This window comes from Mycoplasma sp. 1232 (assembly GCF_034863345.1).
In the GTDB taxonomy this organism is placed as follows: domain Bacteria; phylum Bacillota_I; class Bacilli_A; order Mycoplasmatales; family Metamycoplasmataceae; genus Mycoplasmopsis.
The window spans coordinates 1-57,671 of the sequence record NZ_JAYFFB010000006.1; the positions used below are offsets into that span (position 1 = coordinate 1).

General features: G+C 27.9%; 49 protein-coding genes and 1 rRNA gene (1 of these 50 running past the window's edge). 31 read left to right on the forward strand and 19 right to left on the reverse strand.

Annotation, left to right across the window (positions count from 1 at the left end; all coding sequences use genetic code 4):
• Positions 1-232: 232 nt before the first annotated feature.
• The 5 genes from VBM88_RS01965 to VBM88_RS01985 all read right to left on the reverse strand — a co-directional run bounded on the left by VBM88_RS01965 (position 233) and on the right by VBM88_RS01985 (position 5,645).
• Entirely contained in the window at positions 233-979 is a 747-nt protein-coding gene (locus VBM88_RS01965) for a PQ-loop domain-containing transporter (RefSeq protein WP_323680319.1), read from the reverse strand.
• Between the two features lie 119 nt (positions 980-1,098).
• Positions 1,099-1,926, reverse strand: a complete 828-nt coding sequence (locus tag VBM88_RS01970; protein ID WP_323176765.1) for a Cof-type HAD-IIB family hydrolase — start codon at positions 1,924-1,926, stop codon at positions 1,099-1,101.
• 4 nt (positions 1,927-1,930) lie between these two features.
• Positions 1,931-2,263 (reverse strand): histidine triad protein HinT, encoded by a 333-nt coding sequence (gene hinT, locus VBM88_RS01975; protein WP_323176764.1) that lies wholly within the window; start codon positions 2,261-2,263, stop codon positions 1,931-1,933.
• Complete coding sequence (locus VBM88_RS01980) at positions 2,263-3,492, reverse strand: HinT-interacting membrane complex lipoprotein P60 (protein ID WP_323680320.1); 1,230 nt, start codon at positions 3,490-3,492, stop codon at positions 2,263-2,265. The genes hinT and VBM88_RS01980 overlap by 1 nt, the downstream gene beginning before the upstream one ends.
• Entirely contained in the window at positions 3,492-5,645 is a 2,154-nt protein-coding gene (locus VBM88_RS01985; RefSeq protein WP_323680321.1) for a HinT-interacting membrane complex protein P80, read from the reverse strand. The genes VBM88_RS01980 and VBM88_RS01985 overlap by 1 nt, the downstream gene beginning before the upstream one ends.
• A gap of 89 nt (positions 5,646-5,734) precedes the next feature.
• Between VBM88_RS01985 and VBM88_RS01990 the strand changes: the two genes are divergently transcribed.
• Entirely contained in the window at positions 5,735-6,280 is a 546-nt protein-coding gene (locus VBM88_RS01990) for a hypothetical protein (RefSeq protein ID WP_323680322.1), read from the forward strand.
• A gap of 55 nt (positions 6,281-6,335) precedes the next feature.
• Here the strand turns inward: VBM88_RS01990 and rrf are convergent.
• From rrf to rpmH, 4 genes are all read right to left on the reverse strand, one after another.
• A 5S ribosomal RNA gene (gene rrf / locus VBM88_RS01995) occupies positions 6,336-6,441 on the reverse strand.
• Between the two features lie 78 nt (positions 6,442-6,519).
• Positions 6,520-8,568 (reverse strand): membrane protein insertase YidC, encoded by a 2,049-nt coding sequence (yidC, locus tag VBM88_RS02000; protein ID WP_323680323.1) that lies wholly within the window; start codon positions 8,566-8,568, stop codon positions 6,520-6,522.
• On the reverse strand, positions 8,568-8,891 hold the full coding sequence (gene rnpA, locus VBM88_RS02005) for a ribonuclease P protein component (RefSeq protein ID WP_323177707.1): 324 nt from the start codon (positions 8,889-8,891) through the stop codon (positions 8,568-8,570). Before rnpA ends, yidC begins: the two co-directional genes overlap by 1 nt.
• A 9-nt stretch (positions 8,892-8,900) precedes the next feature.
• A complete protein-coding gene (gene rpmH / locus VBM88_RS02010; RefSeq protein ID WP_257089135.1) occupies positions 8,901-9,047 on the reverse strand; it encodes a 50S ribosomal protein L34 in 147 nt (48 codons plus the stop codon).
• Positions 9,048-9,253: 206 nt separating this feature from the next.
• Here rpmH and serS point away from each other — a divergent pair, with 206 nt between their 5' ends.
• Both serS and VBM88_RS02020 read left to right on the forward strand, forming a co-directional pair.
• A complete protein-coding gene (gene serS / locus VBM88_RS02015; protein ID WP_323680324.1) occupies positions 9,254-10,519 on the forward strand; it encodes a serine--tRNA ligase in 1,266 nt (421 codons plus the stop codon).
• A 128-nt stretch (positions 10,520-10,647) separates the two neighbouring features.
• Positions 10,648-11,775, forward strand: coding sequence for an HAD family acid phosphatase (locus VBM88_RS02020; protein ID WP_323680325.1), 1,128 nt, complete (start codon positions 10,648-10,650; stop codon positions 11,773-11,775).
• Between the two features lie 35 nt (positions 11,776-11,810).
• Here VBM88_RS02020 and VBM88_RS02025 read toward each other — a convergent pair whose 3' ends face one another.
• From VBM88_RS02025 to VBM88_RS02035, 3 genes are all read right to left on the reverse strand, one after another.
• A complete protein-coding gene (locus VBM88_RS02025; protein WP_323680326.1) occupies positions 11,811-12,023 on the reverse strand; it encodes an RNA-binding S4 domain-containing protein in 213 nt (70 codons plus the stop codon).
• Positions 12,024-12,025: 2 nt separating this feature from the next.
• Entirely contained in the window at positions 12,026-13,153 is a 1,128-nt protein-coding gene (locus tag VBM88_RS02030; protein ID WP_257089128.1) for a DNA polymerase III subunit beta, read from the reverse strand.
• Between the two features lie 123 nt (positions 13,154-13,276).
• Positions 13,277-14,683: a DnaA ATPase domain-containing protein gene (locus VBM88_RS02035; protein ID WP_323680327.1), complete on the reverse strand. Its 1,407-nt coding sequence runs from the start codon at positions 14,681-14,683 to the stop codon at positions 13,277-13,279.
• Between the two features lie 264 nt (positions 14,684-14,947).
• Here VBM88_RS02035 and VBM88_RS02040 point away from each other — a divergent pair, with 264 nt between their 5' ends.
• The 6 genes from VBM88_RS02040 to VBM88_RS02065 all read left to right on the forward strand — a co-directional run bounded on the left by VBM88_RS02040 (position 14,948) and on the right by VBM88_RS02065 (position 30,252).
• Positions 14,948-17,230 carry an AAA family ATPase gene (locus VBM88_RS02040; RefSeq protein ID WP_323680328.1) on the forward strand — a complete coding sequence of 761 codons (2,283 nt, stop codon included), beginning with the start codon at positions 14,948-14,950 and terminating at the stop codon, positions 17,228-17,230.
• A complete protein-coding gene (gene pth, locus VBM88_RS02045) occupies positions 17,230-17,787 on the forward strand; it encodes an aminoacyl-tRNA hydrolase (protein WP_323680329.1) in 558 nt (185 codons plus the stop codon). Before VBM88_RS02040 ends, pth begins: the two co-directional genes overlap by 1 nt.
• Positions 17,768-18,643 (forward strand): tRNA lysidine(34) synthetase TilS, encoded by an 876-nt coding sequence (tilS, locus tag VBM88_RS02050; RefSeq protein ID WP_323680330.1) that lies wholly within the window; start codon positions 17,768-17,770, stop codon positions 18,641-18,643. The genes pth and tilS overlap by 20 nt, the downstream gene beginning before the upstream one ends.
• A 57-nt stretch (positions 18,644-18,700) precedes the next feature.
• The gene (gene ftsH / locus VBM88_RS02055; protein ID WP_323680331.1) at positions 18,701-20,797 is read left to right on the forward strand and encodes an ATP-dependent zinc metalloprotease FtsH; all 2,097 of its coding nucleotides are present in this window, start codon (positions 18,701-18,703) and stop codon (positions 20,795-20,797) included.
• 93 nt (positions 20,798-20,890) lie between these two features.
• A complete protein-coding gene (locus VBM88_RS02060; protein WP_323680332.1) occupies positions 20,891-29,299 on the forward strand; it encodes an ABC transporter permease in 8,409 nt (2,802 codons plus the stop codon).
• A complete protein-coding gene (locus VBM88_RS02065) occupies positions 29,299-30,252 on the forward strand; it encodes an ABC transporter ATP-binding protein (protein ID WP_323680333.1) in 954 nt (317 codons plus the stop codon). The genes VBM88_RS02060 and VBM88_RS02065 overlap by 1 nt, the downstream gene beginning before the upstream one ends.
• Before the next feature lie 133 nt (positions 30,253-30,385).
• Here the strand turns inward: VBM88_RS02065 and lysS are convergent, their stop codons facing one another.
• Together lysS and VBM88_RS02075 are read right to left on the reverse strand one after the other, a co-directional pair.
• A complete protein-coding gene (lysS, locus tag VBM88_RS02070) occupies positions 30,386-31,849 on the reverse strand; it encodes a lysine--tRNA ligase (protein ID WP_323680334.1) in 1,464 nt (487 codons plus the stop codon).
• 222 nt (positions 31,850-32,071) lie between these two features.
• Positions 32,072-32,608: a hypothetical protein gene (locus VBM88_RS02075; RefSeq protein WP_323680335.1), complete on the reverse strand. Its 537-nt coding sequence runs from the start codon at positions 32,606-32,608 to the stop codon at positions 32,072-32,074.
• A 61-nt stretch (positions 32,609-32,669) separates the two neighbouring features.
• Here VBM88_RS02075 and VBM88_RS02080 point away from each other — a divergent pair, with 61 nt between their 5' ends.
• The gene (locus tag VBM88_RS02080) at positions 32,670-33,284 is read left to right on the forward strand and encodes a ribonuclease HII (RefSeq protein WP_323680336.1); all 615 of its coding nucleotides are present in this window, start codon (positions 32,670-32,672) and stop codon (positions 33,282-33,284) included.
• 67 nt (positions 33,285-33,351) lie between these two features.
• On the opposite strand, the gene VBM88_RS02085 is transcribed toward VBM88_RS02080, so the two are convergent.
• Complete coding sequence (locus VBM88_RS02085) at positions 33,352-33,750, reverse strand: hypothetical protein (protein WP_323680337.1); 399 nt, start codon at positions 33,748-33,750, stop codon at positions 33,352-33,354.
• Between the two features lie 92 nt (positions 33,751-33,842).
• On the opposite strand from VBM88_RS02085, the gene VBM88_RS02090 reads away from it, so the two are divergent.
• From VBM88_RS02090 to rplS, 8 genes are all read left to right on the forward strand, one after another.
• On the forward strand, positions 33,843-34,397 hold the full coding sequence (locus VBM88_RS02090; RefSeq protein ID WP_323188714.1) for an inorganic diphosphatase: 555 nt from the start codon (positions 33,843-33,845) through the stop codon (positions 34,395-34,397).
• Between the two features lie 550 nt (positions 34,398-34,947).
• Positions 34,948-35,745 carry a GNAT family N-acetyltransferase gene (locus VBM88_RS02095; protein WP_323680338.1) on the forward strand — a complete coding sequence of 266 codons (798 nt, stop codon included), beginning with the start codon at positions 34,948-34,950 and terminating at the stop codon, positions 35,743-35,745.
• An 83-nt stretch (positions 35,746-35,828) separates the two neighbouring features.
• Positions 35,829-36,629 carry an energy-coupling factor transporter ATPase gene (locus tag VBM88_RS02100; RefSeq protein ID WP_323680339.1) on the forward strand — a complete coding sequence of 267 codons (801 nt, stop codon included), beginning with the start codon at positions 35,829-35,831 and terminating at the stop codon, positions 36,627-36,629.
• Positions 36,620-37,867 carry an ATP-binding cassette domain-containing protein gene (locus VBM88_RS02105; RefSeq protein WP_323680340.1) on the forward strand — a complete coding sequence of 416 codons (1,248 nt, stop codon included), beginning with the start codon at positions 36,620-36,622 and terminating at the stop codon, positions 37,865-37,867. Before VBM88_RS02100 ends, VBM88_RS02105 begins: the two co-directional genes overlap by 10 nt.
• Positions 37,867-38,892, forward strand: coding sequence for an energy-coupling factor transporter transmembrane component T (locus VBM88_RS02110; RefSeq protein WP_323680341.1), 1,026 nt, complete (start codon positions 37,867-37,869; stop codon positions 38,890-38,892). The genes VBM88_RS02105 and VBM88_RS02110 overlap by 1 nt, the downstream gene beginning before the upstream one ends.
• Positions 38,893-39,013: 121 nt before the next feature.
• On the forward strand, positions 39,014-39,262 hold the full coding sequence (gene rpsP, locus VBM88_RS02115) for a 30S ribosomal protein S16 (RefSeq protein WP_257089094.1): 249 nt from the start codon (positions 39,014-39,016) through the stop codon (positions 39,260-39,262).
• Positions 39,262-39,948 carry a tRNA (guanosine(37)-N1)-methyltransferase TrmD gene (gene trmD / locus VBM88_RS02120; RefSeq protein WP_257089092.1) on the forward strand — a complete coding sequence of 229 codons (687 nt, stop codon included), beginning with the start codon at positions 39,262-39,264 and terminating at the stop codon, positions 39,946-39,948. The genes rpsP and trmD overlap by 1 nt, the downstream gene beginning before the upstream one ends.
• Positions 39,938-40,294: a 50S ribosomal protein L19 gene (gene rplS / locus VBM88_RS02125; RefSeq protein ID WP_257089090.1), complete on the forward strand. Its 357-nt coding sequence runs from the start codon at positions 39,938-39,940 to the stop codon at positions 40,292-40,294. Before trmD ends, rplS begins: the two co-directional genes overlap by 11 nt.
• Positions 40,295-40,370: 76 nt before the next feature.
• Here the strand turns inward: rplS and ligA are convergent, their stop codons facing one another.
• Positions 40,371-42,515, reverse strand: coding sequence for an NAD-dependent DNA ligase LigA (ligA, locus tag VBM88_RS02130; protein ID WP_323680342.1), 2,145 nt, complete (start codon positions 42,513-42,515; stop codon positions 40,371-40,373).
• Positions 42,516-42,645: 130 nt separating this feature from the next.
• Here ligA and VBM88_RS02135 point away from each other — a divergent pair, with 130 nt between their 5' ends.
• From VBM88_RS02135 to rpmA, 5 genes are all read left to right on the forward strand, one after another.
• Positions 42,646-43,791: a trigger factor-related chaperone gene (locus VBM88_RS02135; protein WP_323176738.1), complete on the forward strand. Its 1,146-nt coding sequence runs from the start codon at positions 42,646-42,648 to the stop codon at positions 43,789-43,791.
• Positions 43,792-44,011: 220 nt separating this feature from the next.
• A complete protein-coding gene (locus VBM88_RS02140; RefSeq protein WP_323680343.1) occupies positions 44,012-45,394 on the forward strand; it encodes a YitT family protein in 1,383 nt (460 codons plus the stop codon).
• Positions 45,395-45,448: 54 nt separating this feature from the next.
• The gene (locus tag VBM88_RS02145) at positions 45,449-45,691 is read left to right on the forward strand and encodes a hypothetical protein (protein WP_323177730.1); all 243 of its coding nucleotides are present in this window, start codon (positions 45,449-45,451) and stop codon (positions 45,689-45,691) included.
• Positions 45,692-45,895: 204 nt separating this feature from the next.
• Positions 45,896-46,195, forward strand: coding sequence for a 50S ribosomal protein L21 (gene rplU, locus VBM88_RS02150; RefSeq protein ID WP_257089080.1), 300 nt, complete (start codon positions 45,896-45,898; stop codon positions 46,193-46,195).
• A gap of 7 nt (positions 46,196-46,202) precedes the next feature.
• On the forward strand, positions 46,203-46,463 hold the full coding sequence (gene rpmA, locus VBM88_RS02155) for a 50S ribosomal protein L27 (RefSeq protein WP_257089078.1): 261 nt from the start codon (positions 46,203-46,205) through the stop codon (positions 46,461-46,463).
• A gap of 56 nt (positions 46,464-46,519) precedes the next feature.
• Here the strand turns inward: rpmA and VBM88_RS02160 are convergent, their stop codons facing one another.
• Entirely contained in the window at positions 46,520-47,245 is a 726-nt protein-coding gene (locus VBM88_RS02160) for a DNA-processing protein DprA (protein ID WP_323680344.1), read from the reverse strand.
• Between the two features lie 168 nt (positions 47,246-47,413).
• On the opposite strand from VBM88_RS02160, the gene VBM88_RS02165 reads away from it, so the two are divergent.
• From VBM88_RS02165 to VBM88_RS02175, 3 genes are read left to right on the forward strand one after another with little or no spacing between them, the layout of a single operon-like run.
• Positions 47,414-48,451, forward strand: a complete 1,038-nt coding sequence (locus VBM88_RS02165; protein ID WP_323177732.1) for a 2-hydroxyacid dehydrogenase — start codon at positions 47,414-47,416, stop codon at positions 48,449-48,451.
• Positions 48,429-49,529, forward strand: a complete 1,101-nt coding sequence (locus VBM88_RS02170) for an aquaporin (protein ID WP_323680345.1) — start codon at positions 48,429-48,431, stop codon at positions 49,527-49,529. Before VBM88_RS02165 ends, VBM88_RS02170 begins: the two co-directional genes overlap by 23 nt.
• A gap of 57 nt (positions 49,530-49,586) precedes the next feature.
• Positions 49,587-51,728, forward strand: coding sequence for a Tex-like N-terminal domain-containing protein (locus tag VBM88_RS02175; RefSeq protein WP_323680346.1), 2,142 nt, complete (start codon positions 49,587-49,589; stop codon positions 51,726-51,728).
• A gap of 43 nt (positions 51,729-51,771) precedes the next feature.
• Here the strand turns inward: VBM88_RS02175 and VBM88_RS02180 are convergent, their stop codons facing one another.
• Both VBM88_RS02180 and VBM88_RS02185 read right to left on the reverse strand, forming a co-directional pair.
• Positions 51,772-52,461: a ribonuclease HIII gene (locus VBM88_RS02180; protein WP_323176731.1), complete on the reverse strand. Its 690-nt coding sequence runs from the start codon at positions 52,459-52,461 to the stop codon at positions 51,772-51,774.
• Positions 52,461-53,369, reverse strand: a complete 909-nt coding sequence (locus VBM88_RS02185; protein ID WP_323176730.1) for a Cof-type HAD-IIB family hydrolase — start codon at positions 53,367-53,369, stop codon at positions 52,461-52,463. Before VBM88_RS02185 ends, VBM88_RS02180 begins: the two co-directional genes overlap by 1 nt.
• 311 nt (positions 53,370-53,680) lie before the next feature.
• Here VBM88_RS02185 and pyrH point away from each other — a divergent pair, with 311 nt between their 5' ends.
• The 5 genes in view from pyrH to rsmA are tightly spaced (at most 54 nt apart) and all read left to right on the forward strand, a layout consistent with a single transcriptional unit that may run on beyond the window.
• Entirely contained in the window at positions 53,681-54,400 is a 720-nt protein-coding gene (gene pyrH / locus VBM88_RS02190; protein WP_323176729.1) for a UMP kinase, read from the forward strand.
• A complete protein-coding gene (gene frr / locus VBM88_RS02195) occupies positions 54,400-54,951 on the forward strand; it encodes a ribosome recycling factor (protein WP_323176728.1) in 552 nt (183 codons plus the stop codon). The genes pyrH and frr overlap by 1 nt, the downstream gene beginning before the upstream one ends.
• A 54-nt stretch (positions 54,952-55,005) precedes the next feature.
• Positions 55,006-56,373: a tRNA uridine-5-carboxymethylaminomethyl(34) synthesis GTPase MnmE gene (gene mnmE, locus VBM88_RS02200; protein ID WP_323680347.1), complete on the forward strand. Its 1,368-nt coding sequence runs from the start codon at positions 55,006-55,008 to the stop codon at positions 56,371-56,373.
• 1 nt (position 56,374) lies between these two features.
• Positions 56,375-57,178: a TatD family hydrolase gene (locus VBM88_RS02205; RefSeq protein ID WP_323680348.1), complete on the forward strand. Its 804-nt coding sequence runs from the start codon at positions 56,375-56,377 to the stop codon at positions 57,176-57,178.
• On the forward strand, positions 57,178-57,671 hold the 5' portion of the coding sequence (gene rsmA / locus VBM88_RS02210; RefSeq protein WP_323188732.1) for a 16S rRNA (adenine(1518)-N(6)/adenine(1519)-N(6))-dimethyltransferase RsmA. The gene runs 286 nt beyond the window's last position; 494 of the gene's 780 nt are visible here — the first part of the coding sequence; the start codon lies at positions 57,178-57,180; the stop codon falls past the right edge of the window. The genes VBM88_RS02205 and rsmA overlap by 1 nt, the downstream gene beginning before the upstream one ends.

Below are 57,671 nucleotides of genomic sequence, written 5' to 3' on the forward strand. Positions count from 1 at the left end.
TTTGATTTTTTACTTATATACATAGTATATAAGTAGAGTTTAAAAATTATAAAAATGAGCTTCCAACTTGGAAACTCAGGATTAGAATACTTTTATGGTGAAGACTTCTCTGATACTGTACGTTCAAATATGACTTTTGGAAAGCTTACACAAATATAATCAAAATTACCTACACAATATTTGTGTAGGTTTTTTGTAAAAAAACAACCAAAATTGGTTGTTAATTCAATTATTAAGCACGGTGTGAATGTCTTACTGTTGTTTTTTGTGTTGTAAATTTATCGTGTAATGTAAATCCTAATTGGATTGAGAATAGTGTTAATGAAATTGATTGTCATACTAATCCACCGATAGCTGATGTGATTGAGTACCCTTTAGATTTATTAATAAGGATTAATAAAATTCAGTAAACTATTCAAATAATGTTGTTTACAACATATAAAACATACATTCAGTATGAAACACCTTGTCATTGTTTTGTTTTAAACGATGTTATTAACTGAGGCAAGAAAGCAAATGTAGTAAATGCTGGGAAAATGAATCCCATAACAGTTGAAATTGAATCATGTAATTTTCCAATTATATATGGATTATTTTGGCTACCATCTCTACCATAATCAATAATGTAAAATACAGTAAATATTCCAGCAATAATTCATGTAGCTAAAACAGCAAGATATCCTTGTAATTTTTGTTTATTAGTAAATTCTTTTTTGTAGTAGTAAAGTAAACCTGTCATAATTCCGTTTACAAGTATACCCACTCCATCTGCGACCATAACAGTTATGAATTTTTCATTATTCTTATCTGTTGCACCTCAAATTACTCAAAGTAAAATCCCAATATGGAAAATTCAGAATGACACAAAGTTAACAGGTCCTGTCTTTTTATCTTTAAGAATTTTCAATAATTGAGGAATACTTAATGAGATAACAGTAATTGCACAAATTCATTTAATAATTTCAAATGCAGTTGACATAGTATTCCTTTCAAATATAAATTTTGTTCTTTAATATGATGTATATTTTATATTATTTTTTATTTTAAGTAAATAAAATAAAAAAGCACAAAATTTACTTTTGTACCTATGTATATGTGTTAAAAGTTTTCTGAAATGAATTGTCCAATTGTGTTTGTGTCATTATCACCAATAACAAAGTTAGCAGCTGATTTTGCTTCAATTGTTGCATTCCCCATAGCTACACCCACGTGTGCTTCAGAAAGCATGTGAACATCATTTCCACTATCACCAAACGCTACAACTTGATAATCTTTTAATTGTTCTAATTCAACAATTTTCATAATTCCAGCTCACTTAGAAATATTTTTAGGGTTAATATCTGTATAAACTGAGTTTGTCAAGTAAACTTCACAATCGAAATCTTTTAAACTACTCATAATGTTTTCTGTAGCTTCTTTAGCATTGTGTTCTTGGTTTCTCATAGCCATTTGAGTTATTTTTGTTTCAGGATTACTGATTGCTTCTTTTACTTGTTCAATTGTAGCTTCATTAAAAATGTTCATATTTTTAACTTGCTGTGGTGACATTCATTTTGGATAAGCTCCATTAGGTAAAATTGAGCCATTATAGTTATTTCCATCAACTGAAAGAACTAAATCATATTTAAGTGCATGTGCGTGAACTGTATCTAACATTTCTTTTGATAATTCACCTAATGTGTATGTTGTATTAGTTTTCATATTGTGAACTAACGCACCATTTGAACACACCAAATAATCAACAAATTTGAATGTATCGTGATTTAATGCAAGCATCTTAACTAAACCACGACCTGTTGCAATAACAATTTTATTTCCTTTAGCTTGCTCTTGAAGTAAAACTTCTTTTGTTGAAGGATGAATTGTTTCGCTTTTTGTAAATAATGTACCATCTAAATCGAATGTAAATATTTTTGTCTGCTGCATAATTTTATTCTCCTTGTTCTTTGTACGGAATTACGTGAATGTGTGTGTGGAACACAACTTGTCCTGCTTCTTTACCTGTGTTGATCAATATTTTAAAACCTGGGATGTTGTTATCTATAACTCTTTGCTTAGCTAACATTCTAGCAACTTTCATAGCGTGTAAGAAAGTTGCTTCATCGTGTTCTAAAATATTAGATTTCTGCTCTTTAGGAATAACTAAGAAATGCCCTTCTTGTTGTGGAAATGCATCTAAAATCGCAATAACAACATTATCTTCATAGATGATGTTTGAAGGGATTTCTCTTTTAATTATTTTTGTAAAGATTGAATCATTCATTATTCAAGACCTGCTGTTTTATCTTTAAGTTCATCAATAGATGAAATTTTGTAACCCATTGTAATGTAAGCTGCTTTTGCATTTTTGTATAAGTTTTCATCACTGATTGAAATGAAGATAGCTAATTTATCTAATGAATCTTTGTAAATTGTTTGGTCGAATGATAAAACTGTTTTTTCTTCTTTTGTGCCGTTTTCGTTTGTATCAACTGTAATTTTTTTAGCAACTGGAACAATTTTAGCAAAGTAAGCTACTTCAACTTTTTTACCATCTTTTGAAACAGGAATTGCTTCAGCTAATTGTCCATTTTCATCAACTGAAACTAATTTACCATTTGTTAAGTTATAGAAACCAACTAAATTTTCAGGTGATGTAACTTTTAATAATTCATCAACAGTATAGTCTGATTTGTAAGGGTTAGATTTAATACCTTGGTATCCACCCATTGTAGCTTCAAATTCAGCTTTAGCAGGAACATTATTGAAAATTAAATCTGCTGTTGCAATGTTTTGAGCTTCTTTAGAATTCTTTAATAAGTTATTGTAATCTAAAACGTGTTTAATAACTTTATTAGCATCTGTATACATTTCATTTACATTATCATTTGTGTAACTTCATAATTGAACTGTTTTATTTGAGATAACATATTTAATTAAGTTAAATTGCTTGTTATCGTATTTTTTACCATATAAATTAAATGAACTTGGATCGATTTTTTCTAATGTAACAACATCTGAAATAAAGAAGTAGTTTTTAACTAAAAGAAGTTTATTAACTGTGAAAGCCACACCTGTATTTTCGTTGTTGTATAAGATTTGGAATTGTTCATTTGTTAAGTTAATGTTGTAAACATCTCTATATAAAGAGTTCAATGCAGCTAATTCAGTTTCATTGAAAATTCCGTTTGATTTTCACTTGTTTAATTGAGTAGCTAAATATAAGTTATTCTTTTGTGATTCTGTAGCTAAAAATCCTTTGTAAGCAATTAGAGCTTCATTAAAGAATTTTTCATTTGAAAGTAAGTTTGTATTTTTTTCAACTTTATATTGGTCTTGTAAAACAGATTTTAATCATAAGTTTTCTGCAATAGTTGAAACTGCAGGTTTATCAAATAAAATGATTTGTTTATTTTTTTCTTCTGTGTTTTTATCAACTCCACATGAAAGTGCAGCCAATGGTGTGAAAGCAACTGGTGCTAAATATAAAGATTTTTTAAATATATTTCTCATTATTTGCTCCCTTCATTTTTTTCGAAGATTGAATAAACTAAGTCATTAATAACTTCGATAGCTTTTTTATCGCTATATACATTATCGTTATGGTTGTAAACTATTTTTGTAAGACCTTTATCAACTATAAAATTATAGCTGTTTCCATAGTTTAATTGTTTTTGAATGAACTCACTTACTGATGTTAATACTGAAATTAATTTGTTTGTGTCTTCTCCACTTTTTACACTATTAACTTTTGCTTGCAAGCTTGTTACATCAGCATCTGTATAGTTTGCTCCTGTAGTTGTATTTGTTTTTGTTTTAAGATCTGCAACAAATTTTTCATCACTTAAAGCTAATGAAAGAATTTGTGAACTTGATAAGTTATTTGAAATTTGTGCAGGTGTGTTGAAGTATGAAACATTTCCTAAAGCTAAGTTTTTAGCATCCTCAGCAATAAATTGTTTGAATTTATCTAATTCTGTAATTTGTGAATATCTTACAATTTGCACATTACTATCTGTAATTATCATAAATGCATCTTTCATATCTGATAATTTGAAGACATAAGGAATTAATGGATTATTTGTTGTTTGTGCATCTTGCACTTTTGAAAACATATAGTCAGCAATAACTTTGTTAATTGTGTTGAATCTTGATGGTTCAAATTTTAAGTCTTCTAATTTCTTATCGATTTGAACATCGTAATCTTTAACAATTCTTGCTGCTTCATCAAAGTTTGTAGCTGATGTTAAATCAGGTTGATCTAGAATGTTTAAAGCACCTTTGATTGCGTCAATTAATTCTTTTAATGAGAATTCAGGTAAGTTATTTTGTTCGTTAGCAAAAATTGAAGTTGCATTTACACCTAATGCAAGATCTAAATCTTTAGCAAATAAGTTGATATTTGATGTTAAACCTGGTGTTGCTAATTTTTCAACATCAGAATTTGTGATTGATGATAAGAAGTTTTTATATTTTTGAACTCTACTTACAAATTCTTCTTTAGTTTCATTTTCTTTTTGGAACGCATATTCTTCTGCTTTATTAAATTTTGTTAATGATGCAACGTTTGATTCTGCAATAAATGAATCAGCTGTTGGAGTTACATTTCATTTTAATAAGTTAAATAATTTCACTTTGTCATCGTCAGATGAAATTTTTCATGGATAAACTACATCATTTTTAGAAATGGTTCCTGCTAATTTGTAAACAGTAGGAATGATGATGTTATTTTTGTTGAAGTATTCAGAAATGAAGTTTGCTGGTGATTTGAATTCTGTAATGAATGATTTTGTTGTTAATAAAGTAACTTTTGTTGAATCTGCTGATGGAGCAAAGTAATTAACATTTTCTTCTAAATATGGGAAAACTTTATCACCTTTACTGAATAATTTAATTGGTTCACTGTTTTCACCTTTAACTTTATTTCCATTTTTATCAAGTTTATAAATATCTTTTGTAGCAGTTCTATTTACAAATGTTCTATCAACAACTTTGTATTCTAATTGATATCTACGTGTAGCAATTTCTTCAACTTGTTTGAATAATAAGAAATTTGTTGCATCTGTTTCATTAGCTGAATTTCCGTATTCATCTTTTTTAAGTTCTTCAAAAAATTGTTTTTCTCAATTTTGGAAACCATAAACTTTTTTGAAGTTAACTTTTAAATCTTCAAATTTAGCTTTAATTTGTCTTTTGATTTCATCTAATGATTTAAGTTCGATTGAATTGTTAACTTCTTCATCATTTTGTAATGAACTATTGTAAATGTTTTGATATTGAATTGATGCTTCAACTTCTTGTTCATACATATAGAAAATCGCTTCTCTGTATGCATTTTTGATTTCTTCTGAAACTTCTTGACTTTGTGATTTTACTAAATCTGTTAATTTACGAACTGTTAATGAGTTAAGTTCATTACCTTTTGCATCATTAACAACAAAAGCAGATTTTTCTCCATCAACCGGTTGAATGTAGTTAACCTTTGTAGTTGTAATTGTTAAAGGAATTGTAATAGATGCAATAACTCCAACTGTTAAAGCAGAAAAAATACCGATTAAGGTTTTAGATCTTTTTGATTTGTTAGTTGAAGTTTTATGTTTCTTCTCATCGTGTCTATCATTTAACTCAACTAAACGTTCAAAGAATGATTTTTGTCTTTTAGCCATTAATACCTCTTAGTTTTATAAAATTTATTTATTATGTAATAATAAATATTGTTTTAATTATATCAAATTTAATTTATTATAATTTCACTATGAAACAAGCAGAAATTAAAAATGTTTTTGAGGAATTGCTCAAAATTAGTAAGGAAGAAAAATTCATTTTCTCCCTATTCTCTAGCACTTTAAGTCAAATTAAAGAGAAAAAAGAGTTAACTAAACCAATTCAAATTGTGATTGATGTTTATGCATTTTTGAAATTAAAAAACAAGTTCCCTGAGTTAATTAACATCTCTAATAAAATGAATAAAAACGAGAAATTTCTGCCTATTTTTTCTTTAAATAACACTGATATTATCCTTAATTTACTGATTCAATCAACTGATAATAATGCTAAAAAGATCAATTTAGCTAAGAAAATTGTTGAAAAAGAAAATAATAAACAAAGCCAATATTGTCATGAATTAATTGAAGTTCTATTTTCACAAAACCCAAATACAAGGTTTTTAATTTATAGAGATAAGAAAGCTAAACTAGTTATTTCTAGAGTTAAAAATCTTAACCCGAACTACTATGATATAGTTGAATTTGATGATTTAAAACTTCCTTATTTTCATATAGAAAATGTTGATTTAGATTAAAAATACCACCTGAAAAGGTGGTTTTAATTATTATTTTTATAAAAAGGTATAAAAAAAGCAGCGGCTCCCTATTTTCACTATAAAGCTATCTTCGGCACTAAAGGGCTTAACTACTGAGTTCGGAATGGATTCAGGTGATCCCCTTTGCTATAACCACTGCATATATTATAGCACTATTAAAATAAAGTCAAGTAAATTTTTTATTTTTTTAATGCTTATTATTTAAATGAAAAAGTTATTTATCGAGTTTTCTTATTTATGAATTTCTCTTTAAATTTCTTAGAATGTATGAGTTTGTGAATAATTAATGTTTGCATAATTGTTCATATTGAACCGAATAATCAATAAACTTGAACACCAGCTGTAAAGATTAAGGTAATTGCTGTGAACACAAGCATCATAATCTTTTGTGTTCTTTCAGATTTCTTAAGTGCTTCAGCTTCTGCGATTGTTGTTTTACGTTTCATTTTCTTTCTATTAAGAAGTCTTGGTAAGAAGCTTGAAAGTAATTGGAACCCAACAACAAGTACTAAAATTCATAAGTAAACTCATTCTCCCTCAAACAATCTCTTATATGATGTTGAGGCGAAGTTAATACCAAGCCATGTTGTTTGTTTGATTTCAGGAATACTTTGAATAACTCTTCACATAGCAAGGAAAATCGGCATAGTAAGCAACATATTTCCAAATTGGTCTAATGGATTTATGTTGTATTTTGTATATAAAGCTTGAATCTCTTGATTTTTCTTAAGTTTCATAGCTTTATTATCTTCTAAACCTTTATATTTAGCTTCAATAGCAGCTTTTTTGTATTTAAGTTCTTCCATTACTGATTGCATTACAGTTGTTCTAAATGTAAATGCAAGTGTAATAAGACGTGAAATAATGATTGCAACTATAATTGAGATAACAGAAGCTCATCCAAGCATATCAGGCATTGATTGACGCATTGATTGCACCAACACTGAAAGTGGATATACTAATAAACCATAAAATGGTCCATATTTTCAAGCTTCACCTCAAGTTGTAATAGCTTGTAATGGTAAATCACCTCTTAAAGGAAGTGTGTTAATGTTTTCAGAATAAAGAATATTTGTATTGTAGTCATATTTATCAGTTCTATTTAATTTGTATTGATTTTGAACTTGTTCTCTTCTTTCTTTATATTCTTCAGAAGATGAGTTAGGAACTTCTCCATTAAAGAATCCTAATTCATTCATGTATGACTGCATTGTATTTTGATATTCAATAAGCAATTGGTATTGTTCTTGAGTTAAGGTAAATAATGTGTTATTGTGTTCTGAGATATTTTCTTCTTTAACATTTGCTGGAATGTTATCAACTAATTCTTTAATAAATAAAGAAGGTTCTTTACCTAATTTTGCAGCAAATTTAGATCCTTCACCAAATGAATATGTATATAACATTTGGAGAATATCTCTAGCAAACTTATTAGAAACAGATTCGTTTTCTGATGTGTAGTTATAAATTTTTTGAATACCTGAAATGTATGTAATTTGGTATTCTTTTGCATCAGTAAGAACAGGGATTATTTTATCCACTTCTTGTTTTCCATTGACTTCCTTGTATTTTTTTTCTGTTTTAAAAGTCATGTAACTTTGAAGTTTACCTTTATCGTAGTTATTTTTTTCATCTTGTGGGAAAGTGAATGGGAAAATAAAGATATCTGTAGGTTCTTTTACAAAGTTGTAAGTTTTATCAGATGCTGTTGCAAATAAATAATTTTTAGCATCATCTGAGCCTGTGTAAATTAATTTGAATTTTTCATCAAATTTGTAACCTGCGTTTTTAAGAATTTCAGAATTAAATGGAATTCTTAAAACAGACATGTATCCACCAGGGGTACCATATTCACCCTTATGTGATTTTGTTTGTTCTCTAAGTTTCTTTAATATATCTTTATCAGTAACAAAAATGTTTGATTCAGTATCAAGTGCTAATCTGTCGTATTCAAATACTTCAGATGTTTTGTTTTCTCCATTTGGATCTTGAAGTGTTACTAAATCTCTTTTTTGATTTGTGCTCTTTAAAGTATTAACTCTAGGTGCTATGTCACCTTTATCTCTATAAAACTCAAGTCCGTTACCTACGTTGTAAGAGTTTTTAATAACAAAGGATTGAACACACCCTGTTACAGTAAGTCCAAAAATTAACACATAGAAAACTATTTTTAATCATTTAAGGATTTTTCTAGTTAACTCTTTACGGTTAGTTTTCGGATCATTACCGTTAGTAAAGTATGAAAAATTTTTTGCGTTTTTCTTCATTATTTAAATTTCTCAAAGAGTTTTGCTATATGTTGTTTTTTGATAGCAAAATCTTCTTTCATAAATTCTTTACGAACAATTAAAACAAAATGATATTTGAGGTGATATAAATTCAACTCATGCATAATTGCTCTTAATTGTCTTTTAAAAAAATTACGACCTACAGCTTTTGCGAATTTTTTTGGAACTGTAATTCCTGCAGCGAAGTTTTTACTTTTCTTGAAATAGATGATTAAATATCTATTTGAAACAAAGTTACCTTGTCTTGCATTAATTACATCTTCAAATTCTCAATTCTTCTTTAGTCGATATTGTTTTTTCATTGTTTAGAATTATTTATCAGAAACTGTTAATCTTTTTCTACCTTTAGCTCTTCTTCTTGCTAATACTTTTCTACCATTTGCTGTTTTCATTCTAGCTCTAAAACCATGAACCTTAGCATGTTTACGCTTGTTTGGTTGATAAGTTCTTTTACTCATAATTTCCTCCTTATGTGAATAATTTTATATTTTATATAAGCGTGTTTAAATTATAGCAAATGACTAATTTTTTAGCATCTATTTTTTTAGTATCATTTTTTGAATTATTTTGCTTAATTTAAGGGTTAAAAAATCTATTTTCAACATAATAATTCATTAACTCTTTATTAATGTATAATTTAAACAATTCAAATTACGAGGTCAAAATGCTAGATATAAAATATGTTTTAAATAATGAAGAAAAAGTAAGAAAAAACCTACAAAACAGAGGTTTTAAAATTGAAATTTTTGATGAATTTGTTTCATTAGCTAAACAAAGAGGTAGTGTGATGAAACAATCACAAGATAAAAAAAGTGAATTAAACAATCTTTCAAAACAATTTGGTTTATTTAAAAACGATAAAGGTAAATTAGTTGAATTAAAAGCACAAATTGAAGTAGTTAAAAACGAAGATTTAACTTTATCTAACCAAGAGCAAGAGTTAAATAGCAGAATTAATGAATTAATTTTACAAATCCCTAACGAAACTTTAGAAGAAGTTCCTGTTGGAGAGGATGAAAATCAAAATGTAATCATTAAAGAGCATGATAAATTAGGTAGAGGTCTTGTTAAAGATGTGTTACCTCACTATGAAGTTGCTAAAAATTTAGGTATCTTAGATATTGAAAGAGCTGTTAAATTATCAGGTTCAAGATATGTAATTTACAAAAACAATGGTTCAAAATTAGTTCGTGCATTAATTTCATTTATGTTGGATTTACACACTTCAAAAGGTTATGAAGAATTCACAACACCTGTAATTGTTAAAGACAAAATGTTATATGGAACAGGTCAATTACCTAAATTCAAAGAAGATTTATATAAATTAGAAGGATTAGATGAATATTTAATCCCTACCGCTGAAGTTACATTAACAAACATTTACAATGATGAAATCATTGACTTATCAACTCCTTTTAGAGCTACAGCATATACAGAATGTTTTAGATCTGAAGCAGGAAGCTCAGGTAAAGATACAAAAGGTATCTTAAGACAACATGAATTTAAGAAAATTGAACTTGTAAAAGTTACATCTGCAAAAGATGCTATGGTTGAGTATGAAAAAATGGTTGAAGATGCTAAGGATGTGCTTGAAAAATTACAAATTCCTTATAGAGAATTACTCTTATGTACTGGTGACTTAGGATTTTCTTCAAGAAAAACAATTGACTTAGAATTATGATTACCTTCAGAACAAAGATATAGAGAAACATCTAGTGTAAGTTATATGAGTGATTTCCAAGCTCGTAGAGCTATGATTAGATATAAAAATGATGAAGGTAAAAGTGAATATGCTCACACAATGAATGGTTCAGGTTTAGCTGTTGATAGAGTAATTGCAGCTATCTTAGAAAACTACCAAAACCCTGATGGAAGTGTTTCTATCCCTGAAGTTCTTGTACCATATATGGGTGGATTAAAAACATTATAGTAACGCTTATGCGTTATTTTTTTACACATTTTGTGAAAAAAATAACTATTTACTTAACTTATAGTTAAGTATGTAATAAAATGAATTTATATATATTATTTTATTTACTCAATTTACTAAGGAGATTTATGAAAAAATTAAAATACTTATTATTTGGAGCAGGTTCAATTGTTTTAACTGCTGCACCTATTGTTACTAACTCATGTCATTCAGAAAAAACACCTGAAGCACCTAAAGTAAAAACATACACAGAAGAAGAAGTTGCTGAAAAAATTAAAGCAGCTCAAACTTTAATCGCAAATGGTGGAGGAATCGGTAGTTCAAATGCATGAAACTCATTCTCTGGAGAAAAACATGCTATGGGGATGCAAGTTTACAAAAATGCTAAAGCTGCTTTTGACAAAATGATTACACAACCAAATGTTGATTTAACTAAAGTTAATATTTCTGGTGATGAAATTGTTGTTTCAGCACCAGAAGAAGGTAAATTCATTCCAGTGGTATTCATGGATTTAGATGAAACTGTTTTAAATAACTTTAAATACCAAAACTATTTATTCCTTAACAATAAATCATACGATGGACGTGCATGAGATGATTTTGTTAGTCAAGCTATTTCTACAGAAGTTCCTGGGGCAATTGATTTTATTAAGCATGTTTACTCAAAAGGTGGAGTAGTATTCTTTAACTCTAACCGTTCTCAAAAATGACATAAAGAACCAAGTAAAACAAACTTAATTAATTTAGGGCTTGAGGCTAAATATATGCCTGATTTTATTTGATGAATGCAAGGTGTGGATTTAGCTAATAAACAAAAACCTTATTCATCAACAACCTCTACAAAATCAGAAAAAGAAGAAAGAATGCATCTTGTAAATAATAATAAAATTACAATTGGTGAAACACCAGTTCAATTCAAAGTTGTTATGAGAGTTGGGGATGATATTTCTGATTTCAATGACAACTTCACTAAAAAATCAGGTGTAACTTCAGAACAAGTTGTAGGTGAACTTAAATCTGATTCAAATAGATATGGTGACTTATTCGGAAATATGGATATTTCTGTAATGGGAACATACTATAACAAAGAAACAGGTGCTTGAGAAGATGAAACTCACTCTGAATCATATGTTTTAATTCCTGGAAATTCATCATATGGAAGTTGATTATCACATTTAATTGGTCAAAAAGGATACAACTACGCTAAGATTACTGAAAAATTAAAAGGATTTATTTACGTTCCTTCAAAAAGTTAGTTAATTTAATATAAAAAATAAACCAATAAAATGGTTTATTTTTCTTTTTCAATTACATAAATTTGGTCGTTTATTCAAACAACATCACCTGGGTGTATTTTTGAAGATCTACCCTCAGGTTTTTTATTATTAATTTTAATATCATTTGTCTCGATAAAGAATTTAGCTTGACCACCTGTATCAGTCTCATTAATTTTCTTTAAAAATTGACTTAATTTAATTGAATCACCTATTATTTTGATTGTCATAATTAATTGTTATAAAACTTTCTTAATGGTGTAATTAACTGAATATGTGAATTATCATTTTCTGTTAATAAAAGTACTCTATCTTCTTTTTCAGAAATGAAAATATTAATATTACCTGGTTCTAACTGTGAAACTGCATCCTTGATATAAATGTAGTTAAAGTCCATATCAATAGGTTTTCCTTCTAAAATTTGAAATTTATTCGAAACAGCCTTTCCTGTTCCGATTTCAGGAACTTCAAATAAAACTTTAATTTCATTTTCATTGAATGAGAATTCCATTTTTCTATCTTTTTCTGTAATTTGGAATAAAGCTGTATTAATAACTTTTAATAATTCATCTTTTTCAATAGAAAATCTTCTTGTATATTTTGTTTGGAATAATGATGAAATATCAATATATTGAATTTTACTTACAGAAATATAAATTACTGTATTTTCGTAAGAAATACCTATTTTATGCTCATCAAAGAATAATTGAACTTTTTCTGGTGCGTCTTTTGTAATAAGTTTTTTAAGACTTTTTGCATCAACTGTTAAATCGATATCAACTTTTTTATCAACTTTTAAAATTTCAGTTGAAAGTCTATATGAATCAGTTGCTACAAATCTTACATTTTCTGAATTTTTAGATGTTATATTAATACATTTAAAAACTATTGAGTTTAATTTATCATTACTTATTGTTGTTGAAATTGAAACATTGTTGATAATTTTATCTAATCTCTGAGCGTCGATTTCAAGAGTGTTTTTTTGATCTTCAAAATTTGTATCAATATATTGTGTAATATCATTTGTTGTTAAAGTAAATGAAGTTGAACCTTCATAAATATCAATTAAATTACCTCTTTGTTTAAAAGTAATTTCTTTATTAAATTTCTTAATAATGTTTTTTAATAAAGAAGCTAAAATACAAAGTTTCCCTGCTTTTTCAACTTTAATTTTATCTTCATCAACTTTAATAACTTTTCTAGCTGCTATAGATGCGTTAGCTGCTGTTAAAACTAAATTTTGACTATCTAATTCAATCTTAATTGTTCTTGATAAATAATGCATATCATTATTATCAATATAATTAGACATAAATTCAATTAATTGATCTATTAAATGTTTTGAAATTGTAAATTTCATATCTTCTCCTTAATATAAATATTAACAGTTGTTAATATGTTTATAACTTTCAAAAAGTTAAATTTTAGTGTTTTTTTTTATTATTTTTTAAGTTTTTGGTTAAAAATAAATGTTTATAAATTATTAATAATTCTTGCGCATCTTATCTTCTACTTCATTTATAACTTTTTTAACTTTAATATCATCTTTAGTATTTATTTTCTTTAAAGCACTTAATATAGTTGAATGATCTCTTTTAAATAATTTACCTAATTCATTAGATGAATAATCTAAATGCTTTTTAATCATATAAATTGCAATTTGTCTCGCTAAAAAGATATTAGATTTTCTCGATGGACTTAAAATGTCTTTAACTGGTATTTTGTAATATTCTGAAACAGCTTTTAAAATTATTTCATCAGTAATTTCTGCTTTATCTTTAATAAAATCACCAAAAATATTTTTAATTGTTTTTATAACTAAAGTTTTTGGTAATGATTTAATTTCTTTTTCGTAGAAACTTAATCTTTTTACAGCACCTGTGAGTGTTCTGATTGAATTTGAATTATTTCTTATGATGAAATCTTTTGATTCATCATCTAATGTGTTTGTGTCGAAGTTGTTTTCTGTAAGTAAGAAATCTAAAATCTTATGTAAATCTTCTTGTTCAGGTTGTTTGATTTTTGTAATAAACCCAGATTGAATTCTTGAAACAAGTCTTTCATCAAATATTTTAGAAATTCCATTTATATCTGTATCAGAACAAAAAATGGTTAATTTACCTTTTTCCATTCTGCTATCCAGAACTTGGAAAATGTAATCTTTTGTAGCTTTTTTATTCCCTGAACCATACAATTGGAAATCGTCAAACATTAAAATGTCGTAATTATCAATCAATTTCTTCTGAAATTTATTAAGAACATCAACTGAATTTTCTTTTAATAAAGGTTGAATTCATCGAATAAACTCAGTTGCATTAACAAGAAATGACAATTTACCTTCTTTGTTTAAAGCATTAGAAATAGCTTTTAAAAGGTGAGTTTTACCTAAACCAGAGTTACCTGTGATAAATAAAACTTCTAGTTTGTATTCATCATCAATAATTGATTTACAAATATTTAAAGCTTCATCATTGAATGAACCATGAATATAGTTGTGAAATGTATATTCAATACCATCTGTTTTCTTTTTATTTGTTGTAGGTATCTGAATATTTAAGTTTTTACTTTGTTTTTCAGTTTCTTTAAGTGCATCTAAAGTCTCTTTATCAATTATTCTGTAAGCAACATTCGCTCCAAAAATTTCTTTGACTGATTTATCAAAAACATTTTTGTAATAATTTTTAAATGAACTTAAATTAGGATGGACTTTAGGGAAATAAATAACAACTTCATTGTTTTTGAAACTAAGAATTGTTAAATTTTTAAAAAACGTTTTAAAAGCGAGATTATCTTGAATTTCATTCTTTATATACTCAATATAAAGTTCGTTGTAAGAGTTTAATTTCGCTTCTTCTTTGTTTTTCTCTTCATCGAAATTATTAATATTCATAGCTAAATTTTATTACTATATAAAAAACATATTTAAAAATAAGTTATAAACAACTTTAACAACATAGTTATGAAAAAGTTATCCACAACTAAAGTATCTAAAATGTAAGTAAAAAAGTACTTATTAACATATTTATATTTTATTGTTTTAACTATGTGGATAACTTATCAAAAAACAATCCAATTCGGCACCTAAAATAAAGGGTGATATATAAAAATTAAATCTTTATAATTTAAATAAATAGATAGAAAGTAAGGAGAGAAAATGAAAGGTAAATTTATTAAGCAAATTAAAGGTGGTAAAGAATTAGGTTGAGCACTTATGTTATTTTTACCTGAAGGTAAAAGTCAAACATTCTTAGTTTTTGTTACAAATGTCTTTCCAAATTTATATAAAAAATACGAAGTTGAGTTTGGAGATAATCCTAAAGCTAGTTACAAAAACTCAAAAATTATTAAGAATTTAGAGTTGATAATCGAAGATGTGCAAACAGATTGAGTTGATTATCTTTCAAAAAATGTACCTAACATCGGAAAATTAACTGCTAAAAAAATAATTGATGAATTTGGACAAGATCTATTTACTAAACTAGCAGATATTGAAAATTATAGAGATGAATTATTAAGTGTAATTACTGATAAACAACTAGAATCATTAGTTAAATATTATGAAGAAAATAGTGCAAGATTAAAATCACTACTAAACTTAACTGAAGAAGATAAGAAAAATATAAATTTATTCAATAACCCAAGAGTTAGTGATTTAGTTGAAAAATTAGCAACTATTCACGGTTCTAGAGAATTTAACTTCATCGAATATTACAAAAACAACTCTCCTTATTACTTGTTTATAGACAAAGTAATTGATGACATTTTTAAAGTTGATACTTTTGCATTCTTGTTGAATTGAACTAAAGAAAATTATCAAAGATACGTAGCTTACTTATATAAAGTTGTTTGAGATTTAGAAACTCAAAACACTACAATTTTTGATTTAGATACATTGCAAGTGAAATTCAAAAAAGCTATTGAAGATGCGAATATAAAATGAAATTCATTAATAAATGAAGAAGAAAGTGATTTCGCATTCATAAAAGACGAAATTGATGTAGATATCATTTTTGAAAGATTTATTAGAGATGAACATTTAATTCAAGTTTTACCTGGTTTCTTTACTTTGAAAGCTACATTTGATAAAGAAGCATATATTTACAACAGATTAATGAAATTAGCTAATTCAGAATTAATTTGCAAATTAAAACCTGAAGCTATGATTGATTTGAAATTCTTATCAAAGCAACAAAAAGCCGCTTATGATAATTTCATAAACAAAAATATTTCAATAATAAGTGGTGGACCAGGAACAGGGAAAACATTTGTTATTAAGCATATTTATGAAACATTAAAGAAAAACAAAGTTAAAGCGAATGAATTCGCTATCTTAGCACCAACAGGTAGGGCTGCTACTAATGTTTCTATAAAAATTAAACATCAAATTAGAACGATTCACAGCTACCTACAAATAGCTAATACTGATGAAAAAATTTCTTTAACTAATTTAGAAGAAATTGTTGATTTAAGAATTTTAATTATTGATGAGTTTTCAATGATTGATGTTAACTTATTAGATAAATTGTTAAAAGCAAGCTCTAAATTAGAAAAGATTGTTTTAATTGGGGATGCTTTCCAGTTACCAGCGATTGGACCAGGTAACTTATTAGATGATTTAATTTTTTCACAAAATATACCTACAACATACTTAACTAAGTTTTATAGAAGTGATTCAGAAACAATTTGAAAACATTTTTCAAATATTAACAGAGGTGAAGTTGATGATTCAATGTTTAAACCTTCTGAAGTTGATTTAGTTAAAGTAGATAACAAAAACTTTCATAATGATTTATTAATGCTGTATGCAAAAGAAGTTGAAAAATTCGGAATTAATAACGTTATTATCCTTATTCCAACTTACAGATATCAATATGGAATTAATGAAGTTAATAAGAAAATTCAAAATGCAATAAATAAAAATGATGTTTTTGCAACAAACTGAAAAAACTATAGTCAAATTGAATATAGAATAAACGATAAAGTTATGCAGTTAGAAAATAGAAATAACGAAAATATTTCTAATGGTGATATCGGTTATATAACTGATGTTGTTTATGAGGATGCAACCTCTAAATCAGGTAACAAAAAAGTTAAGAAAATTAAAGTTACTTTCTATAGAGGGGATGAATGAAAAAAAGAAATTGAGTATTCATTAAGAGAATTTCAAGAACAAATTCAACTTGCATATAGCACTACAATTCACAAATTCCAAGGTAGTGAAATTGACTCTGTTATTATGGTGATTCATAATGAACACGCATTTATGCAAAGCAAAAAAATGCTTTATACAGGTGCATCAAGGGCAATTAAACACTTGCAAATATTTATTGACCAAAGTGTTGATTACAAAAGTTTAATTGAAAGAATACACGCAACAAGTGCTAATCAAGTGCATACAAACTTAAGATTCTTTATACAAACAGAAAGAAGGGTGTAATGAAATTAATAGTTGGTTTAGGAAATCCAGGAGATAAATACAAATACACTAGACACAATGTTGGTTTTATGGTTATTGATAAAATTTGTAAGCAAATGGGTGTCGAGTTAAACAAATCTAAATTTAATGGAGAATATGTTAAGTTAGATGATTTAATAATTGCAAAACCAATCACTTATATGAATAAATCAGGTGAATTCGTTCAAGCAATAGCTCAATTTTTCAAAATTAATCCTGATAATATTTTGGTTATTCATGATGAAAAAGACTTTCCACTAGGAAAAAGTGCAATTAAAATTGGTGGCTCAGGAGGGAGTCATAACGGTGTTTTAAACATTGTTCAAATGCTTAGTACTCAAGAATTTAAAAGATTAAAAATTGGAATTAATACAGAACACAGAGAACCATTAAGAGATTTTGTTTTAGGTAATTTTACACCTGAACAAATGTTGGTTTTAGAACCTGTGTTAAATAAAGCTGCAGAAGCTTCAATTTCATTTGTCTACAATGATATCCTAACTGTTATGAACAAATACAATGTCAAATCAAAAAACTAAATATTTACTAGCTGTTAGTGGTGGACCAGACAGTATGTTTATGTTGAATGAATATAAAAACAAAAACATAATTGTTGCTCACGTTAATTACAATCAACGTGCTGATAGTATTTTGGATCAAAAAGTAGTTGAAGATTTTTGTAAGAGTCATAATATCAAGCTTTATGTTTTAGAGTTATCTAAAAATGATTATGTTAAAGGTAATTTTCAATCTTGAGCTAGAGAGCAGAGATACAAATTTTTCAAAAAAGTTTATGTAAAAGAGAATTGTGGCAAATTGTTAATTTCACACAATAAAGATGATTTTTTTGAGACTGCATATATGCAAAAGCAGTCTAAAAGAAATGTTTTATTCTATGGAATAAAACAATCAAATCTTATTGATGGAATCAATATTTATAGACCTTATTTATTTAAGTATTTTAAGAATACAATAACAAAGAAAAATCAAAAAAATCACACACCTTTTTGTTTTGATTACACGAACAATTTGCCTAAATATTCAAGAAATAAAATAAGGTTAGATTTCGCTAAAAAAACACTCTATAAAAATACATTTATAGCTTGTACACTGCTAAAAAACTTCTTTTTAAGTTTCAAAAGAAAAAAAATTCAAAAAGAATTTCAAATTTGAAAAGAATCAAGATTTAAGCAAGATGTTTTTGAAAAACTCAAACACAAAAGGCATTTAGTTTATCAATACATTCACACATATTTTTCTGATGAAAACATTGAATTAAGCTCATTAAAAATCAAATCAATTATTGATTTTATTCTGTCTAAAAACAGAACTTCAAAATACCTTTTAAAGAACAGTTTATATTTTGTCAAATTAAAGGGTGAATTGCTAAATTAATAAGGTATAATATAAAAAAATATTAAATAATAAAACATCTCAAAGAAAGGAGATAAAATGCCAAGAAAAAGACGTTGACCTGGTATATTGATAGCTTTTGTTGTTGTTTTAATAATATCAGTTGGACTTTACTTAATTATCAGTAAGTTAACAGGTCCTCAAAATATTTCAACAAGCAAATTTGTTGAATACATCAAGGATGCAGCAAATAGTCAAGATGATGGAACATACTTTAAATTAATTAAGTTTGATCCTTTCACTAACCAAATGCACGGTACCCTTATAAAAAATAATAGTCAACTTGAGATTGTTGCACCTGGTTCATTCAACTTCGTGAATGAAGTGTATGAAATTAAAGATCCTCTTAAAGAAGCAACAAAATTTGTAAATAATGGTGTGGTAAGTTCAGGAGAAATTCAAAATGCAGCAGCACCACAACCAGGATTCTTCTCAACATACATTCTTCCATTTATTCCTACATTATTATTCCTTGGAATAATGTTCTTTATTTTTAGATCACAAGCTAAAATGATGTCAGGACAAGGTGGGGCTATGTTTGGTGACAATAGTCCTGCTCAAATTATTAAATCAGATAAAAAATTCTCTGATATCGCAGGAAATAAAGAACCAATTGAAGAAATTTCAGAAATAGTAGATTACTTAAAAAATCCTAAAAAATATGAAGTGTCAGGAGCTAGAATGCCTAGAGGTATCCTTTTAGGAGGTCCTCCTGGTACAGGAAAAACTTTATTAGCTAAGGCAACAGCAGGAGAAGCTGATGTTCCGTTCTTCTTTGTATCAGCATCTAACTTTGTTGAGTTATTTGTTGGTATGGGGGCTAAAAGAGTAAGACAAGTTATAGCAGAAGCACGTAAAAATGCACCAGCAATTATTTTTATTGATGAGCTTGATGCTATTGGTAGAACAAGAGGAAGTGGTATTGGTGGAGGGCACGATGAACGTGAACAAACACTTAACCAACTTCTTGTTGAAATGGATGGTATTAAAGAAAACTCAGGGTTATTATTTATTGCGGCTACAAACCGTACAGACGTTTTAGACCCTGCTTTAACAAGACCTGGACGTTTTGATAGAGTTATTACAGTTGGATTACCAGATGTAAAAGAACGTGAAGCAATTTTAAAACTACATGCTAAAGGTAAACGTATTTCAAATGATATTTCGTTTGAAAATGTTGCAAGAAGAACACCTGGTTTCTCAGGAGCTCAATTAGAAAACGTAATTAACGAATCTGTTCTTTTATCAGTTAGAGAAAATACAGGTATCATTACAAGAGATCAAATCGATGAGGCAATCGATAGAGTTATGGCTGGTCCAGCTAAAAAATCTAGAACTATTACTAAGGAAGAATTAACATTAGTTGCTTACCACGAAGCAGGACACGCTGTTGTTGGTATAAAAGTTCCTGGTGGTAATAAAGTTCAAAAGATTACTATTATTCCACGTGGTCAAGCTGGTGGATATAACTTAATGATGCCTGAAAATGAAAAATACAACTATACTAAAGAAGAATTATTAGCTTCTATAGCAAGTTTTATGGGTGGTAGAGCAGCAGAAGAAATTATTTATGGAGAAGATAAAATTTCAACAGGTGCTGCAGATGATATTTCAAAAGCAACAACAATTGCTAGAAGAATGGTTACTGAATTTGGTATGTCTGATTTAGGTCCGATTAAATATCAAGAAGAAGAAGGTTCTCCATTCTTAGGAAAAACTTTAGCTACAAGTTCATCAATTTCTAACCAAATTAGTCACGAAATTGATCTTGAAGTTAGAAAAATAATGTTAGAAGCTAAAAATATAGCTACAAAAGTTATTAAGAAAAATAGAGAACTTTTAGAGTTGATTAAAACTTCATTACTTGAAAAAGAAACAATTGTTGCAGAAGAAATAGAATACATTGCTAAAAACTTACAATTACCTCCTGAAAAAGAAAAATCAGAAGAAAAAGCTAGTGCTGTAGGTTTAGATGAATTAATTCAAATGACTTCTGACCCTAATATTGGACAAAGTACACAAACTGATTTTTACGATAATAAAAAAGAAAGCATTTCTGCTGACTTAGTTTCAGATGGAGTTATTGATAGTGATAACTCAGTTACAGAAGATGGAACTGAAATTGAAAAATTATAGTGATTAAACAACTGGTTTTCCGGTTGTTTTTTTATACAAAAATGCTTTATAATTAATAAATTAATTATAAGTAAATTTTTAAAGGTGGATTTTATGAAGAATTTGTTTAAAGAAGTCTTTAAGTCATTATTTAAAAACAAAGCTACTGTTATAGGGTTAACTATCCTTGTATTTTTAACAGCAGGAGTTTTCACTGTTTTAAATGATGCTGCTAAATCAATGAAGCAACAGTATGAAGCTGCTAAGAAAAAATCAGTTTCACACAATATTACAATCGATTTAAATCTATCAACAAATGCGAAAGCATACAATGATGGATATTTTGTTAACGGACTTTCTAAATCAGATTCACTTGTTTACGAAAATAAAAGTGTTTATGATAAAGGAATTAACTATGTAACGGATAATTACAAAAAAGAAGGTTATGTAATTGACTTAACAAGAATTACAGATTCATTTATTCCATTAAGTTTATTTGTTGATGAGGAAAAATATAAAGATAAATACATTGATAGAGTTGACTTTATAAAAATCTACAACACTTATGACTTCAAGAATGAAAATGCAAGTTCATTAACATTGGATTTTGATAAAGCCATCAAAACAATGAGAATGAAAACTGATTTCATTGTTAACTTATACAAAAAAGAAAACGACTCATATTCACCTGTTAAAACACAAGTTGTTTTAAATTTAAATGACCACTTTGTGCTTGATAAAACTTATAAATTAGAAGACATTGGATACATTACAACAGATGCAGAAAGTAATGTTATTCTTTCTCAAGTTAAAACTTTATTCTTAAATATTGTCACAAAAGAAGCCACTTTTGACGTGGTTAAAGGTAAAGAATGAATGTATGAAAGAGTTTGTTTAAGTGTTGAACCATCAACACTTGCTGACAAACTTGGTTTTGATAAATATCAAAATAACAATTACATTTTCATTCTTAATAAAGATAAAAACTCAACTTTAATTAATATTCCAGAGGATGCTAAACCAACTGATGTCGTTAATGTTGAATTAAATTCAGAATTTGATTATTCATCTTTATATGATGAATCAAGAACATTAGACAAACCGATTCCATTTGTTTTTGAAACAAATCATACTTACAACATTCCTTTAAAATGAGCTGCAAAACAAGAGGAATACACATACTACCAAAGAAAAGTTTATGAGTCAACATATGTAGATCCATTCAAGAAAAACTGAGATGGAGCATATGTTACATTTATGGAGAATTTAATTAAAGGAAACAATGGTGAATTACCATCAGAATTTAAAAAATTCTCATATTGAAATAAAAACTCACTTAAATACTTTATCCACTTTGATGAACAAGGTGTTTTAAAAGAAAACAAAGAGTTAATTTATGAGAACAATTCAGTTCTTACATATGATTTAACATACAATGAGCATCTTAGATTAGCTGATTTATCAGACCAACCAGGTTATTTAGATAGAGACTTTGCTATTAAAGAAATTATTATTAATGACTTAAAAACTCTTATTTTAAAAATTTATAACTTCACAAGAAAAGAAGTTAACAACCACCCAGAGTACAAGAGTAGAGTTCCAGAAATTGATGCATTAGCTAACGATGTAAACACAAGATTGCAAACTGCATCAATTAACAAATCACAATCAGTTTCAGAATTAACTGATATTTACAACAAGTTACTTAATGATGTAAGTGCTATTGTTCCAAACAATGTTTTACTTTTACCAGTTTTAAATTATGAAAAGAGAACGAAGATTCCTAATTATGCAGAATATGCATTTGAAGGATATAAAACAATTGCACAAATTGAAACATCAAGAGATAGATTAACAGAAGAAGAATTTGAGAATTTATCTAATAAAAGAATCTGAGATATCACATTCACAAAAATTAAAAATGGTGCTTTAGATATTGTTAAAAAAGATATCTACAACCAAGTTTCAGAAAAAGTCGGTGCAGATAACATAGGTATCAAGAAATCAATCACAATTGATGCATTCGACACATCTAAAAATGAAAAATTCGTATATCACTTTGTTAATATGGGTGATAATGAACAAAAGATCGATGGAATCAAAAACAATGTAAACAAACTTTTCAATGAAATTGATAATCCAACAGGTTTATTTAATCTTTATTCAAATGTTGATGGTTACTTCAAAACTAGAGAATTACCATATTATGCAATTCACAATATTTTAGACCAAATTGTTAGCAACATCATTCCATATGAAAAATACGTTTCATTAGATATGACATATGGACAAGTGAAAATTTATCAAAACTACCCAGAAACTAAATTATTTGAAGTTTGAGATAGATCGAAAATTTACAAATTAGCAAAATTTGTTGGATCAGAAACAGATGCAGAAGGTAATTTATTACCTGATAGCAACTTTAATCAATTTGCTGAATTAGGAATTACTTTTGCTCCATCAAGAGAACAAGATACATACTACATAATTAAACCTGTTTATGATGCTAATAAAAAGTTACTTTACTGACAAAATGTTTCATTATCAAGAGAAGGTGTTTCTGAATTTGATAAAGAACGTTTATCAACCGGTAGATTAACTTTAGAAGAAACGGATTCATACTTAGAAAACAATAAATTAACATTAATGGCAAAAATCAATCCAGAAGGATGAGTTGAACATAGTAATGAATTTGATAACGTTGTTTACTTACCTTTTGGTTATAGAGCACCATTAAGTGATGTTTTAAACGAAGCAGCTACACAACAAACTTTAAATAAAGCTTTTGAAAATATCCAAAAAGTATTGTTAGATAGCGATTTAACAAAACAAGGATTTTTAACTAAAGACATTATTTATGCATTTATTGAAGCTACTGAATATTCAGCTAATATAAATAAATTTGCAACAATTTTCTCATCAGGACGTATTGATTTAGGGATTATTCCTAAATTGTTCCTTGATTTCCTTTACAAGTTATCACACAATGTAAATGGTGATTATGCAAACAAACTTATTGTTAACTTATTTACAAACTTAAGAACATTTATTGCACAAAAAGATACTCTTGAAGAAAGAAAACAATATTTAACTGAGCAAATTCAAAAATTATTTAATGTTTTAAATGTACTTGGTGTAGAAATTCCGGTTAAAGTGGGGACTTTATCAAAATTTATTAAAGATCCTGTTGTTATGCTTGATTCAATTATTGGAATTATTGAATCAGTCAACTTCGTTAAATTCACAGAGCAATCAAACGATTTTTTCTTAAATGAACATGATCATTTAGTTGATAAAGAAATTACAAAAGCTGATGGAACTAAAGAAATTGTTAAGTACGTAAGAAAATTATCAACGCTTGAACTAATCGAATGATTTATTAGATCAGTTGATCAAAAAGCATTCAAAACACATTTATTTGATTTATTAGACAATATTAACATTGCTTTATTAGCTGATGTTAATGATCAAGCTAACCCATTATATGATGTATTTAATTCATTTATGCCTCAGCTTAAACCTATTTGACAAATTATTAACTTGTATCCAGGTTCAGCTGATAAATCATTTAAAAACGTTATAGATTGAACTAAGTATGTAATTAACTTATTTGATTTTGACATCTTTATTGATGCTGTTTTAAGCAAAAAACAAATGTTCTACACTGAACATCAAAGTGTAGATAGAGTAAACAAATATGTGACATCAGGAGTTGAATCAAAAGACTTTATTTATGCACTTATTAAATCATTATTTGCATTACCGGGTTCAAATAAATCATTTAAAGAATCAATAATTTCAATGTTTAACCTTTCAGATAAAGGGACAAATATTGAAATTGATGACAACGGATTATATTTAACAATTCCAGTCGCAGATGATGAAAAATTAGACTACTTTGACCTTCTTAACATCTTTATGTCTCCTCAACTTTCTTCAACAACTGAAGCAGCAGCAGATACTAATACATCTACGTCAACTCAAAATTCATTAAGTTTATTTGACAAGCTTTACAACTTTGTTCACTCATACAAAGTTAGATTTGAAAATTGAAATGGAAAAACAGTTTCACTAACATCATTCTCATCATCAGAAACAAATGATGCTATGGCAGTGTTTGGATTTACTAAAGACAAAAGAGAAATACCTTTAAGTGAAGCTAAGCAATTAGTTAACGAATGAATTCAAGTTCTTAACTTAGTTGTGCAAACAACTTCAAATGTTAAATTACAACCTAACTTATCAATTGGAGATATTTACAAATACTTTGCAGAATACAAGCCAATTGAAAACAATTCAGTTCATTCATTAGTTCAAGAAGCTATTAAGAAATTCTTAGATATTTCTAACAAAAATAATGACCCGTTCTTCTATGTGAAAGAAGCATATCCATTATTCAAAGTTTGAATGAAAATGTTTGATAAATCAGTAAACGCTGACAGTGCAAAAACTAAAGAGTTTGCTCTTGATTTATTAAAATTAGCTAACAATTCGGAAATATTATCTGACTTTAGTTCATTTGACTTAATTCAACCATCATCACAAAATATTGTTTCATTTGAGAAAACAGGATTTGGTATTACTAAATCACTTGCAAATACCTTAAAACTTAAAGAAATCTTCTTTGCAAAAGATGAACAAGGTAACTATACAAATTCATTATTAGCTGAATTAATTAAAAAATTTCCTGAATATAAACAATATGTGCAAGATAATGAGTTAGAAATTATTCAATCATTTGCATACATTGCAACAGCTGAGTTATACGGTAAATTCAACCCAGAACACTTCAAAGATGTTTACGCATCAGAATTTACAAACATCGATTCAGTTGTGTTAGAAAACTTAATTAAAGGTGTATTTTCAAACGAATTATTTGTAAAACACTTTGATACATTTAACATTTACTTAAGTAACTCAATTAATGAAATTCCAGTTGTTAGATTAGGAATTTCAGATGCATTATTACACCCATTAACAATTGTTAAACATCCTGAAGTTGCAGTTTGATTCTTAACAAACACAAACAACCTAGGAGAGAGTGGTAAAAATAAAGCAAATATTGCTTACTTAATAATGGATAAGATTATTAACTTTGAGGAATTAGCTAGAAATGATGTTGAATTAAGTGAATTTATTAGTTCATTCGAAAAAGGAAAACCTGTGTTTGCAACTATTGGTAAAGAATGAGTTTTAAATGTTGCTTTTGACAACGAAATTATTCAATACTGATATTCAAAAGTTGGAAACAACATTGAAAATTATTCACCATTTGGTGTAAACATTATTAAACTTATTGAAGATGTTTTAAACACAATTACAGGTGTTAACAAATTAGATAACACGCTTAAATTTGACCAAACAAGTTCATACATTGCAAAAGTTAACTATGTATGATTAGCTAAAAACAACAAGAAAATTTACGATGGTGAATTGCCAAATAATCCAATCGGAATGGTTGAATTAATCAAAAATCTTCCTGAAGATTACAAAATTAATGTAAATGGTTCAGAATTTATTATTATCGGTGACGATTATACATATGACAATATTTATCCAGTTGTGGATGAAGCAAACTTACAAGTTAATACAAATAACCAAGCTATTGTTTATGTTAACTCACAAGGGTTTGACAAAATTGCACAAGCTTACAGAGGAAATGTTGTTAAAGAATACTTACTTGTTAAGAATTCAACAAACTTAACAAATGAAGATCTTAAACAAGAATTAATTCGGGTTGTTAATAAAGCAATAAATAACTCAAATGATTTACCTAGAGTTTATCTAGATGACGAAATTGATGGAATTAACCCTGAACGTGCAATTAGAATTACTGCGGTTAAAAACTTCATTAAAGTAATTGGATTCGTTTCAAAAATCTTATTATCTATCTTAATTACATTAGTTGCTATCTCAATTATTTTCATTATTAAGAGATACATTACAAACAAAAACAAAGCTATTGGTATTTTAGTTTCTCAAGGTTATACACCATTAGAAATCTCATTATCAATGACTGTGTTCGCGTTCTTTACAATCATTATTGGAGGAATCGCAGGATACTTAACTGGTTTCTTAATACATGCTGAAGCTGTTAAGTTATTAAGTGATTATTGAGCTATACCGATTCAGACGCTAAACTTCTCAATAGTTTCATTTGGAATAAACATCATATTACCGCTTGCAGCTATGTCTATACTTATTATTGTTGTTTCAATTCGTTCATTAAGATATAAATCAATTGACTTAATGAGTGGAATAACAGAAGTAAGTACAGGTGACTTCCACGCTAAATATGCAAACTTATTCAAGAAGAGAAATATTAAGACTAAATTTAGTGCTTCATTAATCTTCCACAGCTTCTGGAAACTGGCATCATTTGGTATTTCAATCATTTTAGTTGCTATAACTACATTGTTCGGAATAGCAACCTTTGGTGAATTTGAATCATCAATTAGAAAAACATATAAAAACAGAAGTTACAATTACAAATTTGACTTAAGAACACCTACAATAGAAGGTGGTGGGATTAATCTGTTCACAGCACAAGATTTAGAAAACACACTTTATGTACCTGTTGGAGATATTGCTGAAATTAACCAATATCAAAGCGATTACTTCAAACCAGGTATATCAACAGCTGTAAATAAACTTGCAATCAAAAACCCTGATGGAACTACATCATATAAATATCTAAACGGAAATCCTACAGATTTTGATGGACACGTAATTTCACAATTCTCAGTTAACATTAAGATTGATTCATCAGTTTCAATTGACCCTTGAGATCAAGTTTATAACTCATTACCTGACTCACAAAAATCAAGAATTACATCGGTAAGAAATGAAATTGGTAGAAGACTTGAAAGAACACAACCAAACTTACATTACAAACAAGATGGTGATAGAAAAATTCTTGATATGACTAAAATGATTGAGTTAGTTCAAACAGGAACAGTTTCAGGATTCTTCCGTTATGTAGAAAATGAAACTAGCCCTGAATTAGGTAAATTTGTTTATCTTCAAGCTAACAAAAATAAAACTGATTTTGATGAAATAATAATTTCAACATCAGCTTATAGAGATGAATATAGAGAATTCTTAATTAATGGATACAAACAAATCTATAAAGAAAATGGTGAATTATTAAAACGAAATCCTAATGCATCAGTTGTAAGTGACTTCTTAGTTTCATTTGGTGGCTTATATTTTGACCCTGAATTTGATGAGCTTTATACATACGTAGATGCAAATCAAATTAAGAGAGGCAAAATCAAGAACGAAACTATTAAGTTATATGGTTACCAAGAAGATTCAAAACAAATTAAGATTAAATCTACTAATGGACAAGATTTACTTAAATTAATTAATGACGAGTTTACTCAAAACGGATTTGACGTTGACAATAAACCTATTCCACTTATCATTAACGAAGTTTCATCAAAAGCATTTAACTTATTAGTTGGATCGAAATTTGAAGTTGTTGTAAACAATAATGTAAATAGATTCAAAGATAAGATAAATGAATATTATGAGAAATTAGATAACCCTGAATATAAAGAACCAGAGAGACAAACTTACAAATTCATTGTTAGAGGTATAAACCCAACATATATTAATAATGAGTTTATTATTCCTAAAAAAGCTGCTGATATACTTACAGGGTTAGATAAAGTTAAACATAACCCTAAATATGAAGTGTTTAACGGTATTATGTCTAAACACCCATTACCAATGCAATTATTATCATCAGCCGGATTATATTCAAACAGTGGTTACTGACCGGCTATCCAATCATTTGACACATCTACTTTAACAACTAAATATCTTGAAGATATGTTTGATGCATTATTTGGATCAAGACAAACAGTAGATAACTCAACAATCGATGGAGTAATGAGTTCTTTAGGATATTCAGACTTACAAATTGCTAAATTTATAAATCCTGAATATAAAGAAACTGAAAGCATTAAAGATAACTACTTATTAGCAAGAGCTAATGCAGAACAACATATTAACAAGTTTGCTAATATATTCAATAACAACTTATATATCCCTATGGCCAATACTTTAGATTCTAAAGTTATTGAAGTAGGTTACACAATGTCTATTGCGCAAACAGTTCAAAAAATTGTAACTATTGTGACAATCTTAGCATTCATAATTTCTATAGTTATATTGGTAATCATTTCAACAATTCTTATTGGAGAAAATGAGAAGAATATAGCTATCTGATCAATCCTTGGATATAATGAAAAAGAAAAAATTAAGATTTTCTATGGAATTTACTTACCATTTATTCTTATATCTATCTTAATAGCTATCTCATTAGCATTTGGATTTATATCAATCTTTAGTGGTTTCTTAACATCAGCTGCATCTATTGCAATTCCTATTGTTATTTCACCTCTAAACATATTAGTGACAGTATTAGTTATTCTAGGTGTATTCTTAGTAACGTCAATATTATCTTGAATCGGAATTAACAAAGTTAAACCAATTGATTTATTGAAAGGTAAATAATGGAAAATAAAAACTTAAATGTAAACAATGACACAAATAAAGAAACTCAAGAAATTGTTGTTTTAACTAAAAAGACATCAGATGTCAAAATTACAAAGAAAAATGTATTTGACATTCTTGATGCTGATGGTGGAAGCAACAAAGTTGTATTAGACAGATCAATTGCTAGAGTTATTAGAAAAGCTTCAAACAAAAAGAGATCTAAAGATGGTAATGAAAAACTTAAAAACACAGGTAACGCAGTCATAGAAGTTAAAAACGTAAGTAAGTTTTACTTGTCAGGAACTACAGCTACTAGAGTTTTAAAGAATGTTTCATTAACAATTAACAAAGGTGAATTTGTTATGATCTTTGGTAAATCTGGAGGTGGAAAAAGTACATTACTTAACCTTATAAGTGGACTTGATAGACCAAGTAGAGGACAAGTTATTGTATGTAATCAAAACTTACCTTACTACTCAGATTTCAAACTTACTTTATTTAGAAGAAAACACGTTAGCTTTATCTTCCAAAATTACAACTTATTACAAAATCTAAATGGTTATGACAATGTTGAAACTGGTGCTTACTTACAAAAAGATAAAAGTAAAAGATTAAACATTGATAAGTTATTTGAGGAATTTGAACTAGAAGATGTTAAAAACAAATATCCATCACAAATGTCTGGGGGACAACAACAACGTATTTCAATCCTACGTGCATTGGCTAAAAATGCTGAAATAATTTTTGCTGATGAACCTACAGGAGCACTTGATGATGCTACTTCTAAGATTGTTTTAAATTACTTATATGACATTAATAAAAAATATGGTGTTACAATAGTTATGGTTACTCACAACCCTCTTATATCACCAATTGCTGATAAAGTTTTCACAATCAAGAACGGGAAAGTTGCTAACATCACAGTTAACAAAACTACAAAACATCCAAAAGATATTGATTGAAAAGAATAATTAATTATGTTGAATAATACTTACCACAAAATAGTGGTGAGTATTTTTTTATACCTTGGAGACTATTGAATAAGTACAATCGGACTACAAAAAGTATAATAAAAACAGACTTTGAAAGTCTGTAATTTAAATACTATTTACGTTTCATTGTAGGGAATAAAAGAACGTCACGAATTGAATCTTTTTCAGTTAATAACATTGTTAATCTATCAATTCCAATTCCACATCCACCTGTAGGTGGCATTCCGTATTCTAACGCTTCAACGAAATCTCAATCAATGTCACTAGCTTCATCATTTCCATTGTTCTTTTCTTTTAATTGGTCTTCAAAACGTTCTAATTGGTCAATTGGATCTGATAACTCAGTGTACATATTTGCATATTCTTTTTTGTTAATGAACAATTCAGCTCTTTCAACGAATCTTGGGTCTTGACCTTTAGCAGTAAGAGGAGAAATTTCTAATGGATGTCCATATACAAAAGTTGGTTGTATTAATGTTTTTTCAATAAGTTCTTCAAAAAGTTCATTAATAATGTGGCCTAATTGATGGAATTTTTGAATTTTAATACCATATGATTTAGCAACCTCAACAGCTTCATCAAATGAAATGTTTCTAAAATCTTTACCTGTAGCTTTAGAAACAGTTTCAACCATATCAACTCTGTTAAATGGTTTTGTTAAATCAATTTCAATACCTTTGTTAATAACTGTTGATTTACCTAATTTAGCTGCAACTCTTTTAATAAGTTCTTCTGTACGTTGCATCATTCCTTCAAGGTTTGAGTAAGCTTCATAGAATTCAATTGAAGTGAATTCAGGGTTATGAGTTGTGTCGATTCCTTCGTTTCTGAAAATACGACCAATTTCATAAACTCTATCAACTCCACCAACTAAAAGTTTTTTAAGAGGAATTTCAGTAGCAATTCTAAGAACAAATTCTTGATCTAATGCATTGTGATGTGTTTTAAATGGACGAGCAGAAGCACCTGATAAATAATCGTGTAAGAATGGGGTTTCAACTTCCATATATTCTCTTTCATCAAAGTATCTTCTAATTTCACTAATGATTTTTGTTCTATTTCAGAATACTTGCATTGATTCATCATTAACAATTAAATCAACATATCTGTGTCTGTATCTCTCTTCAACATCAGCTAATCCATGGTATTTATCAGGAAGTGGTTTAAGAGCTTTTGTTAAAAGTTTAATATTTTGAACTTTAACAGTAACTGCACCTGTGTGAGTTTTCATAACATTACCTTCAACATAAATAATATCTCCTAAGTCTAAAGATGATACTAATGCATTAACAGATTCATCATGTTCTTTTTTGTTGAAGTAAGCTTGAATTTTTCCGTGGTAGTCTTTGATCAAAATGAAAGGTCCACGCATTGTTAAAATTCTACCTGCAATAGCAACAGAAACTGGATTTTGTTCTAATTCTTCTTTAGATACATTTTCATATTTAGAAGTTAATTCATCTGAATATGATCTTTCTTTTAATCCATCTGCTTTTGCAAAAGCATCAATATTATTTTCTTTGTAAAAGTTTAATTTATTACGTCTTACTTGTTCTTGTTCTGTGTATTTTGTCATATCTTTTACTCCATTAATAAATATGTTTAAAGTATACCACTAATATTAAAAATATTAGTGGGGTAATATTAGAAACATAACTAATATAATATTGATAGCAGCACACTTGTTTTTATGGTGCTATAGAAATTATTTCTTTGGATTTTATTGTCTAAAAAAAACAAAAAAACTACCTAAATAGGCAGTGATTTGAAAATAAAACCCTTTTATAAAATGGTTGTTTTAGATTCTATCTTCTTTTACTTTTCTAGCTGAAATTGTCACGTGTTTCGGACAAGTTAACATTGTTTGATCTGGTGTGAATTGAACATATAAAACATTCTCATTATATTTACGGTCATATTTAACAGTTCCTTCAGGTCTTAAAAATTCTAAGTGAACTAAAGGTACATTAAATACTTCTCTTTGTTCTTCAGGAATTCTTAAATCAACAATTGGATAAATTTCTACTGAACCACCTCAAAGTATGTTGTTTTTAATCATATCTTTTTCTTCTTGAGGGAAGAATTCATCAACTTGTTTAAATGAAGTTTCTAAAACTTTATCTTGTTGTTCATAAGATAAAGTTTTAAATTGTGGATATTCAGCTAACTCTTTTCTCAACACTTCTTTATACACTTCAAAGTCTAATAAATATTTTTGCTCTCTAACCATCAATTTAAGAACAATATCAAATGGAACTACATCAGCAATTGTTCCAAAAGCATATCTATAATCTTTATTGCACATATCACAATGTGCTGTAACTAATGAACCCATAATATCTCCTTGTTTGGAATAAAATCAATATATTAATTATATTTAACTTTATAATTTACTTATGTTAGATTTTGAAAAGAATTATTGAGACAAATATGAGGTTATTGTTGGTTTAGATGAAGTAGGAAGAGGCTGTTTAGCTGGTGAGTTAGTAGTTGCTGGTGTGATTTTTCCTAAAGGTTACTCAAATAGCAAAATTAAAGATTCTAAACAGTTAACTGAAAAACAAAGAGAAGAAATTTATGAAGAAATAGTCAACAATTGTGTTGAATATGTTATTGAAGTTAGAACTCTTGAACAAATCAATAATTCAAATCCTAAAAGAGAATCAATTTTAGGTATGGAATCTATTGTTAAAAAACTTAAAAACAAACCTGATTTGATAATTACAGATTATGAAAAATTAAATTTAGAAAACTGCGAACAAATTAATTTAGTTAAAGGTGATTCAATTTCACTTTCAGTTGCTGCTGCTAGCATTTTAGCTAAGGTTACAAGAGATAGAATGCTTAAAGAATATTCGAAAATATACGCTGAATATGATTTTGAGAATAACAAAGGTTATGGGACTAAAAAACATTTAGATGCTTTAAATGTGTTTGGACCAACAAAAATACATAGAACTAAATATAAACCAGTTGCAGCAGCGTTTGAAAAGCATCGAAAATATAGATAAATTGACTAGTGTCACCTAGTTTTTTAATAAAAAAACACTCAGAAAACTGAAGTGCTAGAAAATTAATCTAATTCATATTTTTTTCAGATTTTTGAGCTAATATTGAGCCTCCAAAACTAAAGATTGGGCCAAATACACAGGCTAAAATATATAATACTGCTATTGCAATATCATCTTCTCTTTTTCTGTGAAGAAGTCTAACAATAGCAATGATTTGTAAAAACATTAATATTATGTGAAGAATAAATGTAATTGCTGCTGTGATTCAGATAATTATATTTGTTCCTATTGCAAGTATATATATTCTAGCAAATCATCCTGAAGAATAATAGTCACTTTGTTTTTGTATCGCATTTTGTATCGCAACAACTAATCATATTATGTATAGAATGTCTACAGAAATAATAATTATTCAAATTAATGATAATCAGAATATTGGTTTCGTATAATATTTTTTGTTTTCCATATATATCCCTTCATTTTTATCTATATCCTTATTCTAAAAAAAAAAAAAAAAGCAAAGTAGAAAGTGAAATATTTTTGTTTTATAATATGACTATGAAAAAAGAAGTGCAAATTAAAATTGAAATTCAAAAAAACTCAAGAATCAAGTATGAATACAACAGAAAAACAGGACAAATTGAAGTAGATAGAATCTTACGTGAAGATTTTGTTTACCCTTGTAACTATGGCTTCATTCCTGAAGCATTAGACTGAGATGGAGACGAACTTGATGTATTATTATATTCATCAGAACAATTCATTCCAGGTTCATTATTAAATGCAAGAATTATTGGTGCTATGAAAATGATTGATGACGGTGAAACTGATACAAAATTAATTGCAGTTCACGCCGATGATTACAGATTAGATCACATTAACTCATTATCAGATTTACCAAGACCATTTTTAGATACAGTTAAAACATTCTTTAGTACATACAAAAACTGAAAACGTCCAGGAATTACATCAGTTGATGGATTTGAAGATGTTGAATGAGCTATTTCTGAATATGAAGAATGTGTTGATTTAATGAACAAATATGGTTCAATGGATAAAAAAGAATTCATTGAATTAATGAAACAAAAACATCCTGAAAAATATGTTGCTTAATTAGATAATTTTCTATCCCTTAAGGGATAGATTTTTTTATTTCTTAACAAAAATTTTTATGTAAAAAGTTAGATTTTAAGTAAAAAAAATAGTAAAAAATTAACTTTTTACAAAATAGAAAGGAAAATATGAAGAAAGTTTTGTTTTTAAATAGTAATCTTTAATTTAAAGAGCACTCTTGCTTAAGTAAAGTTACAAATAATGTTATTAAGTATTATCAAAACAAATTAGGAATCAATCTGGAATACATTGATTTAAACGAAATATAGTTTTCGCAGCACATAATGCCACAAAACAATTTGAAAAATTTTAGTTACTCAATATCTGATAAAACCGCTATTAATTTGTAAAATTAACTAATATTTATAGAACTATATTTAAATTATTTGGATACGGTGAAGAAGTTGCACCAATTGTTAGAGAATACTTTTAGAATAAAGATAATTTAAAAAATTAAGCACATAATTGTACCTTTTTCTATACTCTACAAGGTATAAAAGTAAAATTCATAGTGATATAATTAACTGAAATTTGTCAGCTGAGGAGTTTTATGACTTTAAACTTATTAAAGGAAGAATGATTTATAAATAATTACTATATTTTTCTATATGAAAATGACTTACTAGAAAATGAATTAGAAAATAGTGGTTCTATTACCTATTTCGAAAATGGATTGGTCATTAACACTTTTAGAAATGATACATATTCTGCATTTATATCTAATGTAAACTACAAAAAAGAAAATGTGGAGAAAATTATTAATTTGCTTTCAGATTTTTCACCAAGCGTAATAACTTATGGTAATGCTTGCTTGAACTTGGTTCATCAGATTAGTAATCTTAATAATTATGAAATTTACAATCAAACTATTGCTGCATTAGATAAAGATGATTTTGTTTTTAGTGAAGCAAAAGAAGAAGCATTAGATAAAAAGATATTAATTAAAAGAGTTGATTTATTTGATTTTGATAAAATCAAAAAATTCCTCGAAGAAGAAAATTTTTATCCTAACTCAAGAAATCATTGAGTTAATTCTTATAAAAAATATGTTCTAGAAAATAACTTAAACTATGGTTATATAGCTTTAAAAGATAAAAAAGTAATTTCTCATGCTTGTGTTGTTTATACAAATTCTAAAAACGCAGTAATTTGAGGAGTAGCAACAAATCCAGAATTTAGTGGTCTAGGATTAGCTTCACATTTAGTTTCACTACTATGTAAGGATATATTAAACAATAACCTTGAGCCACTTTTATATTACACAGAAGAAAAGATTGGTAACTTATACAAAAAGTTAGGATTTAAAGATAAAGCGCAATATTTTATAGCTTCAAAAGTGGAAAATTAGTTAAATAAATTAAATTTATTTAAAAATAATAATTTTCCATAAGAAAGCTATCAAAATATTGCTTTTTTATTAAAATTATATTTATGATTAAGGTAGATAACATTACATTCAGATATAGAGAAACAGATACTCAACCAGCATTGAAAAATGTTTCTTTTTCTATCGAAAAAGGTGAGTATGTCGCTATATTAGGGCACAATGGTTCAGGTAAAAGTACTTTGTCAAAAGTACTTGTAACTTTACTTAAACCTCAAAGCGGTTCAATTAGCATTGATGGAATTGAATATTCAAAAGAGAACTTACTTAAGATTAGAAAGAAAATTGGAATTATTTTTCAAAATCCAGATAACCAGTTTGTAGGTTCTAGTGTTGAAGATGATATTGCATTTGGATTAGAAAATAGAAACATTCCACATGAAGAAATGCATAAGTTAGTTAAAAAATATGCAGCAAAAGTCGATATGGAAAACTTACTTGAAAGAGAACCTGAAAGCTTAAGTGGTGGACAAAAACAAAGGGTTGCTATTGCTGCAATTTTAGCTTTAAATCCTGATGTTATTATTTTCGATGAAGTTACATCAATGCTTGACCCAAAAGGTAAATCAAGTGTTATTCAAATAATCAAGGAAATTAAAAAACAAAAAGATAAAACCTTAATCTCAATTACACACGACATGGATGAAGCAATTTTAGCTGATAAATGTTTAGTTTTTGCTAAAGGAAAATTAATTGCAGCTGGCTCACCAAAAGAAATATTAAAGAATCAAGAAATTATTGAAATAGCGAAAATTGAATCTCCATTTGTTTACAGAATGAGCACAATGGTTAACGGAATTGAACCAACATACAATGAAAGTGAGTTAATAGAAGAAATATGCAAATAAAAGTAAAAAAATTAACTCATACATTTAGTGTAAAGACACCTTGAGAATTTACTGCATTAAAAGATGTATCTGTAACAATTAAACAAGGTGAATATGTTGGTATTATTGGTGCTACTGGTTCAGGAAAGACTACATTGATCGAACATTTAAATAGATTACTAGAACCTACAAATGGAGTAATCGAATGAGTTTATAAGGATAATATTAGAAGAACATATGGCTATGAACTATCAAAACTATTAGTTTGATTAGACAAAAAATATTCTGATAAAAAAGATCCTAAATATAAAGCAGAACTTAAAGAAAAAAGTGCTCAAATTAAAAAAGAAATTAAAGCTAATGATAAGCAAATTAAAGAGTTAGAAAAAATCTATAAAAAAGAATACAAGATAGCTTACAACAAATTTAGTGAAGAATACAGTCAACATCCGACTGAAAGAAAATCAAAACTTAAAAACAAGTTTAAATTTTCATTTAGTAAAGAAGTCGAATTGTTCAAAAATGAATTTGATGCTAACTCTGAGACATTAAAGAAAATTAATGAGCTTAAATATGTTGAAGATTTTGTGACTCAACAAACCTACAAAAACAAAATCAAATCATTAAGATCTATCCCTAAAAAAATTAGACAAAGAGTTGCTATAGCTTTTCAATTTGCAGAGTATCAGTTATTTAAAGGGACAATAATTGAGGATATAGCATTTGGTCCAATGGCTTATGGTGTTCCAAAAATTAAAGCTTATGAAAAAGCTAGAGAATGTTTAAAACTTGTTGGATTAGGTGAAGAATATTTAGAAAGAAGTCCTTTTGAACTCAGTGGTGGACAAAAAAGAAGAGTTGCTCTTGCCGGAATTCTAGCAATGGAACCTGATTTCTTAGTTGTTGATGAACCTACGGCTGGACTTGATCCTCAAGGTGTTGATGAAATTTTAGAAATTCTTAATAACTTACATAAATCAGGAAAAACTATCATCAATGTAACTCATGATTTAGATAACATTTTAAAATACTCAAAACGTATTTTACTTATGAAAAATGGACAAATTGTTAATGATGGTGAGCCTTATGATGTTTTAAATGATGTTGAGTTTTTAAAAGAAAACAATCTCCAACCACCACATTTATTAGAGTTTGCTAATAAATTAAGAAAAAGAGGTGTAGATATACCAAAAGTAACATCAGAAGAACAATTGGCTTTCTATATTAATAAACATATGGAAAGTAAGAAGGGAGTGTAATGAAAAGTGTATTTGGACGTTACATTCCAGGTGATGGATTTTTATATAAATTAGATCCTAGATTTAAGTTACTTATGGTTATTGTTTATATTGTAATGGTGTTTATGGTTAGATATTTCATTGATATGGTTATCTTACTTTTACCTCTTATTATTATCTATATTTACACAAATAAAAGAGTAAGACCATTACTTAAAATGCTTAAGTTACCTATCTTTGTGTCTGTTGTAATTTTTGCAGTCAACTTGTACACTATAACAAACGAAACAGTACATAATGATGTTGTTAATATGTTGAGCAAATCATATTTAAAAGATCATCAAGATGTAAATAGGTTAGCTCAAGCTTACTGGACGAATGGATTCTGAAGTTTTAACACTTCAGCAAGCAAAACTTTTTATAACTCAATAATAGACACAAATGGTGTGTTATCTGTTTTTAAAGGTGAACATTCAGATGCTCTTATGCAAAAAGTTCAATATGGTGTTTCATTAGATAATATCAATAAAACATTGAGTTTATTTTTAAGAATTTACACAATGATTTTAATTACTACATTGTTAACAAACACGACAAGACCAATATTATTAACAAAAGCAATTGAAGATCTTTTATATCCACTTAAATTCATTTTTGTACCTACACACGTTATTGCGATGATTGTTTCAATCGCGCTTAGATTCATACCAACATTAATTGATGAATCAAATAGAATTATTAAAGCACAATCATCACGTGGGGTAGACTTCAAGCACGGGAATATTAAAGAAAAAATTGATGCATTTACTACATTGATTATTCCTTTATTCGTTTCATCATTCTCAAAAGCTGAAGATTTAGCTAACTCAATGGAAACGAGAGGATACGATCCATATGCTAAGAGAACTAAATATAGAAAAATTAAACAATCTTGAATTGATTTAATTTCTTTATTAGTTATATTAGCTATATTATCATTCTTAATTGTAAATATTGTGTATCCAAATTACTTGCCATTTGAGTACATTGCAACAAGAATTATTTAATTTTTAGGTCTATAAATCATACGTAAAAAAATGCGTGTGATTTATTTTTTTATATTATAATATATCTAAATTTATACAGCTGTAAAGCACTAGCGCTTTACACTTAATTAAGGAGGTAAAAATGGTTAAAATTAGATTAAAAAGAATGGGTGACAAGTTCAGACCAGTATACAAAATTGTTGTGGCTGACGCAAGATCACCACGTGATGGTAAATTTATCGAAGCTTTAGGACACTACAATCCATCTTCTAAAGAATTTGTTTTAAACAAAGAATTAACTGCTAAATGATTAAAACAAGGTGCACAACCTACAATTACTGTTGCTAACTTATTTAGAGCTCACAAATTAACTTCAGAACTTAAAAAATAATGAAAATTAATTTTCTTACTTTATTCCCTAGATACTATGAACCTTTTGTTAATGAAAGTATTGTTAACTTAGTCAAAGAAAAAGGACTAGTGGAATTTAATGTGGTTGATTTCAGAGACTTTTCTAAAGATAAACATAGAAAAGTCGACGATGAGATTTATGGTGGTGGTCACGGACTGCTTTTACAAGTAGAACCAATTGACTTAGCTTTAGAAAGTTTAGAAAATAACGGTGGATATAGAATTTTAGTTTCTCCACAAGGTAAACAATTCACTCAAGAAATAGCAGAGGAATTATCTAAAAAGGATCAAATCACTTTCATCGCTGGAAGGTATGAAGGGTTTGATGAAAGAGTACTTAATTTTGTTGACATTGAATTATCAATAGGTGATTATGTACTTACAGGAGGAGAGTTACCATCAATGGTAATGGCTGATAGTATTATCAGATTACTTCCAGGAGCCATTAGAGATGAATCACATCAAAATGAATCTTTCCAAGGTAGAGGTTTATTAGAACATCCACAATATACAAGACCAAGAGAATACAAAGGTTACTTAGTACCTGAAGTATTACTTAATGGTGACCATAAGAAAATTAAAGAATGAAAAGAGCAGGCTAGTTTAGAAAAAACTAAAAAGAATAGACCTGACCTTTATGAAAGGATAATTAAAAATGAGAAATAGATTATTAGAGTTAGTAGAACATCCACAATTACGTACAGACTTACCTGAATTCAAAACAGGAGACAACGTTAAAGTTCACGTACGTATCCGTGAAGGTGAAAAAGAACGTATTCAAATTTTTGAAGGTTTAGTAATCAGTAAAAAAGAATCAGGTACAAGAGAAATGTTCACAGTTAGAAAAATTTCTTACGGAATTGGTGTTGAAAGAACATTTCCAGTTAACTCACCTTTAATCGCACACATCGAAGTAGTTCGTTCAAACAAAGTTAGAAGAAAAAGACTTTACTACATGAGAAATCTTAGTGGAAAAAGTGCTCGTCTTAAAGAAATTAAAAAGAACAAATAATTTAATCACAATACCTTATTACATATGAAACCAGTTATAATGACTGGTTTTTTGTATAAAAAAATAGCAACAAGTGCTATTTAATCATTTCATATAAGTCTTGCTCACTTATAATCGGAACATTTAATTTGTTTGCTTTATCAAATTTAGTTGCCCCAACATTTTCTCCAGCAACCAAGTAATTTGTTTTGCTTGAAATTGAAGATGAAACAGTTCCTCCATTTTGCTCAATGATTTTTGAAAGTTCATCTCTAGAAATTGAATGTGTACCTGTAATTACAAAAGTTTGCTTTTTAAGTTTATCTGATTTAAATTCATTATTTGATGATTTGTAAATTAACACACTGTCTAATTTTTGTATTAATTCTTTATTTTTATTATTTGCGACAAAATCTTTAAGTGATTGAACTATTTCAGGTCCAATTGAATTAATTAAAAGGTATTCATCAAGGTTAATTTCGAATAGGTCTGAAAGTTTTGTTAATTTTTCTGAAATCATTTTTGCAACTACTAGACCTATGTTTTTGATTCCTAAACCAAATAATGCTTTATGTAATTCAACATTTTTTGCTTCTTCAATAGAAACTAAAATGTTATTTAATCTTTTATCAGCGATCTTGATTTTAACAACAGGATTTGATGAATTTTCTTTGAAGAATTCAAGAATTTCATCAGCTTTATCCTTTAGATTGAAAATTGAATATTGGTCTGTAATTCAACCTTTATCAAAGAAGAAATTAAGTGTCTTTTCGCTTAGTGAAACAATGTTAAGTGCATCTCTAGAAACAAAGAATGATAAGTTTCTAGTTAGTTTTTCATAACAGTTTGTATTTTCACAAAATTGATCAACAATCCCTGGATATTCAACTAAAACTGAATTACAAGAAGGACAATTTAGAACCTTAGGAAAAATTGAGTTTGTGTATTTAGTTTTTAACTCAATAATTTTAGGAATAATTTCACCAGATTTGATTAAAACAACTTTGTCACCTATGTTTATGTTCATATTAGAAATGAAATCATAGTTGTGAAGTGTTGCATTTGAAACTGTTGTTTGAACTAACTCAACGGGATCAAAACTTGCTACATAAGTTATTTTTCCGGTTCTACCTACTGTAGCTACTATCTTTTTAATAATTGGATACGCTTCTTCGGTTTTGTATTTATATGCAATTGCATATCTAGGGAATTTAGCAGTTTTACCTAATAAATCTCAATATTCAAGTTGATTCAGTTTGATGACAAAACCATCACAGTCATATTCAAATGAATCTTTAACTAATTCAAACTCATTAATTCTTTTGATTATTGATTGAAAATCTTTTTCTACATAGTGATATTGATGTGTAGGTAAGTTTAATGATTTCAAGAAATCAACAATCTGTGATTGTTCTTTTAGTCCGTGCTCTAATGGATCTACAATATCATACATAATGATTTGAAGATCTCTCTGAATGATTAATTTACCATTTTTCTGTCTTAAAGTACCTGCTGCCATGTTTCTGGTATTAGCAAAATAATCTTCTGTAGGTTGTTTTGGTTCCTTTGGAAGCGCTTTGATTTTACCGCTATTGTAATCATCTAATTTAGCTAAATAAGCTGGTCAAGTTTTATTAATAAATTCAAGTTTCTTCTCTTCGAATTCTTCTTTTAATTGTTGATTAATTTCAAGGAATTTAGATTTGTTAATATAAATTTCCCCTCTTATTTCAATTGGTTTTAGATAATTAATTGTTTTAGGAATGCTTTTGATGATTAAAGCATTTTTAGTAACATCCTCACCAACTTTACCATCTCCACGAGTTACTGCATTTGCTAATTTACCATCTTTGTAAATTAATGAGATTGATAGACCATCAATTTTTGGTTCAAGATTGAAGTTAATTTGTGATGAATTTATAGGTGCTGTAGCATTTTTAATAAAATCATTAACTTCTTCTTGTGAATATGCTTTAGCAAGTGAAAGCATTGGTTTTTGATGAGTATATTTAGAGAAGTTCAAACTTGGAACACCACCAATTTTAGTTGTGGGAGAATCCTCTTGAATAAACTCAGGATACTTAATTTCAAGCTCCTCAAGTTCTCTTAATTTACTATCATAAACAAAGTCATCAACAAGTGGTTTATCTAGATTGTAGTAAGCGTGATTGAGTTTATTTAACTCATTTGTAAGCTCAATAATGTAGTCTTTTATTTCGTTTTTTGTAGCAGGTATTTTCATATTTTTAAATTATATAGCTTATATAAAGTTTTAAACAAAATAAGCAAATTAGTAAGTTATTTGCTAAATTTTCGACACATTATTTTTATATTTGTATATAATTAAAATATTAATAGATCGAGGAGAAATTATGAAGTTCGAAATTAGAGAGTTCACAGTTGATAAAAAAGAATGATTAACTGTACAAAATAATGTTTTAAGTTACTTAGAATCAAATAAAAGAGAAGGTCAGAAAATTGATCAAAAACTTATTTTAACATCAGCATCAAATGCTTATATGGATTCAGTTAAACAAAAATTAATGGAAGAAATGAATCTTAAAGATGCAGATAAAATTGCATTTTTACCAGTTCCACAAGATGTTAAATTCACAATTGAAGATTTTTCATTTAAATTAAAAGTTTTCTATGAAAATAACCTTGAAAAATATAATTTAGATATTAAACCTGAACCATTTAAGTTATTATCAAATGACTATAATGCAAAAATTGATGAGTTTTATAACTTATTTATTTCAGGTTACAAATTTAAACTTAATGTTGATAGAGACGTAGTTGAAACTAACGATAATGTAATCATTGAAACTAAACCTGCTGATATGCAAGAAGCTAAATTTGAAAAATATCAAATTATTGCAAATCCTGAAAGTGAACATCAATTTGAAAAACAATTAATTGGTGCAAAACTAGGAGAAGTTATTACTGTAAATTATGCAGGAAGAGACTTTTTAGTTAAACCTATTCAAATTGTTGAAATTAAAGAAATGCCAATTACTGCAGAAAATGTTCATTTATTAAATATTGACCAAATTAAAAATATGGATGATGTTAGAAAATATGTTGAAAAAACAATTTTAGAACAAATTGTTAATGATTCTGTTTTTGCTTATGGTGAAAACATTTTAAGTCAATTATTAAAAGAATTTAATCAATTGCTTGAAATTGATGATGAATTAATTGAAAACGATATGAAAGAATTTAGATTTAAAGAAGACTTCGCAGGAGATAAAAGAGAAGTTGTTAAATCAACAATTATGAACTACTTCTGAACTATGTTATTCAATAAGAAAATAGGAATTAAAATTGAATATAGTGAAATGGAAGAAGAAAGACAAAAATTATTCACTATTTTTGGAGAAAAAGCTAACCAATTCGGCGTTCAAGCAATTTCAAATATTGTTTTACTTAAAAAACTAGGGACATACTACTTATCAAAAAATGAACCTGCAGTTTTTGAGGAAAATAAAGAATACCTACAAAAGTATTTAAGCAAATAAATGTATTAAATCAAAAACACCTCAATAATGCCACGAGGTGTTTTTGATTTTTTATAAACTGATTACAAAATCTTCTAGCTTGAACTGATTATATGTGTTTTTGTGTACTTAAAAATTAAAGTTTTATGACTATTTTGCAATTCTAATTATCATAAGAATATTACTTATATGACTAGGAATTTTTTAATTATTTAATGGATAATAATATAAAATATGTTTCATGAAGAATAAAGATAATTTTGCAAATGAAAATTGCAATAAAACTACTACACCAAAATCATCTTGAATTACTAATTATTTCAAATTTAAGTCAAAGAAAATTGACCTTATTAATAAAGCTTCAATGAATCTGGATGCTAATAATTCAGCAGTGATAATTAACCCTGCTGATATTAAAAAAGAAGAAGAAAAATTAAAATACAAGATGGCCAAGTATTTAAATAATTCAAAACAAAGTAAGCTTACATTTAAGACGTTTTGGGTTAAATATTGATTAAAACTAGTGCTTACTTTTGTATCAGCATTAATTTTTAACTTTGGAATTCACATCTTTTTATCAAAAGCAGACACGATTCCTTCTGGAATTACAGGAATTCCTACTATTTTGCAATATTTATTTCCTGTTTTAAGAAACTATTTTGCTTTAATTTATTTTGCATGTAATTTACCTTTATTCATTATATTTTGAAGAAAAGTCAAGTTTAGTTTTATAGGATTAACTTTATTCTTTATGCTTTGTTTACAATTAACAAACTTTATTTTCACAGAAGAGCATGTTCATTCATTCTTGTTTGAGAAAATCAATTTAGTTCCTATTGACTATGATAATTACAATATATCAATTAAAGATACTAAAGCAATTGTTGAAGTCGCTTCAACACCTGGGCAATCTAATTTAAAAGAATTAATTGATTTTAAACTAAACCCAAGTGCATTTAGTACTGAGAAAGCTGCAGAATTTGAAAAATACGCTCAATATTCAATTGAACAATTAACACAATTAGCTTGATATTCAGATGGAATTAGCTGAGGAGTTTTACTTTATGGATGTCTTGGAGCAGTATTTATTGGTACAGGAATAGCTATTTCATGAAAAGCTGGTGGTTCAACTGGTGGAACAGATATTATTGCTTATTACTTTTCAACAAAACATAAGAAAAGCGTTAGTTTAATTCTTGTTATTGTTGGTTTCGTAACAGCAGTTACATTTGTACTTATTTATGGATTTGTTCGTCCGAATCAAAATGGTGAGTTATTCGGAATGAGAGAACTTTCAACATTCTCATACTTAATAGTTACTAACTTAGTTGTTGGTATGTTATATCCTAAATATAAGAAAGTAAACTTAACAATTATTTCATCAAATCCTGAAACAATTATTGCTTACTTCAAACTTATTAATTATTGACACAGTTACAGAATTGAACGTTTCAAATCAGGTTACACAGGTAAAACTTCAATTAAAATTGAAACTACAATTCTTCTTCTAGAAGAAAAAAACTTAATTGCTGATTTAAAAATAATCGATCCTACTGTTTGAGTTTCTTGCTCAAAAGTAGCTAAAGTTTCTGGTAATTTCAATACAAACTATGTAGAACAGTAAAAAAACTGTTCTTTTTTGATCAATTTTTACTATATAAATGAAAGGAGGCTAACTATGAAACTTAATGATCTAAAACCACTAGAAAAAGAAAAGTATTCGCAAATTCAACCTGGGTTTTCATTTGCTACTTTAGTTCCGTTAATTCCATCGATAGTTCAAGGCGCAATATCTATTCTTGGTTTATTTAAGACATTTACATCAAATTCAGGTTCAGTTAAAGGTAAAGATCAAGAATTCAAGTGAGATAATACTGTTAAGAAGACTTCTAATGTAATTGAAAATTACTTATTATTTTAAAGAAATCCTTATTCATAATTTTTCAATTTAAAGTCATCATTTCATTGAAAAAAATTTGTATAACTTCTATATTTTAAGACTAAAAAAACTTACTAATTTGACTTTATTACTATATAATAAGCATGTTACATTTGTAACCGTACTAAAGAGGTTCATCAAGTGCATAAGCCACCTCAAAGACGAGCCACATTTTGGAGGTATTGCATGTTTGCAATTATCGAATCAGGTGGAAAACAACTTTTAGTTAAAGAAGGTCAAACAATCTTCGTTGAAAAACTTGAAGGTCAAGAAAACTCAGAAGTTAAATTTGACAAAGTTTTATTAGTTAACGATAAAGTAGGGAGACCTTACTTATCTAATGCTGTAGTTTACGGAACAATCGAAAAACAAGGAAAAGCAAAGAAAATTGTTGTATATCGTCACAATGCAAAGTCTACTCACAAAAGAAAATTAGGACACCGTCAACCTTACACACGTGTTAAAATTACAAAAATCGAAGGGTAATTAGAATATGGCACACACGAAAGCCGGTGGTTCTACCCGTAACGGTCGTGATTCTCATAGTAAGCGTTTAGGTGCTAAATTAGGTGATGGACAATTTGCAACAGCAGGATCAATCATTTACCGTCAAAGAGGAACAAAAATTTTCCCAGGACAAAATGTTGGTCGTGGTGGAGACGATACATTATTCTCAAAAATCGATGGATACGTAAAATACGAAAGCAGAAGAAACAGAAAGTATGTTTCTGTATATCCTGAAAGACAAAACTAATTTTAATTTATATAGTAAAACGTGCCACAGCAATTATGTGACGCGTTTTTTTATTTCTAAATTTCAGTAACAGAAGTAATTAAAGTAGCTCCAGACTTAATAAGCTGATTATTCAAATCACCAAAATCATCACTAGGGAAACATTTTATATCCTTACCAATATCAGCAAAGTAATTTACTAACTGTATTGCTTTTGAGTCTCCTTTTAAGGAAAATGAAATAAATTGTTTGCTTAATAAAGAACTTAATAAATTTGCTTGTTTAAAATATTCTCTTCTAGGATGACAATTTAAGGGATACTGAGATATATAAAGTTCATTTGGTTTTAAGGTTTGTTTTAAAATCTCATCATTAAAACCTTCTTTTAGAATGTGAATAATAGAACCATTGTGATTTCTATAAAAATCAACAATAGATTTTTCGCTTTCTTTATAGTCATTGGTAATTAGCACGTGAGAATTAACCATATTTTCAAGCTGTTTTTCAGAATTAAAAGTATCTAGCATGTTTCTTTCATCAACTAAATAAACTTTATTTTTGTTTTTAAGTAGTGTAGTGTTTCCATACATATAAAGTACATAAGGTGGATATTTAATAATGTTTAAATTCAAAGGATATTCTTCATCTAAAATGGTGATGAACTTTATTTTCTTTTTCACATACTCTTTCACTCATTGTGTTAATAGATTCATATCGATTTTAGGAACGCTTTTAAGATTTTTATAAATTATGTAGTTATTTCCCTTGTGTAAGTTAGATAAATAAAATAATATTAAGTTCATTTTCTCCTCCTATTTACAATAGTAAATTTAGTTGAAAATGAACTATTTTTATACCTAGCACACTATTAGTTTAGTTTAAATAAAAAGCCTTTGTTTTAGTGTAAATTTAATATAATTACTTTAAAAATTATTAGGTTTATTTTTATTCATTTTTATCTAGGAGAAAATATGAGAATTGCATTTTTCGATTCTAAAGATTACGATATTAAATACTTTGAAAAATATAATGATGGAAGACACGAAATTACTTTTTTTAAAGAAAACTTAAACTTAGATACAGTTAAGTTAGCTAAAGGTTACGATGCTGTATGTGGGTTTGTTAACACTTATGGTGACAAAGTAATTTTAGAAGTCTTAGCAAAAATGGGTGTAAAAGTTTGATTGCAAAGATCAATGGGATATAACAAAATTGATGTTGCTAAAGCTAACGAGTTAGGGATTCACGTCTACAGAATTTTTAACTACTCAGCTGAAAGTATTGGTGAATTTGCTTTTGCAGGATTATTAGCGCTTAACAGAAATCTTTTAATTGCTAATAAAAGAGTTAAAGATTACAACTTCTCATTAAATGGACTTGATGGACTTTGTGTTGGAAACTCAACAATTGGGGTTGTTGGTTCAGGAAAAATTGGACAAACATTTATTAAAATTGCTAAAGCAACAGGTGCTAGAGTTTTAGTATTTGATGCATTTGCTCAAGATAACTTCCCTCAATTAGCTGAACAATTTGGATTTGAATGAGCTTCATTTTCAGAAATCTTACAAAACTCAGATTTTATTTCAATCCACTGTCCTTTATTACCTTCAACAAGATACTTATTCGATAAATCTGCTATTGATATGCTTAAACCAGGAGCAATTATTATCAACACAGCCAGAGGGGAAATTATTGAATTACAAGCAATGATCGATGGGCTTAAATCAGGTAAAGTTCGTGGATTTGCAACTGACGTTTTAGAAAGAGAAGAAGGAAGATTTTACGAAGACATTTCTTCAAGAATTAAAGAACTTAAAGATCAAGATCCTCAATGAGCAGAATTAATTGAAATGGACAACGTTTTAGTAACATCACACCAAGCATTCTTAACAGATTTAGCTTTAACTCAAATAGCTAAAACAACATTAGAAAATGCAGATGCTGCGCAAGCAGGAGATTACTCAAAAGCATTAGTTTTATTAGAGAATGGAAAAATACAAAATGGTTAATACACAGGAATTATTAATTAAGAAAAATAGCTTTTTCAAAGATTTATTTAGCTTCTTTAAATTAAGAACATCAGAAAGACAAAATGCTGAGAAACCAGCTGATTTAAAAACTTGAATTATCCACGGTTTATCAGAATTTATCGGAACAATCTTTTTATCGCTTGCATTAGCAGGTCTATCTATTTACACATCTTCAGGTAAAGTTGCTGAAGAATATATGTTACATAAAATCATTGTTGGATTTTATGCAGGATTTATTGCTGTTGGGGTAGTGTTATTCATCTTCTTACGTTGAAGTTGTGACCTTAACCCAGCTGTAACTATTTATCGTTATATAAACGGTAGAAATAATGGTTACTATGCTTTATATAAAATTGCAATTCAATTCTTAGGAGCATTTGCTGCTGCAGGATTTATCTATTTATTTGGATACTTATCAGTAGGGAAAGATCATTTACCTAATGCCCCAATTACTGCAATTGGAGCTTACAAAGCTTCTTTTGTTGCAGAATTAGAAAAAGGTTCAAATCCATCAGCAAACCACGTTTTAGCAAGTGGAACAGCGTGAATTTTCTTTGTTGAGTTAGTTATGACAGCTATCTTATTATTCCCAATTTTTTCACCAAACGTTAACAATAAATACCGTGATTTAATGATTATGTTCATCATTTCATTATCAGTATGAATGGGAATTTTAGGTGCGACAGCAGCTATTAACCCAGCTAGAGGATTAGCTCAACAATTACCTGCATTCTTTACATCAGAAACTCATGTTGGTAAACATTTAGAAGCACAAATTACTGGAATAGCACCTGATTTTGGGTTCGATACTTCAGTAACATTGGATCAATTAAAAAATTCAAAAAATTCATTTGCATTTGATTCATTAGTTTACGCAACATTTGCTATGTTATTAGGAGATTTATTAGCTCCAGTATTCTATGCATTTATTCAAGGATTCACACAAAGAGTTGTAAACCCATTTGTTGTTAAAGTTATTGCATTTAAAAACTTTAGAGCAGACTCAATGACAACACCAGAAAAAGAAGCAAATAAATCAAACGATAATAAACAATAATAATCTTAAGAATCACTTCTTAAAGTGATTCTTTTGTTTCTAATAGGAAAGGATAATATGAAAAATAACGAATTAGCCTTGGAGTTAGCTTCAAAAGAATTAAACATTCCTACAAATCAAGTTCAAACAGTTTTAGAAATGTTATCTAATGGTGATACAGTTCCATTCATTTCACGTTATAGAAAACAACAAACTGGTGGACTTAATGAAGAACAAATCTATCAAATTGAATCTATTTACAAATACAAAGAAGAGCTTTTAGATAGACAACAAGCAATTATTAAAATTCTAAGTGAAAAGAATTTACTTACAGACAAGCTTAAGGAACAAATCTTAAATACAACTGTCAAAAGCGAATTAGAGTCAATTTATGAACCATTCAAGGTCGGTAAAATCACAAAAGCAACAAAAGCCATTGAACTCGGTTTAGAGCCACTTGCAAAGAGAATTTTTGAGAATAAAAGTCCTCAATTTGATGTCGCAAGAGAAGCTAAAAAATATTTAACAGAACAAGTGCCTACAGTTGAATTCGCTATTGAGCAAGCTAATTTCATTATTGCGCAATGAATTTCACAGAATGTAGAAATTAAAAATCAAATTAAAGAATCAATCTACAATTTTGGAAGAATTAAAACAACAAAGTCAAAAAAAGTTAATGATGAAAATGATGATTTAGTATTCTTAAATTACTATGATTTTTCAACACTTATTAAATACATTAAAAACCACAATGTATTAGCAATTAATAGAGGTGTTAAATTAGATAAACTTAAACTTGAATTTGAGTACAAACACGAGCCATTAGTTATTATCATTTTAAAAGCTATCGATAAAACAAGAAACAATAAAGACAATGTTATTGATGCGATTAATGATTCACTCAAAAGACTTATTTTACCTAGTGTAGAAAGAGAAATCTTTAGTGACTTATTTGAAATAGCTGAAAAAGCAAGTATTAATATATTTGCAAATTCAGTTGAAAAATTATTAACTGCTCCAGCAATTACAGGACACAATATTTTAGCAATTGACCCTGCATATGTTAATGGATGTAAAATAGCTGCATTATCTGAAAATGGAGATGTTTTAGGTATTGCTAAAATTTACCCTAATAAACCACAAGAAAAAGTAGCAGAGGCAACTAAAGTAGTTTTAGATTTTATTAACAAATATAAAATTACTATTGTTGTTATTGGAAACGGAACAGCTTCAAGAGAAACTGAATTATTTATTTCTAATATTATTAAACAAAACAATTTAAAGGTTAAATATGCTATTGTTTCTGAAGTTGGAGCTAGCGTGTACTCAGCTTCACAAATTGCAATCGAAGAATTCCCTAACTTGAGTGTTGAAGAAAGAAGTGCGATTAATATTGGTAGAAAATTCTTGGATCCATTAAATGAGTTAGTAAAAATTGATCCTAAATCAATTGGTGTCGGTCAATATCAACACGACTTAAATCAAAAAGAATTAGAACAATATTTAAACTTCAAAGTGCAAAAGGTAGTTAATGAGTTTGGAGTTGACTTAAACACTGCTACAAAGCATATTTTGATGTATATAGCAGGTTTAAGCAAGAAGATAGCTCAAAATATTATTGAATACAGAAATAGTAAAGAAAGTAAAAATTTCGAAAACAGAAATGAACTTCTTAAAGTTCCTGGGTTAGGTCCAAAAAGTTTTGAACAGTCAGTAGGTTTTTTAAGAATATTCACTTCATCAAACTTTTTTGATAAAACAATAATTCACCCTGAATCATATAAATTAGCATCGAAAATTGTTGAAAAATTTAACTTAAAACCAAGTGAACAAGGTATAGATGTTTCTAACTTAAATGCACAATCTATTGCTGATGAGTTAAATTCAGACATTTATACAGTTGAATTGATACTTCAATCATTAACAAGTCCTACTAAGAAAATTGTTGATAATAAATCAGGATTTATCTTAAAAGACAGTGTGTTAGATGTAAATGATTTAAAAGTTGGAGATACAATTCAAGGAACTGTTGAAAATATTACTGATTTTGGTATATTTGTTTATATTGGAATTAAGAAGAATCTATTTATTCACGTAAGTAATTTAAACTTAAACGGAAATGAATCGATTTTTGATAAGTATTATCCAGGTTTAGTGATTAACTCTGAAATCACTGAAATTGACTTACAAAGAAATCGTTTAAGTGGTAAAGTTTTATAGGACTAAAAAAATGAATAGACCAGTGTATAAGGTCTATTCATTTTTATTTAAGCTTAAAATTAAGTTTTAAAACAGAGTTTAATGAGCTTTCTCCATAAGTTTGTGTGAACTCGTGGATTTGAGCAACAACGTGCTTGCTAGCTCCAAGTAAGAAATTGAAATTTCAATTCTTGCATTGTTCTTCCATATATTGCAATAAATGGTATCTTGCAATAATTGAAGCACATGCAACTGATAAGTGAATATCTTCAGCTTTATTAACTAGCAATGTTGGTAATTGTAATTCATTTAATTTAGCTCAGTTATTTTCAATAAAGAATTTTTGATGATATTTTAATATTGAATTAGTTGTCGAATATTTATCAATAATAATTGCAGTTGCTTGAATTTTGTATTTTTTAGCTAATGAACTCAATGCACTTGCATGAGTGAAAAATTTAAGTTCATTAGCATTATAAGACTTGCTTAATTTGTTATATCCAGCTTGAGTAAGTGTGTAAACGGAATATTCAAGAAATTCCATTAATCTAGGAGCTAAAGATAAAATTTGTTTATCAGATAGTTTTTTAGAATCCTTTACACCTAATGAAGCAACAAATTGTTTAAGCTTATTTGGTAAATAAACTGCACAAGAAACAAGTGGTGTTCAGTAATCGCCGACCCCTGTTTCATCAACCCCGATTACTTGTTCTAAATCAACATTAAGTTGTTTGATATCATCAAGATATTTCATTATTCTTCCTCGATAGCTTGAATTTTTCTTTTACGTGCGTTTGATTTTTCTATCTCGGCTTGTGGATTGTCTAAGAATTTGTGAATGTATTCTCCAACTCCACCTTCTTTGTTTGTTTTAGAAATTCTAATTGATGCATATTTTTTAACGTCTTTTGAAGCATTAGCCATAGCTACTGAAATGTTTGCGATTTTAAACATAGGAACGTCGTTAAATCCATCTCCTAATGCAATTGTGTTTTCAACTTTAACGTCGTAGTATCTAATTAACATACTTAAAGCTTTACCTTTGTTAGCTGTAATGTTAGTCATATCAAAAACAGGTGTTAAACCTTCTCCTTTTGATCAGTATGAGAATTCAGCTAAGTCACCATATCTTGATTTAAGGTATTTTCTAAGTTCTTCAATGTTTGTTGTCTCTTTAACGTCAAAGATAATTCCTGTAGGCATCAAAGGAATTTTGTATAAGTCTAAACCGATACGTAATTTTGAACTTGTTTTAAATCCGAAAACTTTTTCAAGTTCTTCATCGCGGTGATCTAATTGAACTCAGTCTGGTCCTTCAATAGCGATGTTTGAAACTTCTTTTTTAACTTTAGGATCACCTAAAATGTATAATGCTTCATTTAAGTTTAAATATTTAATGTAAGGGATGAATTCTTGATCATATGGATGGTGAATATGCGCTCCATTGTAGTTAGCAACGATTGTGTCAAGACCTAATGATTCATAAATGAATTTAGTACTTCTTCAAGGTCTTCCTGTAAGGATACATACAACGTGTCCTTCCTCTGTTGCTCTTTTAATTGCGCTAAGTGTTCTGTCGTGAATAACACCTGTTGCACTAGATTGAAGTGTTGTACCATCTAAGTCAATAGCAAATAAAAATTTTTCTTTTTCTGCTGCCATAATCTACCTCTTTCTTTAAATTATTTTTGGAAAATTTTATTCCTATGGCATAGGAATATTAATTGAAAATACAACATATTTGTAAAATATGTTTATAAATTATAAAGTATTTTTTAAAAAACGGTAATTTGTGAGAAAAATTGTGAAAAATTCCATAAAAAAGTGAAAAATTGCAGTTTTTATCCTTAAATTTAGAGATTTTGTAAAAAGTTAAAAAAAATAGACTGAAAAATCTTTTTTCTATATAATTAGTTTAAACATTATTATTTATATTAAATAATAAAAACTTAACTTGTTAAATAGAGGTAGTGATGATTAAGTATCAAAGAATTCTTTTAAAACTTTCCGGAGAAGGTTTTGCAAACAAAGAAAAACATTTAGCAATTGACTATGATTTAGTTCACAAAATTGCATTACAACTTAAAGAAATTGTAGCTAAAGGTATACAAGTATCAGTAGTTATTGGTGGAGGAAACTTCTGAAGAGGTGCTTCTGCTGAAAAAAATGGAATTAACAGAAATAAAGCTGACTATATTGGAATGCTTGCTACAATTATGAATGCTATTGCCTTAGGTAGCGGTTTCGAGCGTGTCGGACTTAAAGCTAGAGTTCAAAGTTCATTAAACATTGATCAAAGAGTAGCTGAATATTACATTAATGAAAAAACAATCAAATACTTAGAAGATGGTGAAGTTGTTATCTTTGCCGGAGGGACAGGTCGTCCATTCTTTACAACAGATACAGCAGCAACATTATATGCATCAGAAGTTGGTGCTCAAGTTATTTTAATGGGTAAAAATGGAACTGATGGAATTTATGATTCAGATCCTAAGAAAAATCCTGATGCAAAACATTATGATCACATCACTTATGATGAAATCTTAGAAAAGAAATTACAAGTTATGGACTTAACAGCCACAAGTATGGCTAGAGACAACAATATTAATTTAATTGTGTTTAACTTATTAGAAGAAAATTCAATTTTAAATGCACTTGAAGGAAAAATCAAACATACAGAGGTTACTAAATAATGGAATTAGATATTTATTTATTAGATTTTGCTGAAAAAGCAGAAAAAGCACTTTCACATTACCGTTTTGAATTATCAAAAATTTCAACAGGTAGAGCTAACCCTCAATTGATCAAAGGCATTCGTGTCAATTACTATGACACACTTACACCACTTGAAGAATTATCAAACATTTCAGTTCCTGAACCACAACAATTATTAATTAAACCTTATGATATTACATCAGTTAAGGAAATTAATAAAGCTCTTGAAAAAGCAAACTTAGGTGTTATGCCAATTGATGAAGGAAGTCAAATTAGATTAAACTTCCCTCCTCTTACAACTGAAAAACGTAAGGAAATGGTTAAATCATTATCTAAGTTAACTGAAAATGCTAAAGTAGGTGTTCGTAATGCTCGTCAAGAAGTTAATAAAGCTATCAAAGCTGATGAAGAGTTATCAGAAGACGAACAAAAAAGATACTTAGATGTTATTCAAAAAGAAGTTGATAAAGAAATTAGTAAAATCGACAAAATTACAAGTGAAAAACAAGAAGAATTAATGAATAAATAAATGTCAAACTAGCTTTTTAGCTAGTTTTATTGTATTTATAAGAAAGGAGACAATATGACTAATGAAACAATTGCAGCAATCAGCTCAGGTTCTCATATAAATCAACCAATTTCAATTGTTCGTGTATGTGGTCCTGATGCAGTAAATGTTGTTTCTAAAGTTTTTAAAGGAAAAATTGGCGCAGATCACACAATTTCATATGGTTTTATTCATGATAATGGACAACTTATTGATGAAGTTTTAGTCATGTCATTTGTCGGTAAAAAAGATGCAAATGGTAATGATGTATTCAATAACTATGTTGGCGAACCTTTAATCGAAATTAACTGCCACGGTGGAATTGTTGTTACAAACAAAGTTTTAAGTTTATTACTTGAAAATGGTGCCAGATTAGCCGAACGTGGTGAATTCACTAGAAGAGCTTTTTTAAATGGAAAAATGGATTTAATTAAAGCTGAAGCTATTCACGATTTAATTATGGCTCAAACTTCATCTCAAGCACTTGCATCAGTTAATAAATTCAAAGGTAAAACTTCAGGTTTAATTGATGAGTTTTTAAATAAGATTGCTGTTTTAATCGGTCTTGCTGAAGTTAATATTGACTACCCTGAATACGATGATGTCGAACATTTAGATTCAATTAATATGTCAGAGAAAATTTCTGTTTTAATCAGTGAACTAGAAAAAATAGTGAAAATTTCAGAGGATTCTAGATATGTTTTTGAAGGAGTTAAAGTTGCATTTTTAGGAAAACCTAACGTTGGAAAAAGTAGTATTTTAAATGCACTTTTATCAGAAGAAAAAGCAATTGTTACAGATATCGCAGGAACTACAAGAGATTTAGTTGAAGCTACCTACAAAATCAACGATATGTTATTTAAACTTGTTGATACTGCTGGTTTAAGAAACACTCAAGAAATTATTGAAAAAATTGGTATTCAAAAATCGTTAGATCAAATTGAAAAAAGTGATCTTGTAGTTCACGTTGTATCTGCAAATGAAACCGAAGATGATTTTGATAAATTAATTGAGCAAAAATCAAAAGAGTTAGGTAAGTTCTATTTAAAAGTTATGAACAAAAAAGACTTGCTAAAGTCAGATAAGTCATTAGATGATAACGTTATTTATATTTCTGCTTTAAATAACGATATTGAAGCATTAGAACAAGGTTTAGTTTCGAACTTCCAGAATATCAACATTTTAGATGAGCGTATTTTTTCAAATACACGTCAGCTTTCACTTATTAAGCAAGCTTTAAATTCGCTTAAGGATGCTAAAAATGCACTTGACAACTATGCAACTTTTGACATGATTATCATTGATTTATATGCAGCGTGAGATCAATTACAAAATATTAAAGGAAATGTAAACAGAGAAGACTTATTAGATGTTATGTTCAGCACTTTCTGTTTAGGTAAATAATATGAGTTCAAAGAAAAATAAATTTGTTGATGCACATAATCATTTATCAATGACTGCTTACAAACACGAAGAAATTATTGATATGATTTGCGAGCAAGCTTATGCTAATAGACTTGAATTTATGATTGTTAATGGTGGTCACGCTGAAGAAAATAAAGAAGTTATCAAGTTAGCTAAAAAGTATCCTGATTTAATTAAACCTGTTATAGGAATTCATCCTGAAGATGGAATTGATGAGAATGATTATTTAAGATATAAAGATTTAATTGATGAGACTATTGTTGGAATTGGTGAAATTGGATTAGATTACTTCTATGAAGAAGGTGTTCCATCAAGAGAAAATCAAATTAAATCATTTAGAAATCAAATCAAATTAGCACAAGAATTAAACCTACCAATTGTTGTTCACATTAGAGATAAAATCGACCAATACCGAGCTTACCAAGATGTTTATGATATTTTAAAAGAGTTTCCTAACATCAAAGTTATGCTCCATACATTTGCTGGAAATATGGAGTGAGCTAAGAAATTTTTAGAATTTAAAAATCTTTATTTTTCATTCAGTGGTGCTGTTACATATGGAACAACAAACCAAACAAGAGATATTATTGAGTTTTTACCACTTGAAAGAATTCTTACAGAAACTGATGCTCCATTCTTAAGAGTTCATCCATATACAGAACAAAAAAATGAACCAAATACAGTTTTATTTGTGGCTTACTACATAGCAGGAATTAAAAAAGTAGGTATGGATAAATTCACAGATAGAATTAATAAAAACTTAAGGACTTTATTTAATTTATAATGCAAAATAAAAAAGAAGTTTATGCAAAAAAGAAGTTTGGACAAAACTTCTTAAAAGATCAAAACATTTTACGTAAGATAATTAATGTATTTGATGTAAAAGAACAAAAAGTGTTGGAAATAGGACCGGGTAGAGGTGCTTTAACTAATTATCTTTTAAATGCAGGAGCTTATGTAACTGCTTTTGAAATCGATACTGATATGGTTGATATTCTAAATAAAGAAATAAACAATCCTAATTTTAAACTTATTCATCAAGACTTCCTGGAAGCTGATATAACTAATTTTAAGGATACTTACATTATTGCTAATATTCCTTATTACATAACAACTGATATCCTATTTAAAATATTTGAAAACAAAGATAATTTTGAAGGTGTATTAGTAATGGTTCAAAAAGAAGTAGCGCAAAGAGTTTGTGCTAAACCTAATACAAAAGATTATTCAAAATTATCAGTTTCATCACAATTTTTAGCTGATTGTAAATTAGAATT